This is a genomic window from Methanocalculus chunghsingensis (genome assembly GCF_018132105.1).
GTDB lineage: Archaea > Halobacteriota > Methanomicrobia > Methanomicrobiales > Methanocorpusculaceae > Methanocalculus > Methanocalculus chunghsingensis.
This window is the reverse complement of sequence record NZ_JWHL01000004.1, coordinates 56,851-112,781: the sequence shown is the minus strand read 5'-3', so window position 1 is coordinate 112,781 and position 55,931 is coordinate 56,851. Positions and strand designations below refer to the sequence as shown.

60 protein-coding genes and 1 tRNA gene (2 of these 61 only partly in view) are annotated in these 55,931 nt (G+C 53.5%); 38 read left to right on the top strand and 23 right to left on the bottom strand.

The window, feature by feature from the left end; translation table 11 throughout:
* Positions 1-720, bottom strand: partial view of a condensation protein gene (locus RJ53_RS04625; protein ID WP_246495988.1) — the 5' portion only. The gene continues 600 nt to the left of window position 1, outside the view; only the first 720 of its 1,320 coding nucleotides appear in the window; its start codon is at positions 718-720; its stop codon lies beyond the left edge, outside the window.
* Positions 721-793: 73 nt separating this feature from the next.
* Between RJ53_RS04625 and RJ53_RS04620 the strand changes: the two genes are divergently transcribed.
* From RJ53_RS04620 to RJ53_RS04595, 6 genes are all read left to right on the top strand, one after another.
* Complete coding sequence (locus tag RJ53_RS04620) at positions 794-1,396, top strand: hypothetical protein (RefSeq protein ID WP_211530439.1); 603 nt, start codon at positions 794-796, stop codon at positions 1,394-1,396.
* Positions 1,397-1,765: 369 nt separating this feature from the next.
* Positions 1,766-2,971 (top strand): methionine adenosyltransferase, encoded by a 1,206-nt coding sequence (locus tag RJ53_RS04615; protein WP_211530438.1) that lies wholly within the window; start codon positions 1,766-1,768, stop codon positions 2,969-2,971.
* Between the two features lie 94 nt (positions 2,972-3,065).
* On the top strand, positions 3,066-4,250 hold the full coding sequence (locus tag RJ53_RS04610; RefSeq protein WP_211530437.1) for a coenzyme F420-0:L-glutamate ligase: 1,185 nt from the start codon (positions 3,066-3,068) through the stop codon (positions 4,248-4,250).
* Between the two features lie 347 nt (positions 4,251-4,597).
* On the top strand, positions 4,598-5,470 hold the full coding sequence (locus RJ53_RS04605) for a glycine betaine ABC transporter substrate-binding protein (protein WP_211530436.1): 873 nt from the start codon (positions 4,598-4,600) through the stop codon (positions 5,468-5,470).
* A gap of 73 nt (positions 5,471-5,543) precedes the next feature.
* The gene (locus tag RJ53_RS04600; RefSeq protein WP_211530435.1) at positions 5,544-6,383 is read left to right on the top strand and encodes a class I SAM-dependent methyltransferase; all 840 of its coding nucleotides are present in this window, start codon (positions 5,544-5,546) and stop codon (positions 6,381-6,383) included.
* Between the two features lie 76 nt (positions 6,384-6,459).
* On the top strand, positions 6,460-7,683 hold the full coding sequence (locus RJ53_RS04595) for an adenosylhomocysteinase (protein ID WP_211530434.1): 1,224 nt from the start codon (positions 6,460-6,462) through the stop codon (positions 7,681-7,683).
* 53 nt (positions 7,684-7,736) lie between these two features.
* Here RJ53_RS04595 and RJ53_RS04590 read toward each other — a convergent pair whose 3' ends face one another.
* From RJ53_RS04590 to RJ53_RS04575, 4 genes are all read right to left on the bottom strand, one after another.
* Positions 7,737-8,567, bottom strand: coding sequence for an ATP-binding protein (locus tag RJ53_RS04590; protein ID WP_211530433.1), 831 nt, complete (start codon positions 8,565-8,567; stop codon positions 7,737-7,739).
* A 10-nt stretch (positions 8,568-8,577) separates the two neighbouring features.
* Entirely contained in the window at positions 8,578-8,937 is a 360-nt protein-coding gene (locus RJ53_RS04585; RefSeq protein WP_211530432.1) for a winged helix-turn-helix transcriptional regulator, read from the bottom strand.
* Between the two features lie 193 nt (positions 8,938-9,130).
* A complete protein-coding gene (locus tag RJ53_RS04580) occupies positions 9,131-9,406 on the bottom strand; it encodes a type II toxin-antitoxin system RelE family toxin (RefSeq protein WP_343221827.1) in 276 nt (91 codons plus the stop codon).
* A complete protein-coding gene (locus tag RJ53_RS04575) occupies positions 9,403-9,639 on the bottom strand; it encodes a DUF7557 family protein (protein ID WP_211530431.1) in 237 nt (78 codons plus the stop codon). Before RJ53_RS04575 ends, RJ53_RS04580 begins: the two co-directional genes overlap by 4 nt.
* Positions 9,640-9,824: 185 nt before the next feature.
* On the opposite strand from RJ53_RS04575, the gene hcp reads away from it, so the two are divergent.
* The 4 genes from hcp (at position 9,825) to RJ53_RS04555 (ending at position 12,760) form a co-directional block, all read left to right on the top strand.
* Positions 9,825-11,438 (top strand): hydroxylamine reductase, encoded by a 1,614-nt coding sequence (hcp, locus tag RJ53_RS04570; RefSeq protein WP_211530430.1) that lies wholly within the window; start codon positions 9,825-9,827, stop codon positions 11,436-11,438.
* Positions 11,439-11,491: 53 nt separating this feature from the next.
* Positions 11,492-11,857, top strand: a complete 366-nt coding sequence (locus RJ53_RS04565) for a cupin domain-containing protein (RefSeq protein ID WP_211530429.1) — start codon at positions 11,492-11,494, stop codon at positions 11,855-11,857.
* A gap of 105 nt (positions 11,858-11,962) precedes the next feature.
* The gene (locus tag RJ53_RS04560; RefSeq protein ID WP_211530428.1) at positions 11,963-12,502 is read left to right on the top strand and encodes a DUF6448 family protein; all 540 of its coding nucleotides are present in this window, start codon (positions 11,963-11,965) and stop codon (positions 12,500-12,502) included.
* A 30-nt stretch (positions 12,503-12,532) separates the two neighbouring features.
* Entirely contained in the window at positions 12,533-12,760 is a 228-nt protein-coding gene (locus RJ53_RS04555) for a ferredoxin (protein ID WP_211530427.1), read from the top strand.
* A gap of 28 nt (positions 12,761-12,788) precedes the next feature.
* On the opposite strand, the gene fdhD is transcribed toward RJ53_RS04555, so the two are convergent.
* The 4 genes from fdhD to RJ53_RS04535 are packed head-to-tail and all read right to left on the bottom strand — an operon-like array spanning position 12,789 to position 15,388.
* Entirely contained in the window at positions 12,789-13,562 is a 774-nt protein-coding gene (fdhD, locus tag RJ53_RS04550) for a formate dehydrogenase accessory sulfurtransferase FdhD (protein ID WP_211530426.1), read from the bottom strand.
* Complete coding sequence (locus tag RJ53_RS04545) at positions 13,559-14,743, bottom strand: aminotransferase class V-fold PLP-dependent enzyme (RefSeq protein WP_211530425.1); 1,185 nt, start codon at positions 14,741-14,743, stop codon at positions 13,559-13,561. The genes fdhD and RJ53_RS04545 overlap by 4 nt, the downstream gene beginning before the upstream one ends.
* Positions 14,740-15,063 carry an adenine nucleotide alpha-hydrolase family protein gene (locus RJ53_RS04540; protein WP_211530424.1) on the bottom strand — a complete coding sequence of 108 codons (324 nt, stop codon included), beginning with the start codon at positions 15,061-15,063 and terminating at the stop codon, positions 14,740-14,742. The genes RJ53_RS04545 and RJ53_RS04540 overlap by 4 nt, the downstream gene beginning before the upstream one ends.
* Positions 15,056-15,388: a transcriptional regulator gene (locus tag RJ53_RS04535; protein ID WP_343221826.1), complete on the bottom strand. Its 333-nt coding sequence runs from the start codon at positions 15,386-15,388 to the stop codon at positions 15,056-15,058. Before RJ53_RS04535 ends, RJ53_RS04540 begins: the two co-directional genes overlap by 8 nt.
* Before the next feature lie 209 nt (positions 15,389-15,597).
* On the opposite strand from RJ53_RS04535, the gene metX reads away from it, so the two are divergent.
* From metX to cysE, 3 genes are read left to right on the top strand one after another with little or no spacing between them, the layout of a single operon-like run.
* On the top strand, positions 15,598-17,067 hold the full coding sequence (metX, locus tag RJ53_RS04530; protein WP_211530423.1) for a homoserine O-acetyltransferase MetX: 1,470 nt from the start codon (positions 15,598-15,600) through the stop codon (positions 17,065-17,067).
* An 11-nt stretch (positions 17,068-17,078) separates the two neighbouring features.
* Positions 17,079-18,008: a cysteine synthase A gene (gene cysK, locus RJ53_RS04525; protein ID WP_211530422.1), complete on the top strand. Its 930-nt coding sequence runs from the start codon at positions 17,079-17,081 to the stop codon at positions 18,006-18,008.
* 10 nt (positions 18,009-18,018) lie between these two features.
* A complete protein-coding gene (gene cysE, locus RJ53_RS04520) occupies positions 18,019-18,972 on the top strand; it encodes a serine O-acetyltransferase (RefSeq protein WP_211530421.1) in 954 nt (317 codons plus the stop codon).
* On the opposite strand, the gene nadA is transcribed toward cysE, so the two are convergent.
* From nadA to RJ53_RS04500, 4 genes are read right to left on the bottom strand one after another with little or no spacing between them, the layout of a single operon-like run.
* Positions 18,969-19,883 (bottom strand): quinolinate synthase NadA, encoded by a 915-nt coding sequence (gene nadA / locus RJ53_RS04515; RefSeq protein WP_343221825.1) that lies wholly within the window; start codon positions 19,881-19,883, stop codon positions 18,969-18,971. The genes cysE and nadA overlap by 4 nt on opposite strands.
* A 52-nt stretch (positions 19,884-19,935) precedes the next feature.
* Positions 19,936-20,220: a DUF1894 domain-containing protein gene (locus RJ53_RS04510; protein ID WP_211530420.1), complete on the bottom strand. Its 285-nt coding sequence runs from the start codon at positions 20,218-20,220 to the stop codon at positions 19,936-19,938.
* Complete coding sequence (locus RJ53_RS04505; protein ID WP_211530419.1) at positions 20,220-20,669, bottom strand: DUF1890 domain-containing protein; 450 nt, start codon at positions 20,667-20,669, stop codon at positions 20,220-20,222. The genes RJ53_RS04510 and RJ53_RS04505 overlap by 1 nt, the downstream gene beginning before the upstream one ends.
* Positions 20,670-20,684: 15 nt before the next feature.
* On the bottom strand, positions 20,685-21,671 hold the full coding sequence (locus tag RJ53_RS04500; RefSeq protein ID WP_211530418.1) for a radical SAM protein: 987 nt from the start codon (positions 21,669-21,671) through the stop codon (positions 20,685-20,687).
* A 175-nt stretch (positions 21,672-21,846) separates the two neighbouring features.
* Here RJ53_RS04500 and RJ53_RS04495 point away from each other — a divergent pair.
* The 6 genes from RJ53_RS04495 (at position 21,847) to RJ53_RS04470 (ending at position 26,929) form a co-directional block, all read left to right on the top strand.
* Positions 21,847-21,918: transfer RNA gene (locus RJ53_RS04495), tRNA-Cys, on the top strand.
* 36 nt (positions 21,919-21,954) lie between these two features.
* Positions 21,955-22,725, top strand: coding sequence for a HesA/MoeB/ThiF family protein (locus RJ53_RS04490; RefSeq protein WP_211530417.1), 771 nt, complete (start codon positions 21,955-21,957; stop codon positions 22,723-22,725).
* A 112-nt stretch (positions 22,726-22,837) separates the two neighbouring features.
* Positions 22,838-23,398, top strand: a complete 561-nt coding sequence (locus tag RJ53_RS04485) for a TlpA family protein disulfide reductase (protein ID WP_211530416.1) — start codon at positions 22,838-22,840, stop codon at positions 23,396-23,398.
* Positions 23,395-24,069, top strand: coding sequence for a cytochrome c biogenesis CcdA family protein (locus tag RJ53_RS04480; protein WP_211530415.1), 675 nt, complete (start codon positions 23,395-23,397; stop codon positions 24,067-24,069). The genes RJ53_RS04485 and RJ53_RS04480 overlap by 4 nt, the downstream gene beginning before the upstream one ends.
* Positions 24,070-24,252: 183 nt before the next feature.
* Positions 24,253-25,617, top strand: a complete 1,365-nt coding sequence (gene pscS / locus RJ53_RS04475; RefSeq protein ID WP_211530414.1) for an O-phospho-L-seryl-tRNA:Cys-tRNA synthase — start codon at positions 24,253-24,255, stop codon at positions 25,615-25,617.
* Between the two features lie 10 nt (positions 25,618-25,627).
* A complete protein-coding gene (locus RJ53_RS04470; RefSeq protein ID WP_211530413.1) occupies positions 25,628-26,929 on the top strand; it encodes an O-acetylhomoserine aminocarboxypropyltransferase/cysteine synthase family protein in 1,302 nt (433 codons plus the stop codon).
* Between the two features lie 127 nt (positions 26,930-27,056).
* Here RJ53_RS04470 and RJ53_RS04465 read toward each other — a convergent pair whose 3' ends face one another.
* From RJ53_RS04465 to RJ53_RS04455, 3 genes are all read right to left on the bottom strand, one after another.
* On the bottom strand, positions 27,057-27,311 hold the full coding sequence (locus RJ53_RS04465) for a helix-turn-helix transcriptional regulator (RefSeq protein WP_211530412.1): 255 nt from the start codon (positions 27,309-27,311) through the stop codon (positions 27,057-27,059).
* 205 nt (positions 27,312-27,516) lie between these two features.
* Positions 27,517-28,299, bottom strand: coding sequence for an ATP-dependent sacrificial sulfur transferase LarE (gene larE / locus RJ53_RS04460; RefSeq protein WP_246495987.1), 783 nt, complete (start codon positions 28,297-28,299; stop codon positions 27,517-27,519).
* Positions 28,292-28,618 carry a transcriptional regulator gene (locus RJ53_RS04455; protein ID WP_211530411.1) on the bottom strand — a complete coding sequence of 109 codons (327 nt, stop codon included), beginning with the start codon at positions 28,616-28,618 and terminating at the stop codon, positions 28,292-28,294. The genes larE and RJ53_RS04455 overlap by 8 nt, the downstream gene beginning before the upstream one ends.
* Before the next feature lie 138 nt (positions 28,619-28,756).
* On the opposite strand from RJ53_RS04455, the gene RJ53_RS04450 reads away from it, so the two are divergent.
* Both RJ53_RS04450 and RJ53_RS04445 read left to right on the top strand, forming a co-directional pair.
* Positions 28,757-29,035, top strand: a complete 279-nt coding sequence (locus RJ53_RS04450) for a MoaD/ThiS family protein (RefSeq protein WP_211530410.1) — start codon at positions 28,757-28,759, stop codon at positions 29,033-29,035.
* Positions 29,036-29,040: 5 nt separating this feature from the next.
* Entirely contained in the window at positions 29,041-29,445 is a 405-nt protein-coding gene (locus RJ53_RS04445) for a molybdenum cofactor biosynthesis protein MoaE (RefSeq protein ID WP_211530409.1), read from the top strand.
* Between the two features lie 9 nt (positions 29,446-29,454).
* Here the strand turns inward: RJ53_RS04445 and RJ53_RS04440 are convergent, their stop codons facing one another.
* From RJ53_RS04440 to RJ53_RS04430, 3 genes are all read right to left on the bottom strand, one after another.
* Positions 29,455-29,643 carry a hypothetical protein gene (locus RJ53_RS04440; protein WP_211530408.1) on the bottom strand — a complete coding sequence of 63 codons (189 nt, stop codon included), beginning with the start codon at positions 29,641-29,643 and terminating at the stop codon, positions 29,455-29,457.
* A complete protein-coding gene (locus RJ53_RS04435) occupies positions 29,630-30,145 on the bottom strand; it encodes a DUF4276 family protein (RefSeq protein WP_246495986.1) in 516 nt (171 codons plus the stop codon). The genes RJ53_RS04440 and RJ53_RS04435 overlap by 14 nt, the downstream gene beginning before the upstream one ends.
* Before the next feature lie 113 nt (positions 30,146-30,258).
* Entirely contained in the window at positions 30,259-31,467 is a 1,209-nt protein-coding gene (locus tag RJ53_RS04430) for an AAA family ATPase (protein WP_211530406.1), read from the bottom strand.
* A 147-nt stretch (positions 31,468-31,614) separates the two neighbouring features.
* On the opposite strand from RJ53_RS04430, the gene RJ53_RS04425 reads away from it, so the two are divergent.
* From RJ53_RS04425 to comE, 11 genes are all read left to right on the top strand, one after another.
* Positions 31,615-32,013: a hypothetical protein gene (locus tag RJ53_RS04425; protein ID WP_211530405.1), complete on the top strand. Its 399-nt coding sequence runs from the start codon at positions 31,615-31,617 to the stop codon at positions 32,011-32,013.
* Between the two features lie 89 nt (positions 32,014-32,102).
* Complete coding sequence (ruvC, locus tag RJ53_RS04420) at positions 32,103-32,576, top strand: crossover junction endodeoxyribonuclease RuvC (RefSeq protein ID WP_211530404.1); 474 nt, start codon at positions 32,103-32,105, stop codon at positions 32,574-32,576.
* A 4-nt stretch (positions 32,577-32,580) separates the two neighbouring features.
* Positions 32,581-33,174 (top strand): Holliday junction branch migration protein RuvA, encoded by a 594-nt coding sequence (gene ruvA / locus RJ53_RS04415; protein WP_211530403.1) that lies wholly within the window; start codon positions 32,581-32,583, stop codon positions 33,172-33,174.
* Positions 33,171-34,166 (top strand): Holliday junction branch migration DNA helicase RuvB, encoded by a 996-nt coding sequence (gene ruvB, locus RJ53_RS04410; RefSeq protein WP_211530402.1) that lies wholly within the window; start codon positions 33,171-33,173, stop codon positions 34,164-34,166. The genes ruvA and ruvB overlap by 4 nt, the downstream gene beginning before the upstream one ends.
* A gap of 115 nt (positions 34,167-34,281) precedes the next feature.
* The gene (locus tag RJ53_RS04405; RefSeq protein WP_211530401.1) at positions 34,282-35,658 is read left to right on the top strand and encodes an ATP-binding protein; all 1,377 of its coding nucleotides are present in this window, start codon (positions 34,282-34,284) and stop codon (positions 35,656-35,658) included.
* 135 nt (positions 35,659-35,793) lie between these two features.
* Complete coding sequence (locus RJ53_RS04400; RefSeq protein ID WP_211530400.1) at positions 35,794-36,561, top strand: ATP-binding cassette domain-containing protein; 768 nt, start codon at positions 35,794-35,796, stop codon at positions 36,559-36,561.
* Positions 36,558-37,262, top strand: coding sequence for a GTP-binding protein (locus RJ53_RS04395; protein ID WP_211530399.1), 705 nt, complete (start codon positions 36,558-36,560; stop codon positions 37,260-37,262). The genes RJ53_RS04400 and RJ53_RS04395 overlap by 4 nt, the downstream gene beginning before the upstream one ends.
* A gap of 2 nt (positions 37,263-37,264) precedes the next feature.
* Positions 37,265-37,870 carry a (Fe-S)-binding protein gene (locus RJ53_RS04390; RefSeq protein ID WP_211530398.1) on the top strand — a complete coding sequence of 202 codons (606 nt, stop codon included), beginning with the start codon at positions 37,265-37,267 and terminating at the stop codon, positions 37,868-37,870.
* A complete protein-coding gene (locus tag RJ53_RS04385) occupies positions 37,867-39,105 on the top strand; it encodes a methanogenesis marker 16 metalloprotein (RefSeq protein WP_211530397.1) in 1,239 nt (412 codons plus the stop codon). The genes RJ53_RS04390 and RJ53_RS04385 overlap by 4 nt, the downstream gene beginning before the upstream one ends.
* On the top strand, positions 39,102-40,343 hold the full coding sequence (locus tag RJ53_RS04380) for a cysteate synthase (RefSeq protein ID WP_211530396.1): 1,242 nt from the start codon (positions 39,102-39,104) through the stop codon (positions 40,341-40,343). The genes RJ53_RS04385 and RJ53_RS04380 overlap by 4 nt, the downstream gene beginning before the upstream one ends.
* The gene (gene comE, locus RJ53_RS04375) at positions 40,336-41,451 is read left to right on the top strand and encodes a sulfopyruvate decarboxylase subunit beta (protein ID WP_211530395.1); all 1,116 of its coding nucleotides are present in this window, start codon (positions 40,336-40,338) and stop codon (positions 41,449-41,451) included. Before RJ53_RS04380 ends, comE begins: the two co-directional genes overlap by 8 nt.
* Here comE and RJ53_RS04370 read toward each other — a convergent pair.
* Positions 41,444-42,370, bottom strand: a complete 927-nt coding sequence (locus RJ53_RS04370; RefSeq protein WP_211530394.1) for an AEC family transporter — start codon at positions 42,368-42,370, stop codon at positions 41,444-41,446. The genes comE and RJ53_RS04370 overlap by 8 nt on opposite strands.
* Positions 42,371-42,589: 219 nt before the next feature.
* Between RJ53_RS04370 and RJ53_RS04365 the strand changes: the two genes are divergently transcribed.
* Positions 42,590-46,681 (top strand): lectin like domain-containing protein, encoded by a 4,092-nt coding sequence (locus RJ53_RS04365; protein WP_211530393.1) that lies wholly within the window; start codon positions 42,590-42,592, stop codon positions 46,679-46,681.
* 412 nt (positions 46,682-47,093) lie between these two features.
* On the top strand, positions 47,094-49,589 hold the full coding sequence (locus tag RJ53_RS04360; RefSeq protein WP_211530392.1) for a choice-of-anchor L domain-containing protein: 2,496 nt from the start codon (positions 47,094-47,096) through the stop codon (positions 49,587-49,589).
* A 65-nt stretch (positions 49,590-49,654) separates the two neighbouring features.
* Here RJ53_RS04360 and RJ53_RS04355 read toward each other — a convergent pair whose 3' ends face one another.
* The 3 genes from RJ53_RS04355 to RJ53_RS04345 form a co-directional block, all read right to left on the bottom strand.
* Complete coding sequence (locus tag RJ53_RS04355) at positions 49,655-50,380, bottom strand: ABC transporter permease (protein ID WP_211530391.1); 726 nt, start codon at positions 50,378-50,380, stop codon at positions 49,655-49,657.
* Positions 50,380-51,333 carry an ABC transporter ATP-binding protein gene (locus tag RJ53_RS04350; protein ID WP_211530390.1) on the bottom strand — a complete coding sequence of 318 codons (954 nt, stop codon included), beginning with the start codon at positions 51,331-51,333 and terminating at the stop codon, positions 50,380-50,382. The genes RJ53_RS04355 and RJ53_RS04350 overlap by 1 nt, the downstream gene beginning before the upstream one ends.
* A gap of 213 nt (positions 51,334-51,546) precedes the next feature.
* A complete protein-coding gene (locus RJ53_RS04345) occupies positions 51,547-53,052 on the bottom strand; it encodes a glutamine synthetase family protein (RefSeq protein ID WP_211530389.1) in 1,506 nt (501 codons plus the stop codon).
* A 145-nt stretch (positions 53,053-53,197) separates the two neighbouring features.
* Here RJ53_RS04345 and RJ53_RS04340 point away from each other — a divergent pair, with 145 nt between their 5' ends.
* The 4 genes in view from RJ53_RS04340 to argJ are tightly spaced (at most 52 nt apart) and all read left to right on the top strand, a layout consistent with a single transcriptional unit that may run on beyond the window.
* Positions 53,198-54,118: an ADP-ribosylglycohydrolase family protein gene (locus RJ53_RS04340; protein WP_211530388.1), complete on the top strand. Its 921-nt coding sequence runs from the start codon at positions 53,198-53,200 to the stop codon at positions 54,116-54,118.
* A gap of 52 nt (positions 54,119-54,170) precedes the next feature.
* Entirely contained in the window at positions 54,171-55,163 is a 993-nt protein-coding gene (gene argC, locus RJ53_RS04335) for an N-acetyl-gamma-glutamyl-phosphate reductase (RefSeq protein WP_211530387.1), read from the top strand.
* Positions 55,164-55,172: 9 nt separating this feature from the next.
* The gene (locus RJ53_RS04330) at positions 55,173-55,658 is read left to right on the top strand and encodes a CBS domain-containing protein (RefSeq protein WP_211530386.1); all 486 of its coding nucleotides are present in this window, start codon (positions 55,173-55,175) and stop codon (positions 55,656-55,658) included.
* Positions 55,655-55,931: the start of a bifunctional ornithine acetyltransferase/N-acetylglutamate synthase gene (gene argJ, locus RJ53_RS04325; protein WP_211530385.1), read on the top strand. Its footprint extends 869 nt past the window's final position; 277 of the gene's 1,146 nt are visible here — the first part of the coding sequence; its start codon is at positions 55,655-55,657; the stop codon falls past the right edge of the window. Before RJ53_RS04330 ends, argJ begins: the two co-directional genes overlap by 4 nt.

Here is a 55,931-nt window from a genome sequence, read left to right as displayed (position 1 = left end):
GTTTACCGTCGCCCCATGCTCCCGTCCAAACGCCTTCGCGGCAGCGAGCCGCTCTTGTGGAAATGTCCGGTATGCTATCCTCGGCTCCCCTCTGCCGGTGTACACATACGGAAAGCCCCACCGGTCGATGAAGGGCTCCTCAGCCCGGAGTGCCTCCCGCCGCTCATCCTCGGTGAAGAGTTCAAGGATCTGATCCATCCCCCGGTCATAGGGATCAAGAAGTGGGGCACAGTATCCCGGGTCCCTTATCAGATTCCGGTATATCGCCAGAAGCTGCCGGGTGACGATCCCAAGCCCACCGGCATCACAGAACCCATGATGGCAGGTGACAGAAAGGGTATCGCCATCCGACCGCCGGTACAGCCTCACCCGCACCTGTGGTCCCTTCCGGGGATCGATGGATGGTGGAGGGCGGGGGAGAGGTTCATCCTCTGCACCGGTCACAACCGAGAATGCCATCGCCCAGGCAACCTCAGGGATCGCCTCCCAGACCGGGAGAACGCCATCCTCTGCAAACCGGGATCCAAGGTACGGATTTGATCCTATCAGCTGCATCGTCGCCTCCCGGAGAATCCCGGCATCAAGAGCGCCATCAAAGACGATAACCCTGTGCATCGCCGGATCGAAGAAACGCTCGAATGAGACATTGAAGATATCAAACGGGGAGGCGGGATAGCAGATTGGTGAGGCCATCATCCAGTATTCTGTCCGGAGAACCATAACTGCTTGTATCCCTCATAGACTGACCAATAATTATAAAATAGATCCAATAGATCTCGTACCGTGTTTTTTGATGAATATAAAAGCAGTGGAACCCGCAGCCGTTATCCTGATGCAGATCATCCTCATCGGATATCTCGTACAGGCATATCTTCACCGGGATATGTTCAGGGTTCTCTTCGTCCTCCTCACCATTACTCTTATCCTCATTCCATTTGGTATTGCATGGTACCTCTCCATAGACCTCCCCACCGGCACAAAGGCAGCTGTTGCACTGGCACTCCTCATCCATAGTGCCGGGGGAATCGCCCGGTACTACTGGATATATGCACCATGGTATGACAAAATTGCCCACTCTATCTCAGGATTTGCACTCGGACTGATCATCTTCTCTATATATCTCATCCTCAGTCTCCGGGGAGTCGAGGTACGGCCAACGGGGATGTACCTCGGGATCATCATCCTCGTCTTCCTCCTTGGTGCCGTCTGGGAGATAGGAGAATTATTTATCGACAGCATCTTCCATTCATCCTATAATCACGGGTATACTGACACGGTCTTTGACATGATAGCGAATACCATCGGCTCGCTCCTCGCAGTCGCCTATGCACGCCACCTCACCCTCACGATACCCAATGGTGAGAAGCTCTCAGTTATCCTCACCAGGAACCGGTAGCCCCCTTCTCCGTTCCATATCAGATGACCAAAGGCCGGAATATGCGAAGGAGAGCAATCATCGTCGAAGAATCAGCGAACTGACCCGGAATACAGTCAGTACAAATACGGATGATGCAGAAGAGCCTGCGCCAATGAAGAACAAATACACTCCAAACCATGAGAAGAGAGGCATTCCGGAAGGGATGAACTATATACACAATAGATAATCCAATAAAACAACATAACGCTTCATAGAATGCTATTTTACCAAACCCCGAACGCCGGGCCGTGAGGCAGAAGCTATTTGTCAATCGGGAAGGTAATAGTAGAAAAAAGGTATTTTTCCAGAATTCAGTGAAAAGATGACCTTTACAAACTGAGGCTTTTTATGAAACGCACGATTAATGTTGTATCCCTGGACCAGACACCGATTGAAGAACAGCAGATCGAACTCGTCGAACGGAAATGTATCGGCCACCCCGACAGCATCGCCGATGGCGTCGCCGAAGCGGTCAGCCGGGCACTCTGCCGGGAGTACGAAGACCGCTGCGACGGTGTTCTCCACCATAACACCGATCAGGGCGAAGTCGTCGCCGGTGCCTCCATCCCCTCGTTTGGCGGCGGAAAGATCGTCAGACCGATATATCTCCTCCTGACGGGAAGAGCAACCAAACAGTTTGAAGGCCACGTCATCCCGACCGATGCAATCTCTATCGAAGCTGCCCGGATCTACCTTGCCGAGACCCTCCCCACCCTGAACATGGAACGGGACATCATTGTCGACTGCAGAATGGGCGATGGATCAACCGACCTCCGTGATGTCTTCAAGCCATCCGGGTCAAGCCCGATTCCGCGTGCCAATGATACCTCATTTGGTGTCGGGCATGCCCCCTTCTCCGAGGTCGAAGAGATCATTCTTGCGATGAACCAGGAGATCGCAGACACCCTCCGCCCAAAGCACCCGATGATCGGCTATGACATTAAGATCATGGGGCTTCGAAACGGCGACCAGATGACCTTCACCATCGCCTCCGCAATGGTGGACCGGTACTGCTCATCAATGGACGATTATGTCAATATGACCGCCCTCATGCAGGAAGAGCTCCAGGCAGTTGCCCGAAAGCATACCAGCAGGAAGGTTGAGGTTGCCGTAAACACTGCTGATGACATCAAAAATAACAGTATCTTCCTCACCGTCAACGGAACCTCGGCAGAGATGGGGGATGACGGCTCTGTCGGCCGTGGCAACCGGATCAACGGGCTCATCACCCCGAACCGGCCGATGAGCATGGAGGCTGCAAGCGGAAAGAACCCGATCAACCATATCGGGAAGATTTACAATCTCCTCGCCACCGGGATCGCCCAGGAGGCCTGCATGAAGGTCGATGGGATCACCGAGATGTATGTTCGTCTGCTTTCCCAGATCGGCAAGCCGATCGACCAGCCCCTCGTCGCCAGCGTCCAGATCATACCAGAGAAGGGTTCTGACTTCACCGCACTCTCCCGTGATGTTGAGGAGATCGTCAATGAGAGGCTGGCGGACATCACCAGTATCACCAAGAGAGTCATTAAGGGTGAACTGAAGACCTTTTAAGAGATGGATGGCGGCTGGAGGAATCTTCCTTCAGCCGGCGATCATAATAGCTTATCTCCGATAACAGTACAGAATTAATAACGAGAGGGTATCTATGTTTCAATTACCAGATTATATCGGCCCCTGTGCATTCGGCATCAAAATGGGAGTAATCATTCCAGGAACCGACCTGCAGGAGATGATCCTGCAGGATATCACCAGGATGGATGCAGACGGGATGCTCGAGACCTGCGATGTCCTTGCCATCACCGAATCGATCGTTGCCCGTGCACAGAATAATTTCGTCAGCATCGACGATGTCGCTGCGGAGATCCGAAACCTCCTCTCCCTCACCCCGGAGAGCAGGGTTGGTGTGGTCTTCCCCATTGCCAGCCGGAACCGGTTCTCCCTCATCTTAAAGAGCATCGCCCGGGCAGTCCCGAAAGGTGAGGTCATCGTCCAGCTCTCCTTCCCGGATGACGAAGTCGGCAACCAGATCATCCCACCGGATGTGGCAATAGAGCTTGGGGAGAAGCATGAAGGCCTGATCAGATCAGGCGACCTACCACAGGAATTCACCCATCCGCTGACCGGGGTCAACTATATCGGCCTGTATGAGACGATCATCCGTGAGGCTGGTGCCAGACCGACTATCTTCCTCTGCAATGATCCGGCAAGGATCACAGACTTCGCCCCCGACGCCGTCATCGCAGCCGATATCCATACACGGGAGAAGACGAGGGCTGCACTCTCTGCGGTCATACCCAACTGCTGCACCCTTCAGGATATCTGCAGCAAGGGCACGTCATTGCCAGGGTCTGAGTGGGGACTCCTCGGGAGCAATATGTCCTCGGAAGAGAGGCTGAAGCTGGCCCCGCATCTCGCCGATCTCTTCGCCTGCACGCTTCAGGATGCGATCCTGAAGAAGACCGGCAAGCATCTTGAGATCATCGTCTACGGTGATGGAGCATATAAAGATCCAAGCAGCGGCATATACGAACTCGCCGACCCGATAACCACCTTCGGTGCAACCCCGGGTATCGGCGACAGCCTCCGTGAAGGATTTAAGATGAAGTATATGGTTGATATGTTCCATGCCGAGGGGAGATCAGAAGAAGAGATAACAAAACTCCTCGAAGAAGAGTACAAACGGGCACGTGAGATCCACTGTATCGAATGTGAAGGAACGACACCCCGGAACATGAAGGATGTTCTGGCAAGCCTTGCCGACCTCGTCAGCGGTTCGGCAGATGCAGGCACACCGATGATCCTGATCAAAGGAATCCATAACAAACACTGAAAAAACACTTTTTTTCTCATCAGAGCGGCTCGCGCAGCTTTTTCAAAGAAATATTACAGTCGCTATTGGAAGAAGAAGCAACACTTCCTCATAAATCCGGAAGAGGGGGATAATCCCCGGCGATATCATACAGGGGATACCATACTGAATAGCTTTTTTGAAAGATTAACAGATCAGGTGATGCGAAATCCACTATATTGGTCATAAATTGAGAAATTAACCCTTTAAAATCTTATTTCATATAAAGATACCCAATAAATACTTTTAAGAAGGGGTATCTAAACAGGTATCGGTCAGATACGGCCTTTTGTTCATCACCGGATAACCGGGATGAACGGAGTTTCAGTATGATTTTGAAGAGGTTTGGTATCCCGATGTTCATCAGCCTTCTCATCCTCTCAGGCATCCTCGTAGCAGGATGTGTGGGTGACGAAGCAGAGCCTAAAAAAGAGATTTCTATTGGATATGTCACATGGGACTGTGCTATCGCCAGCACCCATGTCATCGAAGAGGTCTTCACGCAGGCAGGATATGATGTTGAGATCATAGCCGTCGATGCAGGACCGCTCTATGCAGCACTTGCAAGCGGTGATGTCGACTTCACCACGAATGCATGGCTCCCGCATATTCATCAGCACTTCTGGGAAGAGTATGGTGACAGAATCGATTATGTCAACGCAAATATCGAGGGATCAGGGCGGCATGGCATCGTCGTTCCCGCTTATGTCACCATCGACTCCATCGAGGAGATGAACGGTGTCGCTGACAGATTTGATCACCGGATCATCGGTATCGAGCCGGGGGCAGGTGTCATGACGATGACTGAGAATGCCATCGAAGGCTATGATCTCGAGTATGAACTGATCGCAAGCAGCAGTGCCGGCATGGCTGCCGAACTCAGATCCGCCATCAACAATGATGAGTGGATTGCTGTGACCGGATGGAGTCCGCACTGGATGTTTGGACGCTTCGATCTGAAATTCCTCGACGACCCGCGGAAGGAGTACGGAGAGTTTGATGATATCGTCACCCTCGCCCGTATGGGACTCAGAGAGGATGACCCGGAGGCCTACGGAATCCTTGAACGCTTCCAGTGGACCGCCGATGATATCGCATCTGTCATGACCGATATCGAATCCGGAACCCCGGCAAACGAAGCTGCCAAAACCTGGATCAATGCAAACCAGGCGACAGTTGATGCATGGATCGGATCAAACTAATCCCTTTTTTTCCGGTCATTCCACCGGTTAATTTTACAAGAGAAAACGAGTACAAATGAAACGGAGGTACTTAATGACATCAGAAGAATATCTCGAAGTCACTCAACAGTTCTACGATGGCGCAATTCATGAGATGTATAAAGAATGCTGGGGTGGAGAGAACCATCATCTTGGTATCTTTGATGAGACCAATACCTTCTTTGAGGCGGCAATAAAGGCAAACGAGAATCTGGTGGGGAGGCTCACCATCACCCCGGAGACGGTTATCCTTGATGTCGGAAGCGGCTTCTGCGGTCTTCCACGGTATATAGCAAAGAATAATGACTGCAATAAGGTCTTTGGGCTGAATCTTTCAGAGAAAGAGAATGCATACGCCAGGATGAAGAACGCAGAAGAAGGGCTGGATGAAAAAATCTCTGTCATCGATGGCGATTACAACAACATGCCTTTCGCAGATGATGAGTTTGATATCCTGGTCAGCCAGGATGCGATGCTTCACAGCCCGGACAAGGGGAAGCTCGTCAGGGAATGTGCACGTGTCCTGAAACCGGGCGGCACCTTCGTCTTCTCTGACATCCTTGAGATGGAGACCCTCAGCCGTGAAGAGGCTGAACGGGTCTATGCCAGGGTGAGGACATCGAATATTGCCACACACGACCTGTATAAAGAGAAGCTGAGAGAAGCAGGCTTTGAAATCCTTGAGATCCAGGATCTGGGGAGCAGCAACCTGGCCCGATCCTACCAGGAGGTCCATGATATCGTGGAGAGGAAACGGGATGCACTCATCAACGAGAAAGGGACTCCCGCCGGGATCATCGACGCTGCCCTTGAGGGACTCCGGTTCTGGGTCGAGAAGGGCTATGAGAAGAAGATCGGCTGGGCACTCTTCGTTGCCCGTCTCCGAAAGGAATAATCAAAAAGCAGTTCCCACAGGAAAAGAGAAGGAAGATAACAGAATAAAGAGAAGTTCATACAGACAGGGATAAACAATGCATACAGGTGAAGAAAAGATCCGCTGGGCGGAACAGTATATGCCGGTTCTCAGGGAGATCCGGGAGCGTTTTATCAGAGAACAGCCATTGAAAGGGATCGTCATCGGGATGGCACTCCATGTCGAGGCGAAGACCGCGGTCCTCACCCGGACACTTGCAGCAGGAGGTGCAGAGGTGCATATCACCGGCTGCAACCCGCTCTCGACCCAGGACGATGTGGCAGAGGCACTCAATGATGGGAACATTCATTGTTATGCGAAGCGTGCCTGCTCACATGAAGAGTATTATGCCGGAATCGACAAGGTCCTTGATGCCCGGCCGTCGATCACCATCGATGACGGGATGGATCTCATCCACCACCTCCATACAGGCAGGCGTGACATCCTCCCCGGTGTCCTCGGAGGCTGTGAAGAGACGACGACCGGGATCCACCGACTGAAGTCGATGGCGGGAGAAGGAAAGCTCGAATTCCCGGTGGTTGCCGTCAATGACACCCCGATGAAGCACTTCTTCGACAATGTCCACGGCACCGGCGAGAGTGCGCTCACTGCCATTATGGCAACGACCAACAACCTGATCGCAGGAAAGCACATAGTCGTCGCCGGATACGGGTACTGCGGCCGGGGTCTTGCAACGAAGGCACGGGCACTCGGTGCACGGGTCATCGTCACCGAGATCGATCCCCGCCGTGCCCTCCAGGCGCACTTCGATGGCTTTGAGGTGATGACGATCAGGGAAGCGGCACCCATCGGCGAACTCTTCGTCACCACAACCGGCAATGTCGGCATTCTGAAAGAACCGGAGTTTGCCCTGATGCGTGATGGTGCAATCCTCTGTAATGCAGGACACTTCAACGTCGAGATCGATGTCGAATGGCTCGATACAAATGCAGATGAGATCGGCCGCCGGGACGGAATCGACTCCTACACCTTCGGGGACCGGAAGATCCACGTCCTTGCCGAAGGCCGGCTCGTAAACCTTGCCGTTCCAAAGGGGATGGGCCACCCAATCGAGGTGATGGATCTCTCCTTTGCAGTCCAGGCACTCTCAACAGAGTACATGGTACAACATGGAAAGGACCTCGCTCCCGGCGTCCATGATGTGCCCACCGAGATGGATGAGGAGATTGCACGGATCAAACTGGCATCCCTCGGCTGCACCATCGACACCCTCACCCCCGAGCAGGAGGAGTATATGGCCTCCTGGAATGTCGGGACATAAACAGAATTCTCTTTTTTTTTACGATTATATTAAAATTGAAGAGAAAAAGGAGATTATGATCGGATCTCACCATTCACGGTGATCACGACATTGTCGATCGGGATCTCGACACCCGCCTCTTCAAGTGCACGTTCGAGGATGTAATGGACGGCACTACAGCAGGGAACCTCCATATGGGCAATGGTAATCGATCGGATCGTATGGAGGGTGAAGATCTCAACGAGAATCTGAATATACCCCTCAAGATCGGTATCCAGTTTCGGGCAGAGATTGACCACAACCCTGTCCTTGAGGAGCCCTGCATGGAAATTTCCATAGGCATACGGCACGCAGTCTGCAGAGATGAGGAGATCAGCATCGTCAAAGCAGGGTGCCGCCGGGTTGATGAGCCGGAGCTGGACCGGCCACTGCCGAAGCTCTGAAGGGAGATCCACCATGCCTGGCATTCCCCTATCGTCCCTGCTGATGCTTCTGGATGCCGTACCCGGACAGCCTGATGGGGAGCACTGGCACTCCTGCGGTCCCCTCTCATGATAGGGAACCGGAATGTCATGCTCCTGGAGATAGGCTATTGCCTGTTCATAGAGGTCCATCTGATCATGTGCATCAAGATGCGCAAGATGAGCCCTGATGACACCCTCACCCTTTGAGACGATGCTTCGCATCACAGCCCATTCGTCATATGGCTCTGCCTCCCGTTCAATAACCGAGATCGCGCCTTCAGGACAGGTTCCGATGCAGGCACCGAGTCCGTCGCAGTAGAGGTCGCTGACCAGCCGTGCCTTTCCGTCGATGATCTGGATCGCCCCTTCCGGGCAGTCGGGGATACATTCGCCGCACCCGGTGCAGAGCTCTTCATTAATACTGATGATCTGTCGTTTCATTCTTCATCACCTAAAGGATGCATTGCTTGCAGTCCTGCTCGCCGCAGGGGATGTTATCGATCTTCCATTTGAGTGCCCAGCGTTTAATGTCACGGATCAGATCAACGATCTCAAGGCCGCTCTCTGTCAGGCAGTACTCTGAGCGGACCGGAAAGACGCTGGTATCGATACGGCGGGTGAGGAGCCCTTCATCCTCAAGTTCCTTCAACCGCTCTGAGAGGACCTTCGGGGTGATCCCACCCAGTGAGGTCCTCAGTTCGGAAAACCGGCGGGTGTACGCTTCGCCTTTGTACAGCTCAAGGATGATTAGGAGCATCCACTTCTTTGAGAGGTATCGAACCGTCAGATTGACTGTACACCCTTCCTGCATGGTATAGTATTAGAAACTCTCTCCTATTTGTAATATGGTATGCAATAGGTATCTTGTATCAAAAAGATACCAAAGGAGGATTTTGATCTTCTGTAACCAGTGTGAAGAGACCGTCAAAGGAAACGGCTGTACAGTCAGGGGAGTATGTGGAAAGGAGGATGAAGGGTGCGGATTGCCCACAAAGAATTATCGGTTAGAATGTTCTATATACTGTTCTTCGAGGTCCCACCTCAATCACGATAATAATCAGACGCTCATTATGGATCTTCAGAATAGCGCGGTATTTTCCTACCCTGAGTGAGAAGAACGGGGGGGTATGGTTCCCTTCCAGACGTTTGAGAAACCTGTATGGGTTCTCCTCATGTGCAAGATCTGCAAGCGCCTTTTGGATTCGCTGAGCCGATGGTGGATCAAGCCTGGCAAGATCCCGTTCTGCTGGAGGGATAATGACAATGTCAAAGGGTTTCACAGGAGATCAAGATCCCTCATGGCGTCGTCAAGAGGTCTGAATTTTCCTGCTTTTATATAGGTCTCTGCCTCATCCAGACGCCTGATGGTCTCTTCAGAGAGGGGTTCATCATCATATATCACATCAATTAGGCGCTCAATACAGTCATTATAGGTTTCACGGGGATGGATCTTCAACCTGTTCAGTCGCTCTTTTGTTGAAGGTTCAAGTTTAATCGTCTGGGATGTCGCCATGATACTATAGTACACCACAGTATACCATAAAGATTACTACCACTCAAACTCCGGAAGGTAGAGATGTTGGTTACAGATTGACTGTACACCCTTCCTGCATGGTATAGTATTGGAAACTCCCCTCTATTTATAATATAGTATGTAATAGGTATCTTGTATCAAAAAGATATCAAAGGAGGATTTCGATGTTCTGCAACCAGTGCGAAGAGACCGTCAAAGGAAACGGCTGTACAGTCAGGGGAGTATGTGGAAAGGAAGATGAGATTGCGGTGTACCAGGATCTCCTCATCCATCTCTGCAAGGGAATTGCGGTTCGGAATCTCCAGGCGATGGAGACCGGAAAGGATGATCCGAAGGCCGGATTATTCATCGCGGATGCCCTCTTTGCGACCCTGACCAATGTCAACTTCGATAAGGAGAGATTTGTTGATCTGATCAAGAAAGCAATCACCATCCGTGACGGCCTCCCGGCAGGAAAGGACGAGCCGGATGCCTGTACTTGGAAGCCTGCTTCCGAAGCCGATATGCTGGCAAAAGGGAAGACCGTCGGGCTCCTCGCAACAGAGAACGAAGATGTTCGGTCTCTCCGTTCAACCCTTCTCTTTGGGATGAAAGGGATCGCCGCGTACTATACACATGCAGAGGTGCTCGGAGAGACCGATGCCGGGATCGAACAGTTCCTCCAGAAAGGTCTCGCCTCAATGCTTCAGGATATCTCTGTTGATGAGATGGTGGCACTCGTCCTCGAATGTGGAGAGTACGGCGTGAAAGTGCTTGCACTCCTTGATGCAGCCAATACCGGGGCATATGGAAAGCCGGAGATCACAAACGTGAAGACCACCCCCGGATCCCGCCCCGGCATCCTGATCACCGGCCATGACTTAAAGGACCTTGAGATGCTCCTTGAGCAGTCACAGGATGCCGGGGTCGATATCTATACGCATGGCGAGATGCTGCCGGCCCATGCCTATCCGGCATTGAAGAAGTACGCTCATCTTGTCGGGAACTACGGCGGCTCCTGGCCAGACCAGAAGGAGGAGTTTGAGAACTTCAACGGACCCGTTCTTGTCACCACAAACTGTATCGTCCCACCAAAGGACTCCTACAAAGAAAGGATCTACACCACAGGAATGGCCGGATTTCCGGGTGTTGCTCACATCCCGGCATCTGCCGACGGCAACAAGGACTTTGCAGCAGTCATCGCCGCAGCAAAGGCCGCGCAACCCCCGCAGGCGCTTCCGGGGAGCGGGAGGGATCTCATCACCGGCTGTGCCCATGACGCAGTCCTCTCGATAGCAGGAACGGTCGTGGATGCGGTGAAGAACGGGGATATCAGAAAGTTCATCGTGATGGCCGGCTGTGACGGGAGGCGTAAAGATCGTGCGTACTACACGGAGTTTGCAGAAGCACTTCCAAAGGATACGGTCATCCTCACCGCCGGGTGTGCCAAGTACCGGTACAACAGCCTTGATCTCGGAACAATCGGCGGAATTCCACGGGTGCTTGATGCAGGCCAGTGCAATGACTGCTACTCGCTTGTCGTCATCGCCCAGGCACTCGCAGAGGCATTCGGGGTCGGGATCAATGATCTACCGATCGCATACAACATCGCCTGGTACGAACAGAAAGCGGTACTCGTCCTCCTCTCGCTCCTCTCCCTCGGGATACAGGATATCACCCTCGGCCCAAGGCTTCCGGGATTCGTCTCTCCGACGGTCCTTGATGTGCTGGTGAAGAACTTCGATCTCAAGCCAAACACCACCGTCGAAGAAGATATGAAAAGGATGGTCGGGGCATAACCCCCCATTTTTATACCCGCAGGGTATACATGGAGAGAGGAGGAAGAAGCAGTATGGCTGAGTTTAAACTGGAAAGTCCTGGTAAGCATGATAAAAATCGTGAGGAGCTGAAGGGAAAGGTATTCAGTCTTCCGGATCTCGTCAATTATCAGGAGGGGACCGTCGCAAGCAGGATGGTCATCAACAACAAGGCAGGGAGCATCAGCATCTTCTCATTTGATGAGGATGAAGGTCTCTCCGAACATACCGCACCATATGATGCGGTCGTCACAATCCTTGATGGCGAGTGCGAGGTCTGGATCGCCGGGGAGACGTTCCAGATGAAGGAAGGGGAGACCATCATCTTTCCGGCAAACGTCCCCCATGCCCTCAGCGCAATCACGAAGTTCAAGATGACGCTGGTCATGATACGAGGCTGACGAATGGGTGGAAGAGAGGGATGGGAGATTGCTCCAGGTAGACACAATAGTTAATAACTGATGAATGGTGATCCCTCGGCATATCAGAACAGAGAGTGATGAACCATGCCACCACATTGCGATACAAGGGATGGTCCTGTCGTAACAGCGGCAAAAAAGGCGCTGGAGACGGAGAACCTCAATTATGTACTCATCTGGATCCCACAAGAGTCAGAAGAAGAGCTGAGAAGTATCTTTGAAAGGACCCTGCGGGCCAGAAAGGCCGGAAAAGACTCTCAGGATGTTGCCGAGGACTGGTTCTTTGAGAACTGCATCCGGATCCACCGGGCTGGTGAGGGAGCCGCCTACACCGGCTTGAAACCCGCCGGACTCAGTGAAGGGCCGATAGTACCAAGAGCCGAGAAAGCGATTGATACCGGTGATCCGAAAGAGACGATCGGGTTTATCCTGAAGGCGATAGAAGAAGATCTCACCCATCGTTTCGACCGCGTCATGCAGAAGAAAGGGTATGATCCAGACGATGTAGCTGCCGGAAGAGCATATATTGAAGCGTTCATCGGCTGGGTGGTCTATTCACATCATCTCTATACCTCGGTGACCGGAGATGGTGGGGAGCATATGGAGAAAGGCGGGCACAAACACTAAGTACTTCCTGCTTGGTACCTGTGATTCATCATGAACGTCAGCATTGATCGTGTAGCCTGTATCAGTTGTGGATCCTGCTGGGATACCTGCCCGGACTTCTTCGAAGAGAATCCTGAAGATTCGTTCAGCCAGATTATTGAAGAGTTCCGGGCGAACGGAATGATTGCAGAGGGAGAGTCCCCTCAGGACCTCAAAGATTGCATACTGGATGCAGCAGATCTCTGCCCGGTACAGATCATCCGGGTCGATGAGAGCTGAAATCCTCCATAGTACGGAGGTCCTCTGATCATCCGGACAAGGTCTGCGCACCAGCGATCCGTTCTGCACCCGAGTAGATATTCATCCTGTTCGATCTGACAAAACCGATGAGCGTCAGGTTCGCCTGTTTTGCTATCGTAACAGCAAGCGTTGTGGTAGCGCCACGCGAGGCAACAATAGGAATACCGGCAATAAGGCATTTTCTCGCTATTTCAGAAGATATCCGCCCTGAGCAGATGATAAAGGTCCCTGAGAGATCGATCCCTGCTTCAAGAGAAAACCCTATCAGGCGGTCAAGGGCGTTGTGCCGGCCGATATCCTCGACGATCCGGATCGCCACCCCCTCTTTATCAAAAAGCCCGACAATATGAATCCCCCCGGTCTCCACATGGAGATCAGATTCGAGCCCGGCCTTCACCGCCGACTGTATCACTCCCGGCGAGATCTGAAAGCCCTGAGGTGCTTGCGGGAGGTGCGTGGAGTCGAGGAATGAACTCGTCCCCCCGCAGCCGGAGAGGACAGTCTTCTTTGAAACAAGGATCTCAAAAGGATTCTTCGTCAGGACACTCACTGTGGCATCCTCGATCCTGATCGACTCGATATCATCCAGGGATCTGATGATCCGTTCAGTATAGAGATACCCGATAACAAACTCACGGAGCATCACCGGGCTGGTCATTGATGTGAGGGTGTGTCGGCCATTGACGATGACCGCCACCGGCACCTCCTCGACGACAGGGTGGAGTTCCTCGGAGAAGCTATCACCCATGACGCGAAGTATTGGCAGTTTTTTAAACATCATTCCACCATCCGAACAATCTCTTCGAGGCTCCTGAGAAGGAGATCGATCTCCTCGCCAGTAGTGTAAAGATACGTACTTGCCCTGACCGTCCCCTGAGGAAGCTCAAGGAGCTCCATTAACGGTTTACAGCAGTGATCGCCTGATCGTACCATGATATCCGACGCCTCATCAAGGATATGGGCGACATCATGGGGATGCATCCCCGGAACAGTGAAGGAGACGACACCGATCCGATCTCCGGGAGTATCAGGGCCATGCACGATCACCCCGTCGATTCCAGTGAGTCCATCAAGAAGTCTCCGTGTGATCCACTCCTCATGGCGGCTAATATCCTCCATACCAAGAGAGGTGAGGTACTTCACCGCCTCACCAAGGCCGATTGTTCCCCCGATCGGAGGGGTGCCCCCCTCGTACCGGCGGTAATCCCCGGCAAGCGTGTACCCTGTCAGCGAAGCCGCCTCGACCGAGCCCCCGCCGATGATCAGCGGCTCGGGAGTCATCTCCTGCATCCAGAGGACCCCGGTCCCGGACGGCCCAAGCATCTTATGTCCTGAAAAGCAGAGGTAATCACACCCAAGATCCTTTACATCGATTGGGATATGTGGAACTGACTGGGCACCATCCACAAGGAGTTCGGCACCGTGTTCATGGCAGATATCAGCAATCTTCCTGACAGGAAGGAGCGCCCCGAGGACATTTGACGCATGGGTGATCGCAACGAGGCGCGTCTCATCAGTGACGGCTGCCTCAAATGCTGCCGGATCGATCGTACCATCGGCCTCTGGCATGACGATATCAACGTTAACACCTCTGTTCCGGAGCCGTAGCCAGGGGAGGAGATTTGAATGGTGTTCGAGTGCAGTCGTCACCACCCGGTCCCCCTTCTCCCAGGGGATTCCTGAAGCAACAATTCCGATAGCCTCGGTCGTATTCTTCGTGATCACGGTGGTTCCGGATTCCCCACCAATGAAAGAGGCGATCCGATCGTGGGCATCAAGATATCGCTGGGTGGCAACGACAGAAAGGCGGTGGACGCTCCTTCCAATATTTGCCCTGTACCTGAGATCATACGCAGAGATCGCCTCTGCAACCTGCCGGGGCATCAGGCTGGTTGCGGCAGAATCGAGATAGATGAGGTCGTCGGTGATCGGAAAGTCTGAACGGATTACATCAGCATTCATGATTCTTCAATCATACTCCCACCTCGATACCCTATAATATCAAGGATATTATAAATAAAACCAGGATGCCTGAAGTCATCTGGTATCGTCTCACGAGATGCGATCTGGTCCCCAGATTCATCTTCCGGGACAGAAATTCCGGCAACATCATCATGAGGGCAGAGACACAGTTCTGAAAAGCCGATTGCCGGGAGGATCTCTTCCAAAACCTCCTCTGCAACTGCTGCCGGAAGAGAGCTATCCAGACCGCCGGAGAAGGCATTGACAGGAGGGGACGTAGTGTTGAGTACTGTTTTGACGCTTCTCTTCAGATCAGGCATCCTCATCCTCACAAGAACCGCAGGCCTGCTCTCCTTCTCGCATTTTCACACAGATTTTGCATATCCGGGATGCCAGATCTATCTCTTTACCTGCATGGAGAGCATATGCAAGATCCCTTATCTGGGAGCGGATATCCTCCTCAAAAACGATTCTATATCCTCGCTTTCCCGAGAGGTACTGCGATATTGCAGAAGGTGCACAATCAAGAATTTCGGCCGCATCCTGCTGGGCAGAACCGCACCTGATCAGCTCCTCTGCGATGGCCGCACGGATGGCGGGGAGTACATCCCATACGATTATCTGACAAGGTAACTTCAGCACCATCACATTCCTGACATATTATTTCACAATTGTTAAGTAAGGAGATGATAAATATCTTCGCCAAAGGGACAACAGATTCATACCATACAAAATGTAATGTAAAGACTCAGATTTTTTCCAGAACGGATCCACCGGATCAATAACTTTTTTATAACCATCCGTTCATTCATGTATAGAAGATTCACAATTGTGAAATTGACGAGGGAAGAGAGATGGCACAATCATTATCAACAGCAAAGACGATGACAATCACCTTTGATGAGCCGCTTCTCCTTGAATCCAAAGCGACCCTTACCCCTTTCACAATCGCATACCAGGTCTATGGCAAACTGAATCGTGAGAAGAGTAATGCAATCCTCGTCTGCCATGCCCTCTCAGGAGATGCCCATGCGGCCGGAGTAGATCCGGACTCCGGGAAGAAAGGGTGGTGGGAGACGCTTATCGGGCCGGGGAAGGCGTTTGATACGGACCGGTACTTCGTCATCTGTTCAAATGTTATCGGAGGATGTAAGGGATCGACCGGGCCGGCCTCAATCAATCCGACGACCAAAAAGCCGTATGGACTGGGTTTTCCTGTTATCACCATTCAGGACATGGTCAGGGCTCAGAAGAGGCTCATCGACCATTTCGGGATCAGGAGACTCGCTGCAGTCGCCGGTGGATCGATGGGCGGAATGCAGGCACTCGCATGGTCGGTTCTCTATCCGGAATCGGTCAGCAAGGTGATTGCCATTGCAACCACCGCCCGATCATCACCGCAGCAGATCGCCTTTAATGAAGTTGGGCGACAGGCGATCATGGCAGATCCCGCATGGAAAGGGGGAGAGTACCCGGCAACGGATCCTCCTTCACGTGGTCTTGGCGTTGCCCGGATGATCGGTCATATCACATACCTCTCGGATGAGGCGATGCATGAGAAGTTCGGAAGAAGGTTCTATGGACCTGAAGGGATCAACTATGATTTTGCAACAGAGTTTCAGGTGGAGAGCTACCTCCATCACCAGGGAGACTCATTTACCCGCCGGTTCGATCCAAACAGTTACCTCTATATCACACGGGCACTCGATTACTTCGATCTCTCCATGGACGGATCGCTTGCAGCCGGATTCGCTCATGCTACATCGTCTTTCCTCGTCGTCTCAGTATCAAGCGACTGGCTCTACCCGCCATACCAGTCAGAGGAGATCGTATCAGCACTCACTGAGAATGGGATCGATGTGCAGTACCGCGAGATTCGATCGAAGTATGGCCATGATGCCTTCCTGCTCGAATCAGGTCAGCTGAACTATATCATCGGCGACTTCCTCGACCGCCTCCTCGTCAAAAACGTGATGGAGAGCGGAATACCTACGATCAACGAGGCGGCATCCATCCTTGAGGCATCAAAGATAATGATCAACGAGGGTGTCAATCATCTCCCGGTACTTGGAGAAGAGGAGAAGCTTTCCGGGATCGTCACGTCATGGGATATTGCAAAGGCGGTTGCCTGCGGCCATCGGACCCTCGATGAGATCATGAGCCGGGATGTTCTCACAGCATTACCGGATGAGCCGGTTCGGGATGCGGCACGAAGAATGCAGGATCGATCCATCTCAGCACTCCCGGTCGTTGATGAGAAGAAACGGGTGATCGGTATCATCACCAGTGACGCGATCAGCAGGCTTGTTGGCAGATGCACATAGGAGGAGAGAGTATGGGAAGGATCTATAATAATCTCACAGAAACAATCGGGAACACCCCCCTTGTCCGGTTGAACCGGATCACCGAGGGATTATCTGCAACCGTTGTCGTCAAAGTCGAGTCCTTCAACCCGATGCACAGCGTCAAGGACAGGATCGGGCTTGCGATGATCGACAGCGCAGAGAGAGATGGGAGGCTGTGTAAGGGCCAGAGGATCATGATCGTTGAGCCGACGAGCGGAAATACCGGGATAGCACTTGCAGCTGTTGCAGCCGCACGCGGCCATCCGATCACCCTTGTCATGCCGGAGACGATGAGTATGGAGCGAAGACAGATTCTCTCTGCTCTTGGCGCAGAACTGATCCTGACACCAGGCAGTGAGGGGATGGGCGGAGCAATCCGGAAGGCAACATCTATGGCAGAAGAAGGGGGGTGCTTCATGCCCCAGCAGTTTGAGAACCCTGCCAACCCGGAGATCCACCGGAAGACGACTGCCGAGGAGATCTGGCAGGATACCGACGGAAAGGTGGATATTGTCGTTGCGGGAGTTGGAACCGGAGGCACGATCACCGGGATATCCGAAGTGATAAAAGGGAGAAAGCCTGACTTCAAAGCAATTGCAGTCGAACCAGCCGAATCTCCGGTACTCTCAGGTGGAAAGCCCGGCCCTCACACGATTCAGGGGATCGGCGCAGGGTTCATCCCGAAGATCCTCAGGCTCGACCTCGTTGATGAGATCCTCCAGGTAACAGCAGGTGATGCGAAGGAGACAGCACGGAAGCTTGCCCGTCTTGAGGGAATCCTCGCAGGTATATCATCAGGTGCGGCACTTGCAGCGGCTCTCAGGGTAGCAGGACGAAAGGAGAATGCAGGAAAGTTGATCGTTGTCATCCTGCCGGATACCGGGGAGAGATACCTCTCAACAGGCCTCTTCAGCGCATAGGTGTTCATTCATGAGCATACGGGAAGATATCAGGACAGTCTTTGAGAAGGATCCGGCGGCACGATCCACCCTTGAGGTGATCTGTTGTTATCCGGGGATGCATGCCCTCTGGATGCACAGGATTGCGCACCGCCTCTGGAGCTATGGGCTTCATTTCCCTGCCCGCCTTCTCTCTCATATCTCACGGGCTCTAACCGGTGTCGAGATACATCCCGGTGCAACCATCGGGAGAAGGGTCTTCATCGATCATGGATCTGGTATCGTCATCGGGGAGACTGCGGAGGTAGGCGATGATGTCCTCATCTATATGGGAGTTGTCCTCGGGGGAACATCGTTGACGAAAGGAAAGCGCCATCCGACGATCGGAAACAATGTCACCATAGGATCAGGTGCAGCCGTCCTTGGACCGATCGAGATCGGAGAGGGTGCACGGGTTGGTGCGGGATCGGTCGTTGTCCGTCCGGTTCCAGCCGGGGCAACCGTGATTGGCGTCCCGGGAAGAATTGCCGGACCCGATGAGCCGAGGGCACCCGGAGTCCTCGATCATGGTGACATGCCGGATCCAATGCTCAGGGTTGTAAGCCGCCTCCTCGATCGCCAGAGCCGCCTCGAAGAGAGGATCTTTGAGCTTGAGCGCGATCATGTCACAAAAGAGGCGAAGAGGCACGAACTGATCAGGGAGGAGGAGGTCAGAAAAGCGCTCAGGACGGTTATCGATCCGGAGGTCGGGATCGATATCGTCGATCTCGGTCTTGTCAAGGAAGTGCATGTCGAGGATGACACAGTACTTGTATCGATGGTGCTGACGACGAGTGCCTGTCCTCTCGTCGATTACCTCAAGGATCAGGTGAAGAGGACGGTCCTCGGACTTGGTGAAATCAAGCATGTTGAGGTTGAGATCCTTGACGAGCCGTTTAACTGGGATCGGTTCGTTTCCCAGAAAGGAAAACGTCTGGATCACTAGATCTGAAGCATCCGCTCAATGGCAACCCGTGCCCGTGCCGCAATCTCTTCTGGCACCACCATCCGGGGGGTCAGATTCTCAAGTGATTGGAGGACCTTCTCCAGAGAGGTCTTCTTCATATTGATACAGACGGCTTTTTCTGAGAGGGGATAGACCCGCTTCCCGGGACACCGTTTCTCAATCTGATGGATGATTCCAGGCTCGGTTCCGATGATAAATTCACGCTTGTCGGATGCACAGATATGCCGGATCATTCCCGAGGTAGAATGAATATAATCTGCCAGATCGATCACCCCCGGACGACATTCGGGATGGACGAGGAGTTCTGCACCAGGATGATTGAGACGGGCTCTGGAGACGTCTGCGATAGTCATCATGTCATGGACATAACAGAACCCCTGCCATGGCAGGATCTCTTTCTCTGTGAATCGTGCCACATAGCCGGCGAGGTTTCTGTCAGGGAGCATGATCACCTGGTCAGCTTCGAGTGATTCAACGACCTTCAGAGCATTTGCCGATGTACAGCAGATATCACTCTCTGCCTTCACCTCAGCCGTCGTATTCACGTATGCAACGACTGCTGCGTCAGGGAACCGCTCACGGAGGGTCTTCACCTCGCCACCGGTGATCATCCCTGCCATCGGGCAGTGGGCATCGGGTGCCGGGAGGAGAACAGTCTTTTCAGGAGAGAGGATGGCGGCAGTCTCTGCCATAAAGTCGACACCGCAGAAGACGATTATTTCTTCTCTTCGCCCTGCTGCTGCTCGGGCAAGTTCAAGGGAGTCACCGACGATATCAGCAACATCCTGCACCCCGGCAACCTGATAGTTATGAGCAAGGATCACCGCATCCTTCTCTTCGGCACGCAGACGGATTTCAGATGATATATCCCGCGCAATCACTTCTGACACCTCTCTTCAATCAGATGGATCCTCATCAGGATTCTTATACCACTCTCTGACCTTATGGCTTATCCCTCCCATTTTTGCGCACCATCACCGCATCTTCTGAAGATACGACACGGAGAAGGTAGGTGCCATGGCAGGGTTTGGTGTAGGGGAGGATGACTGCATCGCCATCTATCCCAAGAGCAATGGGAGGAACACCGATGATCCGCTTCTCAAAGATCTTAAATCCCGGATCGACATAATAGACCTCTTTAAAGTGTTTTTCAACATAGCTCCGGCACTCCTTAAAGGAGGCCATGGAGAGGAGGACATCATAACCGAGATCTTCAACACAGCCCATCAAAGCACCTCATCGAGTTTTTTACGTAGTTTGCCTGGATTATGAACCGCCTTCTCGACGATCATCTCGCAGGGGATCTCAAGCTGTTCTGCGAGTTCCTCTGCCTCTCTCCCAAAGACAATGACAATGAGACGGCCTTCAAAGAGATATCGAATCGTTGTTGCATAACTGATTCCGGCATCATTGTGGGCAAAGACAATGCATGTGGACGGAGTCCGTTCCCCTGATGCCAGTTCCTCGATACACCGATCCAGTTCAACCATCTTCTTTGCGTACACCTTCTTTGGATCTGATACCTTCAGGAGAACCAGCACCGCGCTGTTCCCGGCGATCAGTACATCTTTGCCAGCTTCATTCAGGCGATCGGCTGCATAGAGTGCAAGTGCCTGCTGAACCGGAACCTCGGGGCACCCAAGGAGGATAAGCGTTTCATCTCTTTCTTCTTCCATAGTACAAAACCTCAATTAGTAAATATCCCGAAACGGTGTGATATCACAGCCGGTGCATGGGAAGCACATCGTCCGGGCAGACCGGGCATCAAGCCCATACCGCACCAGGATCTCAACGGTTTTTTTGGCAAGATACAGGAGCCGTTCCTGTGATGGCCGTTGAATGGTGATCTCCCCTTCACGAAGTGGGGATGGTGAGATCGGACGGAGATTTGGGATGACACCCATCCGGGCAAGAGTCGTGACACCATCAAGCACGGTCTGGTCATCCTCACCAAGTCCGATGATGAAATTTGAAAATACTGCGTTTTTCCCGAAGATCCTGACCGCCTCCCTGAGTGCATCGAGTATCTCAGATAAGGAGAAGTCAGGGCAGACAGTAGCAAAGATCACCGGGTCCATCGTCTCCACATTATACTTGATCTCAACGGCACCGGCATCATAGAGCAGCCTGCTGGAGTCCTTTGTCGGATAGACAGAGACACCGATCGGGAGGTCAAAACGGCTGTGGAGTGCATGCACCACCTCAACGATCCATTCCACCTCCTCTTCAGGAGATATGGCAACACCGCTTGTAAGGGAGATTGCCTTGAGACCCCCGGTTGCAGACGCCTCTTGGACCAGCCCGATGATCGTCTCGATGCTTTTCCTGCCGCCATGCAGTTTTGGAACCGGGCAGAATCTACAGTGGAAGATGCACCGCTCACTGACGGTGATATATGCCTGCTCCGGGCAGTGGCAGAGTGGCGTTTCAAGAAATCCATACACAAACGGCTCGTTATGATAGAGAATAACAACTCCATCCTCCTCAGGAAGGAGTTGTAGTGGGGAATGATCTTTTACGGCCAGGCGTACCCTGTGCTCACCCGAGCGTATGAATACTGAAATTCCACCAGCCCCGGGACCCGCAGTTGCCTGGGTACTGGTTATATGTGAGAACAGCCGTTCATCAAGCTCAATTGATCCAATACTGAGGAGAAATGCCTTCTCTTCCAGGGTCATTGAATGATGAGCCATTTTCAACCTTTCACAATTGTGATTTGTCCGATATTTTGTTCTGCGGGGTAATATATCTTCGGATTGAAGAAAAAATGAGGTGATTTTTGCCGGATTCGAAGCCATTAATGTATCAGAGGTAAGAGTTGATTATAGCGAAGTCACAATTGTGAATAGCGGTGCCAGAGTGGCGGAGTGGCTACGCGGTTGACTGCAGATCAACTACATCCCGGTTCGATTCCGGGCTCTGGCTCTTATCACCAGATAGTGCGCAGACTGAGTGATTTTTATGATTTCTGAACAGGAACGTAATCGATATAAACGTCAGATCATGCTCTTTGGTGAGAGTGGCCAGGAGCAGCTCAAGACGGCAACGATATTTATTGCCGGGGCAGGAGGGCTTGGTTCTCCGATAGCCATCTACCTTGCAGTTGCAGGAGTTGGGCGCATTGTTCTTGTTGACAAAGATAGTGTTGAACTCACAAATCTCAACAGACAGATACTCCACTTTAATCGGGATATCGGGGAGAGGAAGACCGTGTCAGCATCCGTAAAACTCAGGGAGATTAATCCTGATATCTCAATTGAGGCCATCGATATAACCATTGATGAGACAAATGTCCTCGATCTCATCGGAGATGCAGATGGAATTGTCGATGCGTTGGATAACTTCCCAACCAGGTATCTATTGAATAAAGCAGCATATATAAAGGAGATCCCCTTCTTTCATGGCGGGATCCGGGGTCTCTGCGGACAGGCGACAACCATACTCCCGGGGAAGACTGCATGCCTGGCATGCACCTTCCCCCACCCTCCCCCTGTCGAGGTCTTTCCGGTGGTCGGGGTGACACCCGGATTCATTGGAATGGTGCAGGCAACTGAGGTGATCAAGTATCTCACCGGCACAGGAGAGCTCCTTTTGAATCGCCTCCTTCACTGGGATGGCGAGCGATCCACGGTTGATGAGATCAGGCTTGAGAAGAACCCACGGTGCCATGTTTGTGGGAAAGGGGATGTGATGGGCGCTGTCGATCAACAGGATCACGGTTGGATTCAGTAACCCGGCTCACATTCATTACCTTAATTATATATTGAAAGGAATAACTGACATACATGCGATGATATCTCTTTTTGTACGAGATTCGTTATCGAGAGAGTGAGAGGGGGGGTGTATGGTAGGAAACGGTCATGGAAAAAAAGTGTATGTCTGCCTGGTCGTTCTCACCCTTCTTCTTGCCTCCGGCTGTACCGGATTCCAGGATGAGAGAGCGACGGAGATAGTTTCTGAAACGGATAGCATACCCTGGTTGACAATACCGCTCACCGACATTCCAACAGAGGAAGAGTTCACCCTTGGATCTCTGATGGCGTCTGGAAAACCGGTCATCATCCATACCTTTACCACCTCATGCCCCGCATGTGGAGCCCAGTTCAGAGAATCGACAGATCTTCAGAGGGAATATCCCGACTTCTCTATTGTAGTGGGATTAAATATCGATCCTGGTGAAGGGAGTGCCACAGTCAGGCGATATGTGGAGAGAAACGGGTACCAGGGGCTCTTTGTGACAGCACCCGCACAACTCTCAATAGGACTTATTGAAACATTCGGGATCAGGTTCATGCAATCCACTCCGCAGACGATACTCCTCTATAACGATACCATCTATTTCCTCGGGCCTGGTGTCTTCTCATCTGAGGGGCTCGCCGCGATCATCGGAGATCTCTCTTCATGATTACCTCTGAAACCTTGATCCTCTCATTTTTTGCCGGGATCTATACCCCTCTCGGGGCAGTCTGTGTCCTTCCCCTCTATCCCGGCTATCTTGCCTATCTCGCCTCAGGTAATAGAGAGGGGTGGATGAGGTCCCCTCTGTATCTGGGGCTCATCGTCAGCGCCGGTGCGATAGGATCGATGCTTCTCTTCGGTCTTTTCTTCGTGATTATTGTGAATACACCGCTATCCACAGCGATTCGACTCATAAGCCCAATCATATACATACTGCTCGTCTTCCTTGGTGCAGGAATGATCCTTGGCCTGGATCCGGGCCGTCTCTTTCCGGGCATTGATGTCCCGACGGCACATTCCCAACATGCAGCAGCTCTGCTGTACGGTGGATTCTTCGGTCTTGTTGCCCTCCCCTGCAACCCAGCCGGGCTCCTTATGATCTTTGCCCTTTCAGCAACCATACCTGAAGCCATAACCAGCCTGGTGCACTTTATCATCTTTGGAATCGGCATGGCAACACCGCTTCTTCTCCTCTCGGCCCTCTCGGAAGAACGGGTCTCCGGTATCCTCCGGGTTCTGACCCGGTATCAGGTTGGGATACGGAGAGGTGCAGGGATAATCATCCTTTCTGTGGCTCTTTATTATCTCATGGGACCCCTGTTTCCAGGTCTCCTGTAGCAACCGGGTACGATACAACCAGCCCCTACTTTTAATAATCGGGTGCACCGACAAAAAGCGCCTCTTCATGAAGATATAAATATTCTAGAATCTATCTATAATGAGTTCACAATTGTGAATATTCATTGCACTCACAAGAAGAGGCGGAAGAATGTATCCTATTATTCAGAGTGGAGAGGGATCATGAGTATCAGAGTACAGAAGTTATTCGAGGCGATCTTCACCCTTGAGGATATGCGGGAGATCTATCGCGGATCAGTCCCGAAAGGTCTTGACAAGAGTGAGGAGAGGGCATTTGATGAGAAGATCGCAGAACTGAAGGCGATCATCTCGGAGCTGGAAGGAGATACCGGCACAGCACGTATCACAAAGATTGCCGACAGTATTCCCATCCGATCACGGGAAGAGGATTTCATCAATATCCAGCCGATTCAGGCAGCTGGAAGACTGACTCCGGAGGCGAGGAAAGCGCTTGCCGCCTACGGTGACGGGTACTCGACCTGTGACGCCTGCCGAAAACCCTTCCGTCTGGATAAGATCACAAAACCGGGCATTGCAGAGTTTCATGCAGACCTTGCATCCTACGTGAATATGGATGTTGCCCGTGTGGTACCGGGAGCCAGAAGGGGATTCCAGGCGGTCGCTCAGAGCCTTGTTGCGAAAGGGGACAGTGTTATCGTCTCTGCACTTGCCCATTACACCGAGTTCCTCGCAGTCGAAGGTGCAGGTGGGGTCGTCAGAGAGGTTCCGCTCAACGAAAAGAATCTCGTCACCCCTGAGGCAACCGCAGTGAAGATTGAAGATGTGATCCGCGAGACAGGGAAGACTCCCGCCCTTGTGATGATGGATCATGTCGACTACCAGAACGCAAATGTTCATGATATCTCCGCTATTGCAAAAGTAGCACATCAATACGACATCCCGATCCTCTACAATGGCGCCTATACCGTCGGGATCATGCCCGTGGATGGAAAGGCGCTCGGCGTTGACTTCGTCGTCGGGTCAGGACACAAAAGTATGGCATCAGTCGCTCCTTCCGGAGTACTTGCCGTATCCAGCGAATGGGCAGAGAAGGTCCTGAACACCACTGCAATGACCGGAGACCTGACGAAGAGGAAATTTGGGATCAAAGAGGTCCAGATGCTCGGGTGCACCCTGATGGGGGGGACGCTCCTCTCGATGATGGCGTCCTTCCCGGCGGTGAAAGAGCGGACACTCCACTGGGACGATGAGGTGCGGCGATCGAACTACTTCATCGACCGGCTCCTCTCGATCACGGGAAGCTGGGTCGTCTCCGAGTACCCACGGAAACATACCCTCACAAAAGTGGACACTACGGGGAGCTTCGACACCGTTGCAAAGACCCATAAACGCCGAGGATTCTTCCTCAGTGACGAGTTATCAGAGCGGGGAATCATCGGCGAGTTTGCAGGTGCCACACGTACCTGGAAGCTGAACACCTACGGCCTCAGTGAGAAGCAGGTACACTATCTCGCCGATGTATTCATCGAAATTGCAGAAAAATACGAATTACCGATTGCAGAATGAGACGAATACCATGACAGAAACACCATACCGACTGGGAACACAGGCACTTCATGCGGGGCAGGAACCGGATCCGACGACCGGATCGCGGGCCGTCCCTCTTTACCAGACGACATCATATGTCTTTCAGAATACAGAACACGCAGCGAATCTCTTCGGCCTCAGGGAGCTTGGAAATATCTATACCCGGCTGATGAACCCGACGACCGATGTCTTCGAGAAGAGGGTGGCAGCAATCGAGGGTGGGACAGCTGCCCTTGCATTCGCTTCAGGAATGGCAGCGATCACCAATGCCCTCCTGACCATAACACGGCCGGGAGATGAGATCGTCTCAGCGGATAATCTCTATGGCGGAACCTATCAGCTCTTCAATTATACCTTCCCAAAATTCGGCAGGAAAGTTGTATTTGTCGATTCAACCGACCCGGAGGTATTCCGAAGAGCCATCACAGACAAGACCCGTGCCATCTATGCAGAGACGATCGGGAACCCGAAACTCGATATCCCTGACTTTGAAGCGATCGCAGCCATTGCCCATGAGCATGAGATTCCATTCGTTGTTGATAACACGACGGCGGTTGGAATTGTCCGGCCCATCGACCATGGGGCAGATATTGTTGTGCTCTCTGCCACGAAGTACATCGGCGGCCATGGGAATTCGCTCGGCGGGGTTGTCGTCGATGCAGGCAGATTTGACTGGAGCCGGGGTAAATTTCCGGAGTTTACAGAACCTGATCCGAGTTACCACGGGGTGAAATACTGGGATACCTTCGGGAACTTCCCGGGACTTGGCAATGTTGTAGTCGCCTTCAAACTCAGGCTTCAGCTTCTGAGAGACACCGGGGCTGCACTCTCTCCATTCAATTCATGGCTCTTCCTGATCGGACTTGAGACACTCCACCTCCGGATCGAACGGCATGGAAAGAATGCGCAGGCGGTTGCAGAGTTTCTCAGCAAACACCCAAATGTAGCCTGGGTCAATTATCCCGGACTGCCGGACCATGAGAGCCACGCAAAGGCTACAAAATACCTGAATGGAAACTTCGGTCCCCTCGTCGGATTTGGTGTGAAGGGAGGGGTTGAAGCGGGACGCACTGTCATAGAGTCACTGAAACTCTTCTCCCATCTTGCAAATATCGGCGATTCAAAAAGTCTTGTGATCCATCCGGCAACAACCACACACCAGCAGCTCACCGAAGAGGAGCAGAAGGCAACCGGTGTCACCCCGGATTACATCAGGCTTGCGATTGGAACCGAGGATATCGAAGATATCATCTTTGACCTCAATCAGGCACTGGAAAAAGTCACCATCTGATCGGGCAACTCCCGATTCAGGTACATTTATTTTTAAGCATCGGTCCATCCTCGATTCCATATGGTGCCACCAAAGTTAAATACTCTGACATATGGCGGGGATGTAAAAAACGGTATGAGAGAAGCCCTCACACGGTGCCTGTACTGGGAGCGGTATCCCAGAGACCATACAGGCTCTGCCGGGCATCTGCAAAGTAGTACCGTTCGACGATATATCCCTCGTCCTTCAACCTTTTCAAAGAATATCGTACCGTCCGCTGGGAGAGAGAGGTCGCAGTGACCAGTTCCTTCTGTGTCATCTGGCCACCTGATTCGAGGACTTTATAGAGGAGCTTCGCCGACGGTGGCAGGTGACGAATACTCCGCTGCTCTGTTTGGTTCATGCTGTTTCTCTCAACAAAAACGATCCCTCATAGTGAAATCACCATAGTACAATGGAACTTCACAATTGTTAACTATTGCGATCAATGACCTGAGGGTCAGCAATCGAGAGACAGAGCACGAAAACAGTCATGATGCCCACAAGGGCATCACGCATTCAGGATAAAGATGAGATCATGTCGGCATGGTGATCCGGCGGAGCGACAATCATAGTCCTTCATCCATACTCCCGCTCCGGAATCCTCCAAGATCGAGGGTAACATAGAGGAAGCCTAGTTCCCTGAAAATCTCCAGAATTTCCTTCCGATGGGCGATCACCTGATCCAGCTCCCCTTCAGGAACCTCGATCCTGGCAATATCCCCATGCACCCGGAGACGGAACTGCGAAAAGCCGATCTCTGCGAGGACCTCCTCGCCCTCCTCGATCATCATCAACCTCTCCCGGGTTATCGGCTCATTATATGGGATCCTTGTGGCAAGGCAGGCATTTGAAGGTTTATTCCAGAAGCTGAGCCTGCATTCGCGTGCCAGCTCACGGATACCTCTCTTATCGACCCCTGCCTCGATGAACGGGTGAAGAACCCCCTCCTCATCGGCAACGGCAAGGCCGGGGCGGTACTCCCCGAGGTCCGAGAGATTCGCCCCGTCGGCTATTGTCGCACCCTCAGCAGACCCTTTGAGGATCGCTGACGACTGCCGTTTACAGATGGCACACCGATCTTTCGGATTACCACAGAATGATTCATCATCGAGGATAGGAAAGTCCACCACCTCGAGATCGATCCCGATCTCCTCTGCAATCCGTCGTGCATCAGCGACTGCCCTCCGCGGCATGATCGGTGAATCAAGGAGAATATACCGGACCTTTCCAGGAACGGCCTCTGCGGCAACCGCTGCGAGGAGAGAGCTGTCCACCCCCCCCGAGAAGGCAATAATGAGGGGAGCCTTCTCTCTGAGGACGGCATCGAGATTCTTCTTCCGATCAGTCATGATCATCCTCGCAGGACCCGCAAGCCCCATCATCTTTACGAAGCTCAACACAGATCCGGCAGATTCGGGCTGCAAGATCCTTTTCTGCACCTGCATGGAGATCTGCTGCCAGATCCCGGATGAGAGAGCGGATCTCATCCTCAAAGACAATTCTGTACCCCCGCTTACCGGAGAGGTATTGTGATATCGCAGAAGGGGCGCAGTCAAGGATAACAGCCGCCTCCTGCTGGGTCGAACCGCAGGCGATCAGCTCCTCTGCGATGGCAGCCCGGATGGCCGGAAGAACATCCCAGACGATCACCTGGCAGGGTAATTTCATAGTATCGTCACCTCAGATAGATCCCTATTCACAATTGTTAAGGTATCGGACGATAAATATCTTCGCTAGAGGACAGGAAGGGCCGGGAAATAATGGTTTATAACCTTCCATGGCTGAAGTACTGGAAAGGAGGAAGCGATGAAGATCAGAGTGCAGTCATTTGCCCGGTTTCGGGAGATATTTGGATCAGAACAGATCATGGAGATGGAGGAGGGGGCGACACTTGCGGCACTCCTTCTGGAGATTGGAGCAGGGAGTCCCGCCGCACGATCTGCCCTCTTTGACGAGGATGGTATTCTGCGGAAGTACATCATTCTGATGAGAAATAAGAAGCGGGTGAACAGGGAAGAGATCGCTGCCATCATCCTCAATGATGGCGATGAGATTGCACTCTATCCACCGGTTGCCGGAGGCTGAAACGAATGGTTGTTACAGTAACACAGGAAGACTTTGATATCAACAGACTGATCGAGGAGAGAAAAGCCTCTGATATGGGCGCCTTCGTCTCGTTCATCGGGATCGTACGGGACGACGGGATAGAACGGATGGAGCTTGAGGCACACCAGGAAGTCGCCGTCGAGGAACTTGAGGTGATCCGGGATGAGGCGTTTGCGAAGTTCCCGATCAAATCCGTCGATATCATCCACCGGATCGGCGATCTCAGGATCGGCGATAACATCGTCCTGATCCTGGTCGGTGCAGGCCACCGGCGGGAGGCGTTTGAAGGATGCGAATACATCATCGAGCGGCTCAAGGAGCGGGTCCCGATCTGGAAGAAAGAGTATACGCCGGACGGGGAGCGATGGGTGCATGGAGAGCACCACTAATCCCGGTTTTTACCAGAGCGTCCCGTCTGCCATCTCCGCATACTCGCATTCCTCACACATCCGCTCGCGGCGGTCCCATTCTGCATCTGTCCATGGATCCTCTGAGCGTTTGCCGCAATAGGCACATCGCTGATACCGGCGGGGGGAGGTATCCGGCTTTGGTTTCAGGGCGGAGAGGATGCGGTCAAGAAGTGTCATTTTTTACTCTCCCTTGTAGTTTCTCATCCAGAATACGTTTCATGCGCTGGAACGCCACGAGATGTTCTTCCAGAACATCAGGATTGAGCTTTCCTACCAGTTCAAACGAGACCTTCCCCTTTGCATATGGTTGGGTGGTGTTTCGCGTGGCATGGATCAAAGCCTTCTGAACCTCATGACGTTTTGTACATTCGATATGAACAGGCGAGGGTAATGCCGACTCCTGAAGATGGGGACCGAAGACTTTCTTCAAGGCCTCACGATCCAGAACGATCCATGTCTCCATACAGGTGGTCATGAAGAGAACATTCTCATCATCGCAATTATCCGGCTTCTTCCATGCATCTCTTGCTATCAGATGATCCCATGTCCTTTCGGGATCGGCAATGGGATCCTCGCTATCAATCAGCATCGCTATATACCTGCCTTTACGGCTTTTGAGAGCGGTTTTGAGATCAGAGAAGGTGGTATCACGGCTGCCACTCGCAACAAGCCGGGGCATCCTACCGGAATACCCCATAGATTCCAGTAATAATCGGAAACCTCTTCGGCAGGCTATTTTCAGATCCTTTGAATCCTGCCTACCACCACCTCCTTCCAGATAGATCTTCACACTCACCAACGCATCCCCCCAATTTCACCTTTGATCCAGAGTTCGCCCAGACGATACTCTACAAGCCAATCCTTAAGCTCATCATGATTCAGCCTCTGCAAATGAGTACTCCCATTCCTCTTCTCACAGACGAGAACAGATTCGGGAATTTCTGTCAGTGCATCCACCAGTATATCAGAGTGAGTCGTCACGATCAGCTGGCACCGTTCTGACGCAGAGACCATCAGATCAGCAAGCGTTGGGAGGACATCCGGATGCAGCCCAAGCTCTGGCTCTTCGATGCAGATGAGTGGCGGAGGGGTTGGATGGCAGAGGATAGCAAGAAGACAGAGATACCTGAGGGTTCCATCCGAGAGCCGGGTTGCAGGGATGTCAAACTGCCCCTCTTTCAGGTACACCTGGACCCCGCCCCCATCGACGATCTGAACATGATAATCATCGATCTCAGGATACAGAGCTTTGAGCGCCTCAAGAATCGTCCTTTTATCATGTAATGCAAGTTTGTTCAATATCAGAGCAAGATTTTCACTATTTGCAGTTAGATATCGTGATGGCAGATCGGTCTTTTGTGGCTGGCGTGGAGGTGTATACCTCCCAAAAATCCAGTCACGGTAGATATGAATTCCGTTATATACCTCAGTCAGGCCGGTGAGTACAGGGTAGTAATATGGATCTTTCACCTGAGAGAGAACGGATCGTTCGGGATCTATCGTATCCCGGGGGAGCTGGTGCTCTTCACCACCATCCGCTTCAGAGACCTGCATCGCTTCTGATCTGGCTTTGCCCTTGAGCCGGATAAATCCTGCATCATTCCGGTAGTAATAATATGGTTCATCATATCCCGGATATGGCGCAGATGTCTCGATCCGCTCAGCAGTCACTTCAAAATGGTTTCCATGTTCACGAAATGAGATGGTATGACGAATTGGCATATCCGGATGGTCAGATAAGGAAAGTGTTGCTTTAATAGTGGCTGTCGGGCTATGAGCACCCTTCCATAACCAGTCTCTGACACCCCCTGCCTCTCGGACCGGAGCTGAGAGATCCTTTGGAGCTGCGGCAAGGAGGCTGATCGCCTCAATAAGATTGGACTTCCCCGAGCCATTCGGTCCAATAATGACATTGAGTGATGATAACGGGATCGGTTGCGTATCCGGACCAAATGAGAGGATATTCTTCAGACACAGCTCTTGTAAAACAGGCCCTCCCATAATCGACTATACACGCTCCATACTCTCTTATGAAACACACAGATTATAAAATATAATCCATTTCAGATAATCAGGCGGAATACCTCTGATCTGCTTTCCACGTACAAACCGTAATCCTCACTATATATGAATGACTCATTTTCATCCATGCACCGGCACCTCCGCCTCCTCCTCTATGGCATCCTCACCTGGCTCATCCCCTTCGGCCTCTCCCTCCCTTTCTATGGGAGCGATGGGGCATTACGGATCGATATCTTCGCCTTCAAAAGCATCATGATCATCTCCGGTGCAGCGGCCGGAACGCTCCTCATCTTCCTGTATCTCCGATCCCTTCCGAAGGAGACGGCCTGGATCACTGCCGGGATGACCATCGGTATCACCTGGCTCCTCATCAACCAGGCCCTTGATCTTCTGATGATGGTCGGGCTCTTCGGGGTGGAGCCATGGGAGTGGTTTGCCGGTATCGGCTCCCGGTACCTGATCATCCCGATGATGGCGCTCCTCGCCGGGGCTTCAGCAGAGCTTGCGAGCGGGAGGACAAAGTGAGGGGTACGAGGGGAGATCGCTGCCATTCACTTTCACATCCCGCGGGATAACCGTATTTACCATAAGAGCCGAAGATCCATGTACGGATCATGATCATCATCGGGATAGATCCCGGCATCGCCCGGGTGGGATACGGCGTCATCGAGAAGGGGACCCGGACGATACGGCATATTGAAAACGGCTGTATTGAGACCTCCGGGACCAACCAGACGACGAGCCACCGTCTCCATGAGATCTATCGCCGTATCTCGGCCCTGCTTGCAGAGCATGCCCCCGATGAAGTCGCCGTTGAAGAGCTCTTCTTCACAAAGAACGTTACATCAGCCATTCGCGTCGCCGAGGTGAGGGGGGTGATCCTCCTTGCCATTGAGGAGCGGGGGATTCCGGTCATCGAATATACCCCAAACCAGATCAAGCTGGCGGTCTCGGGGTCGGGCCGGGCAAAGAAGGAGCAGGTGCAGGATATGGTCCGGCGCCTTCTGAAGCTTGACGAGATCCCACGCCCGGATGATGCCGCCGACGGCCTTGCGATCGCCCTCTGCCATACCAATACCCTCCGGTGAATCCATGTTTGCACACATCAGCGGCTCAGTCGCCTCCATCGGGGAAGGATCCGTCGTCATCGATGTCGGTGGAATCGGATACCTCATCAGGGTCAGCCAGCCGGATCTCCGGGAGATCCGGGAGATGAGTAATCCGGTGAAGCTTCATACCCATCTCGTCGTCCGGGAAGATGCCGTCTCACTCTATGGATTCCTCCATCCAGGGGAGAGGGATCTCTTTCTGATCCTCATCAACGTCTCCGGGATCGGGCCGCAGATAGCATTAAACATCCTCTCCCAGATATCACTTGACCAGTTTGCGATGGCGATCATCAGCGAGGATGAGAAGATGCTGACCCGGATTTCAGGGATCGGGCCAAAGAGTGCAAAGCGTCTCATCCTTGAGCTGAAGGAGACGATGAAGAAACGGGCAGGCACACTCAGAAAGGTAGCATCTCCACAGCCTGCATCGGATGCCATCTCTGCCCTTATCACCCTCGGCTTCTCTGAACGGGAGGCCGATGAGGCGGTCCGGAGCGTCACCGAATCGGAGGAGAGCCAGTCTGTCCAGGTAATTATTAAAGCGGCACTCGCCCGCCTCAGGGAGCGATCAGAATGACCGACCGGATAACAGCACCAGTGCGGATGACGGATGATATCGACGATCCCGCAATCAGACCGGGGGATCTCGATGAGTTCGTCGGCCAGCCACAGCTCAAAGAGGCGCTCCGGATCGCAATCGAGGCCGCCAAGCTCCGTGGCGAGACCCTCGATCATATCCTCTTCTCAGGGCCGCCCGGCCTTGGGAAGACGACCCTCGCCCAGATCATCGCACGGGAGATGGGGGCTGCAATCCGGAGCACCACCGGGCCGGTCATCGACAAGCCCGGCGATCTGGCCGCCCAGCTGACAGCGCTCACCCATGGCGATCTCCTCTTCATCGACGAGATTCACCGGCTCAATCCGGTCGTTGAGGAGATCCTCTACCCGGCGATGGAGGATTATATGATCGACGTGATGATCGGGGAGGGGCCGGGGGCAAAGGCGATCCAGCTCCCCCTCGATAGGTTCACCCTCGTTGGAGCGACGACACGGGTCGGCCTCCTCGGCTCCCCTCTCCGTGACCGGTTCGGGATGATCTTCCGGCTGAACCTCTACGAGGTCGATGAACTCCTCAGTATCGTGAAGCGGTCGGCATCAATCCTCAAGATCTCCATCACCGAGGAGGGTGCATGGGAGATCGCACAACGGAGCCGGGGAACACCGCGAATCGCAAACCGACTCCTCCGTCGTGTCCGCGATTATGCGATGGTCCGGGGGGACGGCACCATCACACAGGGGTCGGCAGATGCTGCCCTCAGCATCCTCGGGATCGATCCCCTCGGCCTCGACGATCTCGATCGCCGGATCCTCACCGTCGTCGCCGAGGACTTCTCTGGCGGACCGGTCGGCGTCCGTACCATCGCCATCTCGATCGGGGAGGAGGTCCGGACCATCGAGGAGGTCTATGAGCCCTATCTCATCAGGATCGGCTTTCTGAAGCGAACCCCGAAAGGGAGGGAGACGACAGATGCGGCGAGGGAACATCTTCTTGCAGGGCGCCGGTCCTAATCAGGATTAGTACTAATCTGGATTAGGGTTTACATTAAGCGCTCCATCGAGAGTGCATTATCGTCTTTTCATCCAGAGGGGGAGATCTTAATACTAATCCTGATTAGTACTAATTATGATTAGGAGTTTTGTCGATAGAACCACCGAGATTGCACTCCTTGAGGAGGAGTGGAAAAGAGACGGAGGGAGGCTTATCATCCTTTATGGACGGAGAAGGATCGGCAAAACCCGCCTCATGACAGAGTTCACCCAAAATAAAGAGGGGATCATCTATTTTGCAGAAGATACCGCAAAAGCAATTCAGATACGAAAACTCCAGCATGCAATCTCCCAGTTCTTCGGTGATCAACTCCTCGCCTCACTTGAGATGACGAGCTGGGATCAGCTCTTTATGTATCTTGGGCAACATCCACCAACAGAACGCCGATACCTTATCATCGACGAATTCACCTACCTGATAAAAAATGACCCGTCAATACTCTCTGCACTCCAGAAATCCTGGGATATGGCACTGACAGATTCAAACTGGTGCATCATCCTCTCGGGATCGATGCTCGGGTTGATGACCGACAGTGCCCTGTCCTATACCTCCCCCCTCTATGGAAGAAGAACACGTGATATTCTCCTTGGACCATTACATTTCACTGATGCAAAGAGTCTCCTTCCATCATATAATTTTAAGGATTCTTTGAAGACCTATCTGACCATAGGGGGAATCCCTGAGTACCTTCTCAAAGCCGGGGAGTATGAGGAGTATGAAACATTCGTCCAGAGAGAGTTCTTTAATAAATATGGATATTTTTATCGTGAGCCATATTTTCTTCTCTCCCAGGAGTTTCGGGAACTGAAGCTCTATCAATCCATCCTTCATGCAATTGCAGTTGGAAAAACAGCTGCAGGAGCTATTAGTCAGTTTTGCGGAGTCGATCCACGTCACCTGTATCCATATATGGAAGCGATGATCCGATTGGGAATCATTGAGAAGGAACTTCCAATTTTCGGGAGCAAAACCCAGGGATTATACAGGATACAGGATCCCATTTTCGATTTCTGGTATTCTCATGTATTTCCCGAGAAACAGGCGATCGAGATGGACAGACCCTCAGCAGGAAGAGAGTCAAGAGATCCATATTTTGGAAAACAGTTTGAAGTATATATCCGAAAAGAATTTTTTCCGATCATTCTTCCTGACTATGTCATAGGACGATGGTGGTATCGTGGAGAAGAGATCGATCTCATTGCTACAAATGATCAGCACAGGGAAATTATCTTCGGGGAATGTAAATGGGGACATATAACCGAAAAGAGGGGGCGTGGCATCCTGAAGCGGCTGGAGAAGAAGTCCCTGAATGTTCGGCATGATCAGTATCCCATTGAGCAGTACTCTCTTGTGTGTGGAAAAATTGACGGGAAAGAGGTGCTCCGGGAGGAGGGGTATCGTGTATATGATATGGAGGATATCGAATCAATACTTATGGGAGTTGTTCCTTAAAAACATACACTTGAATCGATAAACCCCCATAAATTATACAATAAGACCAAATTAATCAATAAAAAAGACGATTAAGATAAATTTATTTCCACAATGGGGAAATCATTATCATCTCCCGGACAGAGAAACCTGATCATGTACACGATCACCATCCTTCCGGGCCATGATCGAAACGGTGATCCCGAACCGTTTGAGGCCCTCCACCTCCGGCCAGGCGACACCATCGCCATCGTCGGTCCGACAGGTTCCGGGAAGAGTGCCTTCATCAACGATATTGAGGTCTTTGCCCAGGGCGATACCGTCACCGGACGACAGATCCTTGTCGATGGTGCCCCGCCACCGGAGCGGTTCGTCCGCGATCCCTCCTGCAAACCGGTCGCCCTCATCACCCAGACGACCAAATGCCTCGCCGACCTGACGGTGCAGGAGTTCCTCTCGATGCATCTCCGTGCCCGGAAGATAGAGGAGGGAGATCGCATTGCAGAGACGATCAACCTCGCCAACCAGTTCACCGGCGAACCGATCCGATCCGGCACACGCATCTCCTCCCTCTCCGGCGGCCAGACGAGATCCCTTCTCATCGCCGACGCCGTCGTCATCTCGCATGCCCCGATCATCCTCCTTGATGAGATCGAAAACGCCGGAATCTTCCGTGACCGGGTCATCACCTGCCTCAAGGAGTCGGGAACAACCGTCATCTTCGTCACCCATGATCCCCTCGTCTCACTCCTCTCGGACCGGCGGATCGTGATGGGGAACGGCTCGGTCCGTGCGGTCCTTGAACCTGACGGGGCTGAGGCATCCATCCTCAGGCAGGTCACCGAGATGGACAACTATCTCTCCTCCCTCCGGGAACGGCTGCGGTCCGGAGAGATACTCAGCGAACAGGTCGCCGCCATATGAAGCTCATCATCGTTGCCGGCCCCCCCTCTGCCGGGAAGACCGCGGTGATCAGGCAGATCCTTCGGAACCTCCCAAAGCGATCAGCAGCGTACCTTAAGATCGATGTCATCTATGCAACTGAGGATGAAGAGATCGCCGCTGAATTTGGAATACCGGCAAAGAAGCTCATCTCCGGGGATCTCTGCCCTGATCATGCAGGGATCATGGTCACCGCCGATGCCCTCGGATGGGCGGAAGAGGAGGGGGCAGAGTACCTGATCATCGAGTCGGCAGGTCTCTGCCTCCGGTGCACCCCCTATACAACACAGTCACTTGGGATTGCGGTCATCTCAGCCATCTCGGGGACGCATTCCCCCTATAAGATGGCGCCGATGATCGCGCTTGCAGATATCGCCGTCGTCACCAGGGTGGACCTCGTCTCCCAGGCCGAGAAGGAGGTCTTCAGGGAGGGGATCAGGGATGTCGCACCCGACGTTGAGATCATCGAGACGAATGCCATCGTCGGCACCGGGATGCGGTACCTGATGCAGATGATCGAGGGGCTGGAGGAGATTGTGGAGGAGTCTGCAATCACCCTCCGGGGCAACCCGCCGCTTGGTGTCTGCACCGTCTGTATCGGGAAGAAAGAGATCGGGTGGAACCATCACTTCGGTGTGATCCGCCGACTGGATGATGTAGAGAACCTCTTCCGGGGGGAGTGACCATGGCATGGAAGCCACCCGGCAAGGACTGCGGCCTCTGCGGGGCGAAGACCTGTATGGCGTTCTCTGCTCTCCTTGCCGCAGGTGCAAAGAGACAGACCGACTGCCCGTTCTATGGTGAAGAGAAGCAACAGGTATCATCCGGATATTCAGGGGTTGATCTTCTCGGGATCGAGTATGACTTCGTCCTCCACCCCTTTCCGGGTGAGCCATCGACCCGGAAGGATGTCGTCCCCTTCCGCCCGGATCTCGTTGAACGCTGGGAGATACAGAGGGGGGATCTCGTCATCGGAAGGCCTGCGGGTGCAGGCTGCCCGATCACCCATGCCCTCAGGGTAACCGCCGCTGATCCGGTGAGCGGGATCATCTCCTGCCATGTAACAACCCCTCTTGAAGCACGGAGTGAGGACGTGAAGGATATCCGGGCATATCATGTCCATGCCTTCGAGGGGATCGCAGAGACGGTCAGGCGTGAACCTGCATTCGGCAAAAGACAGCGTTTCCTCCCCGGCTTCTGTATGATGGGCCTCTCCCATACCGGTGTCGTGAATATGGTTATCATGGAGAAGGACGGACTGCATGTCAGGGTGGAGGGGATCGGCCTGTGAAGACTCCGGGAGAGATCAACCAGAAGATACGGGACGGCACTGCTGTTGTCATCCCGGCAGATGAGTTCAAGAGGCGCCTGCGGGACGGGGAAGAGTTTACGGCAGACGATCTCGATATCGTCACCTGCGCAACATTCGGGGTGATGTCAGGGACCTATGCGGTCCTCTCGATCCCGGTTGCCCCACCCGGCACCTTCAGGCGTGCCGAATCATGTAATCTCAACGGAGTCCCGGCCTTTCCGGGCCCCTGCCCCAACGAACGGCTCGGCCTCATCGACTGTATCGTCTACGGTACTGCCCACCGGGACGGCCGGTATGGGGGAGGCCACCTCTTTGCGGATCTTGCCGCAGGCAGGGAGATCCTGTGTGAGGCGGTTGCGGACGGGCAGACCCATGAGGCCACCATCACCCTTGATGACTGCCCGGCGGCGAGGCTCCATACCACACGATCAGCATTTCGTAACTATACCGCGTTTCTTGCAGAAGAAGCAGGAGTCACCCCGACGATCTTCTCGGTGACCGGCCTTCATGGCCCCTGCAGGGAGATCTCGGTCTCGGGATGCGGAGAGGTGAATCCGGTCGAGAATGATCCCTCCCTCAGATTCCTCGGTCCCGGAACCCCTATCCTCCTCAATGGCGCCGACGGGATCATCCTCGGTGAAGGGACGCGATCAACGCCACAACGCCCAAACCTCGCCTGCTCCGCCGATATGAAAGGGATGGACCCCCTGATGATGGGCGGGTTCACAACATCCGAAGGACCGGAATGCCTCACCTCGGTCGCTGCGGCAGTTCCCGTCCTTGATGATGCATCCCTGCAGGCCCTTCTGATCCGGGATGGTGATATCCAACTCCCCATCGCCGGGATAGAAGAGAGGAAACCCCGTGGATCTGCCGATTATGCTGCTGTCTGGCAGGGGACCGACCGGGCTGTCCGGCATCATCCTGATCGCTGCATCTCCTGTTCCCCCTGCCATGCACGGATCCTCTGCCCGGCAGCAGCTATCCGGGAGGATCTCACCATCGACCGCAGTCTCTGCCTCGCCTGTGGGACATGCCAGTCGGCATGCGAGGCCGGGGTGTACCGGATCCATCTCGGATCACTCACCTATAACGAAAGAGAGATCCCGATCACCCTCAGGCAGTCAGAGAGGACCCGGGCAGAACGGCTCTGCCGGAGGCTTGCAGGACGGATACAGGAAGGAACATTTCTCCTGAAGGAGGGGGGAAGATGACCCATCTCCTCAGCTGCCCGGTCTGCCAAAGTACCTTTCCGGATACCGGGGAGCTTGCCTGCCCGCATGGCCACAAAGCGCTCCTCAGGGCGATCTATCCTGAAAAAAAACTAATTCTGAGAGATGAGCCCGGCCTCTTCCGCTATGCGGGATGGCTGCCGGTTACAGAGATCCCATTCACACGATCCGGCCCCGTCACCTTCCGATCAGAAGGGTTCGCCCGTGAAGCCGGCCTCTCAAATCTCTGGATAGGGTTTACCGGATATGCACCGGAGAGAGGGGCATATGTTCCGACCTGCTCCTTCAAGGAGCTGGAGGCATGGCCGACCCTCATCCGGCACCGGGAGACCGGCGGCGGCACCATCGTCCTCGCATCGGCTGGAAATACAGGCCGTGCCTTCGCCGAGGTCGCCAGGGAGACCGGTGATCCGGTCCTCATCGTCGTTCCCGTCCGTTCGCTTGAGCGGATCTGGACGACGGAGCCGGCCAAGGATATCACCCTCATCGGCGTTGAGGGCGATTATGCCGACGCGATCGCGGTCGCCGACAGGATCGCATCACTCCCCGGGTACCGGCCGGAAGGAGGCGCAAAGAATGTCGCCCGCCGGGACGGCATGGGGACCGTCTTCCTTGATGCCGCCACCACCATCGGGAGGATTCCGGATCAGTATTTCCAGGCAGTCGGGAGCGGAACCGGCGCTATCGCGGCATGGGAAGCATCGCTTCGGCTCATCGGGGATGGAAAATACGGAAAGACCCTCCCCGGCCTCCACCTCGCCCAGAACCTCCCCTTCATCCCGCTCGTCTCGGCATGGCAGGCGGGGAGGCGGGAGATCATCCCGGCGATCGATATGCCCCATCCGGAAGAGGCGATAGCAGCGGTGGAGGCCGATGTCCTGACGAACAGGACCCCGCCCTATGCCATCACCGGCGGCCTCTTCGATGCCCTCCGGGCATGTGGCGGGGCGATGTATGGGATCACAAACAGGGATGCCGCCCGTGCCGGCGCTCTCTTTGACGAGACCGAAGGGATCGATCCCGATCCGGCAGCAGCCGTCGCCTGCGCCGCACTCCTCAGAGCCGTCGAAAGCGGTGCAGTTGCTGAGGATGACTGTATCCTCCTCAATATTACCGGCGGCGGGTACCGATCAGTTTCTGAACGATACCCGGTAAAGCCGGAAGAGATCATCAGGCCGGCAGAGCTCCCGGTCTGCATCACGGAGAAGAACCATGCTTGAAGAGGCGATCCTCAACATTTTCAGGGAGGAGGGGATCGATACCATCCCCCACCTCCCCTGTGACCGTGCCAGCCTCCTCTGTGCACGTATCACCGAAGAGTTTTCACATATCCCCCTCCTTCGTGAGGAGGACGGGGTCGGGGTCTCCGCCGGCGTCTCTCTTGCCGGAGGGAGGCCGGCGATGGTGATCCAGAGTTCGGGGCTTGGCAATATGCTCAATGCCCTCCTCTCGCTCCACGGAACATTTGGCCTCCCACTCCCGATCATCGCAAGCTGGCGGGGAGTATATAATGAAGCAATCCCGGCACAGGTTCCATTCAACTCCCGGCTTCCGGAGATACTGAAGGGAGCCGGGATCCCGTATGCAACCATAATGGAGAAGAGGGATCTCAATGCCATCCGGGAGATGATCAAACTGGCATATGCAGAGGGGAGGCCGACGGTCGCCCTCGTCTCGCCGGCATGCTTCGCAGGGGGCACCTGCCCTTCTCCGATTTTCCCGGACCGAAGCCGGATCATCCCTCAGATTCCCGGGGGTGTGATCAAAGCCCCGCAGATGACCCGGTATGACGCACTCCAGGCGTTATCCCCACATCTTGGTAATGCCCTTGTCGTCTCGAATATCGGTATCCCCTCAAAAGAGCTGTATGCTGCCGGGGACAGGGCTGAAAACTTCTATATGCTCGGTTCCTACACCCAGGCATCACCCATCGGCCTTGGCCTTGCACTCAGATCAGGGAGGGAGATCGTCGTGATCGATGGCGACGGCTCACTCCTTGGAACAGCGATTCTTCCGGTCATCGCATCGATGAAGCCGCAGAACCTGACGATCATCTGCCTTGATAACGGCACGTTCGGCTCAACCGGCAACCAGATCACGCAGGGGTATGCAACCACCGATCTCGCACAGATTGCACAGGCAGCAGGTATCTCCCATACCCGGCAGGTCCAGACAAAAGCAGACCTCACTGCGGCAATCCAGGATCGAACACCGGGCCCACGCTTTATCCATATGATCATCAGGCCCGGGAACGCTGATGTTCCAAATATTCCTCTCTCACCGGTTGAGATCCGGGATCGGTTCATGCAGGCAGCAGCCGTCAGATGAGGAAGGCACCGATCAGGGGGATCGAGATGATCGAGGAGATCATCGAGATGAAGACAAGGCGGGAGGCAAACCGCTCGTCACCCCCATAGATCTCGGCAAAGATAGCTGTGGTCGAGGCGACCGGCATCGCTGCAAGGATGACGATCACCCCGAGGACAAGGGGATCGTCTATCAGCGGAGCAAGGAGGAGATAGGTCGCAGCCGGCAGGACGATGAGCCGGAGGCCGGTTGCGAGATATGTCTTCAGATCACCGATCATCTCTTTTGCAGGGAATGTCGCAAGGAGCGACCCGACGATGATCATCGCAAGCGGGGTCGTCAGATTGCCGGTAAGCTCCATCGCATCGAAGAGGGGTGACGGTATCCGGAGACCGAGGAGGAAGAGGGTCAGGCCGATATAGGAGGCCGCAATCCCGGGATTGATCAGCAGCCGGGGATTGAACTCGTACCTGCCGGTCATCATCACGATACCTGCTGAGAAGACGAGGAGGTTGAAGACCAGGTTTCCGAGTGCGACATAAAAGAGCGATGCAGTACCAAAGAGCGTCTCTGTAATCGGAAAACCCATGAATCCGACGTTCCCAAAGAGGATCGCAAACGAGAAGACCCCCCGCTCCCGATCCTCCATCCTGAGGAGTAATGTCCCAATATAGGCGACCGTGGCTGCAAGGAGATAGAAGACCCCGATTGCAAGGCAGAAGACGACTGCACCTGAGAGAAGCTCCGGGGAGGCCGGGATCTGCATCGAGACGATGATCAATGCAGGGATGGTCACATGCAGCAGGAGGAGCGACAGTTTATGGGTCGCCTGGCGATCGAGGATGGAGAGACGAAACGCGAGATACCCGACCGCGATCAGGATCAGGAGAATCGTGATCCGGTCAGCGACCATCAGAATACCGGCAGCAGAGAGGGTCATCCGGGAGGATGGTTGTGGTTCATCTGGTATTGTTCTTTCTTATCAGTGCCGGTTCAGACCCTGATCAAGAAACGAGGAGATGTATTGATCGCCAAAATGATCAGATCCCATAATATAATACTTTTTAATTAATAAAAATATAAGATTTCCTTGCTTTTCTTATACACAATAGATAAATAACATTATACAATAATAGCTATCACAGGAGCTTGTTCTTCCATGTATCATTTTCGTAAACATATACAATTTTTCTTATTCATTCTCTTCTTCTGCCTTATCACCACAGGAGCAGCGGCAGGGGATCTGAATTCCGAAGAGAACCGGACATCCGTCCTGAACAGTGCACCCCTCAATCCGGCGTTCCTTGAGTACCAGACGCAGGGGAAAGAATATACACCGACCTCTGACGATCGCTTCATTCCGGGCGTCATCCCGTCCCCGATCGATCTCTCTCATACCAGAGGAATGCAGATCCAGGCAGAGAACCGGCTCTCATCTCTTCATTCCACCCCTGTTTACGATCTTCGCGAGCAGGGAAGGGTATCCCCGGTGAGGAATCAGGGGAATGAAGGGAACTGCTGGGCATTTGCAACCTATGCCTCACTCGAATCCGTCCTTCTCCCGGACGAGGCATGGGATTTCTCAGAGAATCATATGAAAAACATCGACTATCGGATATTTGACTCCAATGAAGGAGGAAACCGGTATATGTCAACCGCCTATCTCGGCGGCTGGATGGGGCCGGTACAGGAGGTCGATGATCCCTATGTCGCCCTCTCAGCCGGATCTCCCGACGACATCCCGCCTGTGAAGCGTGTCCAGACCGTGTACTTCCTCCCCGACCGATCAGGTCCGCTTGATAACGACAATGTCAGGTGGGCACTGATGAATCACGGTGTTGTCCAGGTATCCCTCTTCTGGAACGGGGGGTATAACCCGGATACCGCCGCGTTCTATCAGAACGAGGAGACGGGAAGCAACCATGCAGTTGCGATCGTCGGCTGGGATGACACCTATGCGAGGACGAACTTCCTGACCACCCCCCCCGGAGATGGCGCCTTCATCGTTAAGAACAGCTGGGGTACCAGCTGGGGGGAGGACGGATACTTCTACCTCTCCTACTATGATACAAGCATAAGGAGTTTTGCAGTATTTACCGCCCTTGATACACCGATCTATGATCAGGTATACCAGTATGACCCGCTTGGATGGACCAGTGATGTCGGGTATCAATCGGAGATCGGCTGGTTTGCCAATATCTTCACTGCAACCGGCGATGAGACGATCACGGCAGTCAGCTTCTACACACCGGCGATGAATAGCAGCTACCAGATCTCCGTCTATACCAACCCCGGTGACGGGCCGATCGGAGCCGGTGCCCCCGCCTCGACAACAACCGGGACGATCGCCATCCCCGGATACCATACGATAGATATTCCCCCGGCTGAACTCTCAGAAGGGGAGCAGTTCTCTGTTGTTGTCAGGCTCGAGACAGCGGGGCATACCAGCCCGATTCCTATTGAGACTCCGGTAGGGAATTACTCCAGTAATGCAACCGCAGGGCCGAACGAGAGTTATGTCAGCCCGGATGGAGCCGAGTGGACTGATCTCACCGACGAGATGGAAAATACCAATGTCTGCATCAAGGCATTTACCACCGTCTCAACCGAACCACAACCGGCATTCACAGCAGATGTACAGACCGGAGAGAACCCTCTTACCGTGAACTTCACCGACCAGTCGACCGGTCATCCGACGGCCTGGTTCTGGGAGTTCGGGGATGGTGCCATCTCAAGGCTCAACCATCCGACCCACACCTACACTGCACCCGGCGACTATACCGTGAACCTGACGGTGAGTAACAGCCAGGGACAGGAGAGCGAGATAAAGACCGGATATATCTCCATTCCGGATGATATCGTGGAGATCATCGTCTCACCGGAGCAATCAGAGCTGATGGTCGGGGAGACCGGCGAATATGCGATCATCCTCTCGTACCTCAAAGACGGGCTTGGATCATTTGATATTGACATCAACCTCACAGAACCGGAGAAAGCACGGATCACCGGGATGAATATCACAGCCGGAACAGGCGATCATAGTCTGATCCCGGCAGATTCCGTCAACTGCTGGTCACAGACCCACATACCGCCAGAGAACGCGAACCTGACGATCGTCACCGTAACCGTCGAAGCCCTCTCCGAGGGAGTCACGAACCTGACGGTCACCAGCCCGGCCCTCTGGCCCGGGTATGAAACGGTGGTTATACCCGCCGGAATCATCATAGGAGAAAGAGTTCCGCCTGTTGCCGGCTTCACCGCTAACACCACCGGGGGAACAGCCCCCCTCTCTGTACAGTTTACCGATCAGTCGACCGGCGAGCCGACAGGCCATACCTGGTACTTCGGTGATGAGAACTTCCAGGCAGGATGGAATGAAGTGGAGACAGGGGAGATCTGGTCAGGACGAACAGGCCATGCTGCAGTCACCCTCTCGGATGGAAGCATCGTCGTCATGGGCGGTATTGACAGCAATTCCCAGAATAAAAGGGATGTCTGGCGATCTACTGACGGCGGTTTGAACTGGACGCAGATGACCGGCACAGCCGGATGGAGCGGTCGCCAGTACCATACCGCCGTTGCCCTCCCGGACGACAGTATTGTCGTGATGGGCGGCTATGATACAGGGGGTGTCAGGAACGATGTCTGGCAGTCAACTGACAAAGGTGCCACATGGACCCGGCTGACCCAGGCTGCCGGCTGGTCGGCACGGTTTGGCCATGACACCGCTGTACTTCCTGACGGGAGCATCGTCCTGACGGGTGGTTTCAACTTCATCACCAGATTAAATGACACTTGGCGGTCCACCGATGACGGCACCTCATGGACAAGAATGACGGCAGATGCCGGATGGACCGCACGATACGGCCACAGCAGCCTCGCCCTCCCTGACGGAAGCCTTCTTATCATCGGTGGACGTACAGGCCAGACCGGCTCAGCCGATGTCTGGAGGACGGCCGATAACGGCACCTCATGGACACTGGTGACGGCAGATGCCGGATGGGAGAGCCGGGAAGGGCATGCAACCGTTCTCCTCCCGGATGCAGGCATCATCCTGACGGGTGGATGGCATAATGATCTGCCAGAGGGGTATGCCCTGAATGACACCTGGCGGTCTGCCGATGGTGGCGCAACCTGGTCTCTTCTATCGGCCGATGCAGAATGGGAGGAACGGCAGGGGCACAAAACCGTGGTGCTCCCTGACGGAACGGTCGTCCTGATGGGTGGAAACGCCGACTTTGTGTATCAGAATGATATCTGGCACCTGGAGACAGCCGGATCAACCGACGAGAACCCCGTCCATACCTACACCCGTGAAGGGGAGTATCAGGTGACACTCCAGGTGTACAATGCCGCCGGTAGTGACACCCTCAGACGGAGCGGGTATATCAGTGTCAGCGATGTTATCCTGCCCCCTGAGGCCGACTTCACCGCAAACAGCACCATCGGGTACGCTCCGCTCACGGTCGCCTTCACCGATCTCTCGACCGGGGCCCCCGACTCCTGGGCATGGAGCTTCGGGGATGGTGGAAACAGCACAGAGCAGCATCCGGTGCATACCTATACCGGGCCGGGGTCGTACACGGTTCGCCTGAGCGTAGATAATGAGGCAGGGGGATCGACCGAGATCTGGATGGATTATATCACCGTCCTCCATCCTGCCTCGGATATGATCATCGGGGCAGGATCCCTCGATATTGCAACAGGGATGAACGGAACAATCCCGGTATCGGTCACCAATATCACAAATGCCGGGCAGATTCGGTGGACGACCACCATTCATCCTGCTTTTGCGAGTATCACCAGCGTTACGGTGAATGAATCGGTCGCCGAAGGAACGGATCTCACCTACCAGATCAACAACCAGACCGGAGCAGTTCAGGTGGAGATGAGACGGAACAACGCCACCTACACTGCGGGTGCAGAACCGCTGAGGGTTCTCGATATCACCATCCGGGCGAAACAACAGACCGGGGAGAGCCAGATTACAATCAATGATGCCCAATGGAGCAGGGGTGCCCATGATATAGCCTTTGGCAGGATGAACGGGGGACTGCTGACGATTCACCTCCGTGGCGACTTCAACAGAAATGGCTGGATCGATATCGGAGATGTCGCTAAGGTTGCATGGATGGCAGCGGAGCTCACACCGGATGATCCGGAGGCCGACCTAAACAATAATGGAGAAGTCGATTCCGGTGACGCAGCCAGGATCGCGTACTTCTATGTCGGGAAGATCCCGGCACTCTGATTTTTAATAGTATAGGTTCAATAAAAATATATAGCAATATAATTATTGTAAGGATACTCAAAATTATTTTGCTACATTACATTTGTTCGATCCTATTAATTCATATATTAATAAATATATAAAAGTTAAATACACAAACTATATATGAAGTGAATTAACATTCCACTATATTCTTTGTTGGCCGGAGTATGGTTGAATGACTTTTAAAGACAAGGGTCAGATGTTCCCACAAGAGGAATAATGGACGTCGATAGTCTTCTTCCTCTTCCTTTGCAAGCCGTTCTTTATCACCTGAATGTACCGGCAGCAGGATATGGATGTATCGATCCCACGACCATGAAGAATGCATTGCGGCGATCATCATCCATTACGATGGGATGAGGTGAGTATCATGAAATCCACCAGACAGATAATGAAAATTACATCCGTTTTTATCCTGATAGCCCTACTGCTGGTCGGGATTGCTGCTGCCGAGCGAACTGGCACAGCAGGTGACGCAAAGGAGAGAGAGATCCGCGATTATTCGCAGATACAATCAGATAACGGGATGGAGACAGTTGACCTGACAACAGGTCTGACCGCTGCAGATCTTGCCAATCAACTCCTTGGTTCCGGCATCAATGTATCAAATGTACGATACACGGGAGCAGATCTCGCTGCAGGAACCTTCACCGGAGGTACGGGGATCATCGGATTTGAAGAAGGGATTATCCTGAGTACAGGCAGGATCAACCATGTTATTGGACCGAACCTGTTATCTGATATCTCATGGCAGAATAATATGCCCGGGGATGATGATCTCGATGAGATCCTCAGAAGATACAGCTCCAATGAGCCTATCCAGATGATGGAATGGCCGGAACAGGAGTTTGAATTTAACAGAACCTACGATGCAGCGATTTTGGAGTTTAACTTCGTTCCACAAGGAAATGTTGTCCAATTTGAGTATGTCTTCTCATCAGATGAGTACAATGAATTTGTGGGAAGTCAATTCAACGATGTCTTCGGATTCTTCCTCAATGGCGAAAATATCGCTATCATCCCGGGAACGGCAGATACACCGGTGGCGATAAACTATGTCAACCTCCTCAGAAATCCCGGATATTATCGGAATAATGATCTCCATGATGGAATGAATCCCCCTGCAGTGGTGATCAACACCGAGATGGACGGTCTCACAACGGTGCTCACCGCAACAGGACAGGTGAACAGAGGGGTAACAAACACCATCAAAATTGCGATTGCTGATGTCGGAGATGACATCTATGATTCAAATGTCTTCATCCGGGCAACGAGTTTTGAGGCATCATCTCCCGAACTGACCCCCCTTCAGACGATAAGAGAAGTCGGGGAGACACAGACGCTCACTGCAACCCTTATTGATACACAGGGCGATCCCATCGCAGATGAGACGATCACCTTTATGATTGTCAGCGGACCCAATGAAGGGGAGACCGGAACCGGAGTGACCAATGCCAGTGGAAATGCTGTCTGGTCGTATAGTTCAGAAACAGGTCTTGGAACAGACAAAATTATCGCAACATATGGCGATCTTGTATCAAATAGTGCCTATACAACATGGATAGATTATTTCGATGTCACATTTATCGTCACCGATGAGGATGAGGCGCCCCTGCAGGGTGCTGTTGTTACCATCGGAGATGAAGAGAAGACCACCGGGCCAGCCGGAACGGCAGTCTTTACCGTAACCAATGGCTGGCATGACTATATTGTTACCAAAGAGGGATATGGCCCGGATCAATATGGAACGGTTACTGTCGTCGATGAGAATGTTGAGGTTCCTGTGATGCTCATGACCTTCTACCAGGTCACATTCATCGTCACGAATGAAGAGCATGAGCCCCTTGAGGGGGCAGGTGCCGTGCTCAGTAGTGAGCCATGGACCATCAAACAGACTGATAGCTCAGGAGAGGTGGTATTCCAGACCTATCCGGGCAATCACACATATCAGATAATCAAAGAGGGGTACGGATATGCTTTTGGAATGATCGAAGTCATCAATGAAGACATTACAAAGACCGTTGTGCTCCGGTCTGATCATACGGGTATTGCGATTTGGGTGATGCCAGGACAGTCAGCTCTCGCTGTCGGGGAGACACGGGAATATAGCATCCTCCTCACCGGTCTTTCTGAGCCCAATATAGCATTTAATATCGATATCAACATTACCCAGCCGGAGAGGGCACGAATCACCGGAGTAAATATCACCTTGCCGGGAGAAGAGAACGGCCATACCCCTGTTCCTGCAGAATCGGTCACATGCTGGGGTACATATACACCGCCGGAGTTTGATTTCTTCCCCCAAGAGGTCGGAGGTACGTTACTTGTCATGGTCTCTGTTGAGGCTCTCTCTGAAGGTACAACAAACCTGACCGTCAGCAGGGCAGAGATCAATTCTGAGATCATTACAGCCGTCACACCCGCGGTTATCCGGATAGGGGATGATGCCGCTCCGGTCGCCAACTTCATCGCGACTCCGACAACCGGCCCCGCTCCGCTTGCCGTCGCCTTTACTGACATCTCAACAGGAGCCCCGACTTCATGGGCATGGGACTTCGGTGATGGCAGCTCTGCACTGATCCAGAATCCGACGCACACCTACACAGCGCCTGGCACCTATACGGTGAATCTGACGGTTACCAACAGTCTGGGATCAGACAGTGAGGAGAAGATCGGATATATCACCGTACTGGAGAGCCACCATATCCAGGGCGACCTGAACAGAAACGGCCGGATCGATATCGGTGATGTAGCTAATGTCGCATGGATGGCAGCTGGCCTCACACCGGAGGATCTGGAAGCCGACTTTAACGATAATGGGCAAGTCGATTCCGGTGACGCCGCCAGGATCGCGTACTTCTATGTCGGGAAGACGCAGGAGATCTGAGAGGAGTAATCGGGAAAAATCATCCAAAAACCACTTTTTTTATAAAAAAATACTATCTTCACCTCTTACACCGTCGCCCTCCGGAAGATGATGACACTGATCAGGAGTACGACGAATGCACCGATCAGAAGCCCGGCAAGCGTCATAGCCGGGAAAATTCCCGCCTGGAGATCACGGATCGCGTCGATTGCATATGACACCGGGTTGAGCCGTGCGAGGACGGCAAGCCAGGACGGCATCTGGTCATAGGGCATCAGCGCACTGCTTGTAAAGAAGAGCGGCATCGCGATCATCGCATTGAACGCCGCATAGGTATCATGATCCTCAAGGGTGAGGGCAACCGTCGTCGTGATCGAGGAGAGGAGTATCCCGAAGATGAAGAGGATCAGATAGATCTGTGCGAGGAGAACCGGGTCGAGGAACTGCGCCCCGAGGATGATCGCAAAGACCAGGATGACCGTCGTCTGGATCATCCCCCGCAGGGTGATGAAGAGGATCTTCCCATAGAGGATACTCTCACGCGGTGAGGGCATCGCAAGGAACTTCTGGAGGAAGCCGAGGATCTTATCGAACATCAGAAGGGAGCCACCCTGTAACGCCGCACCGAGCATCGTCAGGACAAGGATGCCCGGGGTGATGAAGTCGAGATAATTATCAGTAAACCGGATAGGGAGCGCCATGCCGACGAAGATGAGCCAGGCAGCAGGCATGATGAGGGCTGAGAGGAGATTGATCCTCCCCCTGAGCCACCTCCTGAGATCCCGTTCCACGTACCAGAGTGTCCGGATCATCAGCGCCTCCGGAGCATCGTCCTGAACCGGGTAAGATCAAAGGCAGTCTGCTCATCCTGCTCACCGACAAGGGAGAGGAAGACATCGTCCAGGGTGGGTTTCCGTACCGAGACCGAACGAATATCCATCCCATTCTCTGCAAAGAGGCGGGAGAGGACAAGAACGGCTTCATCACCATCCTCCACCTCAAACCGGAGCTCATTTCCGGTTCGTCCAAGGAAGGTGACCCCCTCCGGAAAGGTCCCTTTGAACCGATCATCGGATCGGATCAGAACGATATCCCGGCAGACCGATGCCTTCAGCATCCCGGGCGTCTCGGTGACGATCACCTTCCCTCTGTCGATGATCCCGACACGATCACAGGCATGATCGGCCTCATCCATATAATGAGTCGTCACAAAGACGGTCATCCCCCGTTCCTTCAGGCCGATGATATGCTCCCATATCTTTCGCCTGCCAGCGACATCGAGGCCGATCGTCGGCTCATCCAGAAAGAGGACGGAGGGGTCATGGACGAGTGCCTGTGCAAGCTCAAGCCTTCTGCGCATCCCGCCCGAGTAGGTTCTGACGAGATCGTCAGCACGTTCCAAAAGGCCCATCCTGGCAAGCGCCTCCTCCGCAGCATCCCGGGGACGAGGAATCCCATAGAGTTTTCCAAAGAAGACGACATTCTCCCTCCCGGTCAGCTTCGGATCGACGGCCATATCCTGTGGAACATAGCTGATATGCTCCCGGACATCCCGTGGATGCTCTCTGACAGAGTACCCGCAGATATGGGCATCTCCGGCCGTCGGCGTGAGGAGGGTCGTCAGCATCTTCACCGTCGTCGTCTTTCCAGAGCCGTTTGGCCCGAGAAGCCCAAAGATCTCACCATCGATTCTTGTTGTCAGATCATCGACGGCGGTGAGGGAACCGAAACGCTTCGTCAGGCCGAAGGTCTCGATCATTGCCATTGAGTCATACCCTCTTTACAATAAAGCACCATCACACAACCCTCCTGTCTACCATTATTGTACCAGTAACACCTTAAATCTTCATCGTGTTACACAGCCACCCGAGAATGTATAAAATTATCAGGCAGGAACAGCATCGGATCCTGAATACCCGGGAGTATAATAGAGAATTACACAATATAAGCGATTACAAAAAAAGTGTGGAATGGTAGCTCACTGGATATGGATATACTCTTCAACAATCGCCCGGAACTCCTTCTCTTTCCCATAGATCCGCTCGCTTAAACCACGATCCTGGAATTCAAGGAGCCGTCCGGCAACAGAGTCGATGACGCTTGCCGGGAAGATACCGTCACTCTCAAAGATAGTCCGCTTCTCAAGCAGAACCTCTGCCGATTCAACACAGGAGTTTGGCAGCTGGTCAAGCGACTCAAGCTTCTCCCGGTTCCTCTCATCGAAGATATTTCCATCGACATAGAGTTCCTTCGCCTTATCGAGGGCAGCAGGCATCCTGATACCGTGCAGGCAGGCGGCAACGATTCCTGCCGCCGTCAGATACACATCGGCGGATCCGTCCGGTGTCCGAAGCTCAATCGTCTGCTTTGCGATACGTTTTGTCACCTCAGGTGGTGCTGCCGGGTTGGCATCGGCGATCATATTCTCTGCTCCGATCCAGCCAAGAGGGACACGAACGACGACGGAGCGGTTCCGGTCACCCCAGCAGACATTGGTTGGCGCCTCCTGGTGGGGGACGAGCCTGAGGTAGGATGTCGGGATGGTATTGCCAAATGCGGTTAATGCCCCTGCACAGTCGAGGAGTCCTGCAATCATCTTCCGTGCAAAGTCGGAGAGCTGCCGTTCGCTGACCATCAGGTTCTCATCGTCCCGCACCGCCATCATATGGAAGTGAAGACCGGATCCCGCCTTGCCGACGGTGATCTTTGGTGCAAAGCTGATCTGCACACCATAGAGATCGCCGAGCATCCGGACGATCCATTTAGCGATCACCAGCTGGTCGATTGCCTCCTCGATCGGAACAGGGAGAAACTCAACCTCATGCTGTTCATAGAGTGTGCCATTCTGGGTGAAGCATCCGACCTCGGCATGGCCGTACTTCACTTTCCCGCCTGCCTGGGCGATCAGGCGGAGAGCCTCAACCCGGAGATCTTCAGACTGAGTGAAAGGCCGGGACTCATGATATCCTCTCTGGTCTGAGACCGGATAGGTGGGATCATGGGGCGAGATGACATAATACTCAAGTTCGGCAAGGGCATGGAACCGGGCACCCGTCTCCTTCTGAAATGCTTCATGAGCCTTCCTGAGGATGTACGAGGGATCACTCGGCAGCGGAATCCCTTCATTCGTATAGAACGAGCAGAGAATCTCAAGTGTGGGGATCTCCGTAAAAGGATTGATAAAGGCTGTCCGGTATCGTGGTACGACATAGAGATCGCTCGATCCCGCCTCGATACTTGAGAAGAGCTGCGACCCGTCGATCCGCTCACCATCTGTCAGGATAATCCCGAGATGCTCCTTGCCGGTGATGACAAAGTTCAGGGTCTTTAATTTTCCATCCTCACCGACATACCGGAAGTTGATCATCTCGATCCCAAGTTCCACAACCACACGGATGAGATCCTCACGAGTGAACTGATCTGCCGGCTTCCCAAGGAGCTGCACCAGTCTGTGAGGATTTTGAAAGCTGTCTGCTTGCACCATTTATGAGTACGGTTTGAGAAAAACCATTATAATGGTTCGTAAGGCTATTCGCATCATTTTTTTAAGAGAATATGAGAAGGCCACTTCCTTCCATCACCACCGCCGACCAGCAAGGATTATCAGCTTCCAAATCAACCCATCATCAATGCTCGAACAGTACAGGGGGTGCCTCCTTGGGGCCGCCCTTGGAGATGCACTCGGGATGCCAAACGAAACCGCACCATCCCGGCTCCATGCACCCCTCAGGGGATTCCGGAAGGCATATAAAGGTCATCCAAACGATGGCCTCAGGCCCGGACAGTTCACCGATGATACCCAGCTGATGCTCATCGCCGGAAGACTCCTCGCCGAGAGGGAGTTTTCTGAGAAAACCTATGCATCCCGGCTGAGAAAGTGTTATGAGGAGGGATTACTCAGGTTTCCTGACAGTGCACTGCATGCCGTCTGTGAACATCTCAAAGAGCGGGGATGGAAGGAAGCCGCCGTCCATTCGGCTACATCCGGATGTATCCCACTTGCGGTTCCGTTTGCCCTTGCATATACCGATATCATCGAATGCTCAGAGAGGCTCGTTCAGGCATGCAGCGTTACCCATATTCATCCCGGGGCTCTCGCCGGTGCCGTCACGGTTGCAACACTCATCCGCTCAACCATTGCCGGGAAAAAAGCTCCGCTGGCGACAGCCGCAGAGACGGCAATGCGGGAAGATGAGATCCTTGGGGCCCGGATAAAGGAGGCGCTCCGGCTTGCTGAAGAAGGGATCACCATCCAGGGAGCACTTGAACGGCTTGGGAATGACAGCTCTGTGTATCAGACTATTCCTCTCGCCTTCTTCCTCTCAGCACGAATATGGGACGCTGAAGAGCTCCTGATGATCGCCTCGCAGGTTGGGGGCAATACAGATACAATTGCTTATATTTGCGGTGCATACGCCGGTGCCCGGCTCGGAAGATCAGCACTTCCCACAGACCTTCTCGAGACGCTCGAGTCGCGCGATCTGATCGAAGGGCTTGCTATCGGCCTTCTCAGACGAACCGGCTATCCCATCCCCGGTGGAGTTGAGTAGCCGGGATACTCTGAAGGTAAACACTTTATCCCGGTCAGATGAGATAGCATGTATGGATATTGCGATCATCGGAGCGAGTGGGTATGCTGGTGGAGACCTGATGCGGCTCATCACGCTCCACCCACATACCGACCTCACCTGTGCCACATCCCGAAAACTGGATGGCACCCCGGTCAGTCTCGATCAGCCACATCTGAAGGGTTTTGTCGATATCACCTATACGAACCCTGATGTCAATGATATAGATGCTGACGTTGTTTTCCTGGCAGTTCCCCACACCGTGGCGATGCAGTATGCCGGATCACTGCATGAACGCGGGATCAAAACAGTCGATCTCTCGGCAGACTACCGGCTCCCGCAGGGGATCTATGAAGAGATCTATGGTGTCACCCATACCGCGTACTTTGATGCTCCGTACGGACTTCCTGAACTGCACCGTGATGCCATCAAAAAAGCCTCCTTCATCGCAAATCCCGGCTGTTTCCCGACCGGGGCGATATTGGCAGCGGCACCTGTCGCTGATCTCGCACAGACCATCATCTATGACTCAAAGACCGGCGTCTCCGGAGCAGGGGATACCGTCTCCGAGACGACACATTATCCAAATGTCGCAGATAATATCAATCCTTACAAATGGACGGCACACCGCCACCTCTCCGAGATGCAGCTTGAGATCTCCCGCCTTGAGTCCAGGGCATCTGTCCATTTTACTCCGCATCTTGTTCCGGTGACGAGGGGGATCCTCACCACCGCCCATATTCTGACGGAGCGGCCGGTGACAAAGGATGAGATACAGATGCGGTACCGGCATATGTACCGGGATGAACCATTTATCAGGCTTCAGACACCAAAACTTGCCAGTGTCCGGGGGACGAACTTCTGTGATATCGCCTTTGAGGTAGAAGACGGAGGCCGAAGGATCGTCGCCGTCTCTGTCATCGATAACCTGATGAAAGGGGCCGCAGGCCAGGCCGTCCAGAATATGAATATCATCTGCGGATTCGATGAGACCGAAGGACTCCTCTTCCCCGCAGCCGCACCATGAGGAATACTGATGAATGTAGAAGATGTCATGACAAAAGATCCGGTGACGGTTCAGTCAAAGGATACCATCCGGGATGCTGCACGCATCATCCGTGAAAGAAAGATCGGCGGTCTCCCTGTCCTGGATGGGGAGAACCTGATCGGGATGATCACCGAATCTGATATCCTCGCACTCCTTGAGACGAAAGGGCCCAGTGAGGATCTCTGGCTCCCTTCGCCCCTTGAGGTGATCGAGATCCCTATCCGCGAGTTCTTCAACTGGGAGAAGGCAAAAGAGGCACTCTCTGACATCGGATCGCGTCCGGTCAGCTCGGTGATGAGCTATCCGATCATCACCGTCGATGCTGATGATTCGGTCGAGGAGGCGGCACGGATAATGCTGAGGCAGGGGGTCGCCCGCCTGCCGGTGTTACAGGAAGGAAAGCTCGCCGGCATCGTTACCCGGGCGGATATCGTCGAGGGTATCGGACGGAAGACGGAGGAGATGGCAGAATGAAGAGTATCTGTGGCGTCGAAGGGGTCACTGCCGCAGGGATAAAAGAGGGGAAGTACGGCCTAGCCCTCATCAGGGCATCCGGAACCGCCGCCGCCGTCTTCACCCGGAACAGGGCCCGTGCCCCGGTCATCGACCTGATGGCAGAGAGGATGAAGGCAGGACGGATTGAGGGGATCATCGCCAACTCCGGCTGTGCCAATGCCTACACAGGAAGGCGTGGCCTTGCGGACGCAATACAGATGGCGGAGATCGGCGGGGAGAGCCTCGGCGTGG

Excerpts from the sequence above, each read along its gene's own strand:
- RJ53_RS04620 (WP_211530439.1), top strand. The coding sequence starts at position 794 with ATGAATATAAAAGCAGTGGAACCCGCAGCCGTTATCCTGATGCAGATC.
- RJ53_RS04615 (WP_211530438.1), top strand. The coding sequence starts at position 1,766 with ATGAAACGCACGATTAATGTTGTATCCCTGGACCAGACACCGATTGAA.
- RJ53_RS04610 (WP_211530437.1), top strand. The coding sequence starts at position 3,066 with ATGTTTCAATTACCAGATTATATCGGCCCCTGTGCATTCGGCATCAAA.
- RJ53_RS04605 (WP_211530436.1), top strand. The coding sequence starts at position 4,598 with ATGATTTTGAAGAGGTTTGGTATCCCGATGTTCATCAGCCTTCTCATC.
- RJ53_RS04600 (WP_211530435.1), top strand. The coding sequence starts at position 5,544 with ATGACATCAGAAGAATATCTCGAAGTCACTCAACAGTTCTACGATGGC.
- RJ53_RS04595 (WP_211530434.1), top strand. The coding sequence starts at position 6,460 with ATGCATACAGGTGAAGAAAAGATCCGCTGGGCGGAACAGTATATGCCG.
- RJ53_RS04590 (WP_211530433.1), bottom strand. The coding sequence starts at position 8,567 with ATGAAACGACAGATCATCAGTATTAATGAAGAGCTCTGCACCGGGTGC.
- RJ53_RS04585 (WP_211530432.1), bottom strand. The coding sequence starts at position 8,937 with ATGCAGGAAGGGTGTACAGTCAATCTGACGGTTCGATACCTCTCAAAG.
- RJ53_RS04575 (WP_211530431.1), bottom strand. The coding sequence starts at position 9,639 with ATGGCGACATCCCAGACGATTAAACTTGAACCTTCAACAAAAGAGCGA.
- hcp (WP_211530430.1), top strand. The coding sequence starts at position 9,825 with ATGTTCTGCAACCAGTGCGAAGAGACCGTCAAAGGAAACGGCTGTACA.
- RJ53_RS04565 (WP_211530429.1), top strand. The coding sequence starts at position 11,492 with ATGGCTGAGTTTAAACTGGAAAGTCCTGGTAAGCATGATAAAAATCGT.
- RJ53_RS04560 (WP_211530428.1), top strand. The coding sequence starts at position 11,963 with ATGCCACCACATTGCGATACAAGGGATGGTCCTGTCGTAACAGCGGCA.
- RJ53_RS04555 (WP_211530427.1), top strand. The coding sequence starts at position 12,533 with ATGAACGTCAGCATTGATCGTGTAGCCTGTATCAGTTGTGGATCCTGC.
- fdhD (WP_211530426.1), bottom strand. The coding sequence starts at position 13,562 with ATGATGTTTAAAAAACTGCCAATACTTCGCGTCATGGGTGATAGCTTC.
- RJ53_RS04545 (WP_211530425.1), bottom strand. The coding sequence starts at position 14,743 with ATGAATGCTGATGTAATCCGTTCAGACTTTCCGATCACCGACGACCTC.
- RJ53_RS04540 (WP_211530424.1), bottom strand. The coding sequence starts at position 15,063 with ATGCCTGATCTGAAGAGAAGCGTCAAAACAGTACTCAACACTACGTCC.
- RJ53_RS04535 (WP_343221826.1), bottom strand. The coding sequence starts at position 15,388 with ATGGTGCTGAAGTTACCTTGTCAGATAATCGTATGGGATGTACTCCCC.
- metX (WP_211530423.1), top strand. The coding sequence starts at position 15,598 with ATGGCACAATCATTATCAACAGCAAAGACGATGACAATCACCTTTGAT.
- cysK (WP_211530422.1), top strand. The coding sequence starts at position 17,079 with ATGGGAAGGATCTATAATAATCTCACAGAAACAATCGGGAACACCCCC.
- cysE (WP_211530421.1), top strand. The coding sequence starts at position 18,019 with ATGAGCATACGGGAAGATATCAGGACAGTCTTTGAGAAGGATCCGGCG.
- RJ53_RS04510 (WP_211530420.1), bottom strand. The coding sequence starts at position 20,220 with ATGGGCTGTGTTGAAGATCTCGGTTATGATGTCCTCCTCTCCATGGCC.
- RJ53_RS04505 (WP_211530419.1), bottom strand. The coding sequence starts at position 20,669 with ATGGAAGAAGAAAGAGATGAAACGCTTATCCTCCTTGGGTGCCCCGAG.
- RJ53_RS04500 (WP_211530418.1), bottom strand. The coding sequence starts at position 21,671 with ATGACCCTGGAAGAGAAGGCATTTCTCCTCAGTATTGGATCAATTGAG.
- RJ53_RS04490 (WP_211530417.1), top strand. The coding sequence starts at position 21,955 with ATGATTTCTGAACAGGAACGTAATCGATATAAACGTCAGATCATGCTC.
- RJ53_RS04485 (WP_211530416.1), top strand. The coding sequence starts at position 22,838 with ATGGTAGGAAACGGTCATGGAAAAAAAGTGTATGTCTGCCTGGTCGTT.
- RJ53_RS04480 (WP_211530415.1), top strand. The coding sequence starts at position 23,395 with ATGATTACCTCTGAAACCTTGATCCTCTCATTTTTTGCCGGGATCTAT.
- pscS (WP_211530414.1), top strand. The coding sequence starts at position 24,253 with ATGAGTATCAGAGTACAGAAGTTATTCGAGGCGATCTTCACCCTTGAG.
- RJ53_RS04470 (WP_211530413.1), top strand. The coding sequence starts at position 25,628 with ATGACAGAAACACCATACCGACTGGGAACACAGGCACTTCATGCGGGG.
- RJ53_RS04465 (WP_211530412.1), bottom strand. The coding sequence starts at position 27,311 with ATGAACCAAACAGAGCAGCGGAGTATTCGTCACCTGCCACCGTCGGCG.
- larE (WP_246495987.1), bottom strand. The coding sequence starts at position 28,299 with ATGACTGATCGGAAGAAGAATCTCGATGCCGTCCTCAGAGAGAAGGCT.
- RJ53_RS04455 (WP_211530411.1), bottom strand. The coding sequence starts at position 28,618 with ATGAAATTACCCTGCCAGGTGATCGTCTGGGATGTTCTTCCGGCCATC.
- RJ53_RS04450 (WP_211530410.1), top strand. The coding sequence starts at position 28,757 with ATGAAGATCAGAGTGCAGTCATTTGCCCGGTTTCGGGAGATATTTGGA.
- RJ53_RS04445 (WP_211530409.1), top strand. The coding sequence starts at position 29,041 with ATGGTTGTTACAGTAACACAGGAAGACTTTGATATCAACAGACTGATC.
- RJ53_RS04440 (WP_211530408.1), bottom strand. The coding sequence starts at position 29,643 with ATGACACTTCTTGACCGCATCCTCTCCGCCCTGAAACCAAAGCCGGAT.
- RJ53_RS04435 (WP_246495986.1), bottom strand. The coding sequence starts at position 30,145 with ATGCCCCGGCTTGTTGCGAGTGGCAGCCGTGATACCACCTTCTCTGAT.
- RJ53_RS04430 (WP_211530406.1), bottom strand. The coding sequence starts at position 31,467 with ATGGGAGGGCCTGTTTTACAAGAGCTGTGTCTGAAGAATATCCTCTCA.
- RJ53_RS04425 (WP_211530405.1), top strand. The coding sequence starts at position 31,615 with ATGCACCGGCACCTCCGCCTCCTCCTCTATGGCATCCTCACCTGGCTC.
- ruvC (WP_211530404.1), top strand. The coding sequence starts at position 32,103 with ATGATCATCATCGGGATAGATCCCGGCATCGCCCGGGTGGGATACGGC.
- ruvA (WP_211530403.1), top strand. The coding sequence starts at position 32,581 with ATGTTTGCACACATCAGCGGCTCAGTCGCCTCCATCGGGGAAGGATCC.
- ruvB (WP_211530402.1), top strand. The coding sequence starts at position 33,171 with ATGACCGACCGGATAACAGCACCAGTGCGGATGACGGATGATATCGAC.
- RJ53_RS04405 (WP_211530401.1), top strand. The coding sequence starts at position 34,282 with ATGATTAGGAGTTTTGTCGATAGAACCACCGAGATTGCACTCCTTGAG.
- RJ53_RS04400 (WP_211530400.1), top strand. The coding sequence starts at position 35,794 with ATGTACACGATCACCATCCTTCCGGGCCATGATCGAAACGGTGATCCC.
- RJ53_RS04395 (WP_211530399.1), top strand. The coding sequence starts at position 36,558 with ATGAAGCTCATCATCGTTGCCGGCCCCCCCTCTGCCGGGAAGACCGCG.
- RJ53_RS04390 (WP_211530398.1), top strand. The coding sequence starts at position 37,265 with ATGGCATGGAAGCCACCCGGCAAGGACTGCGGCCTCTGCGGGGCGAAG.
- RJ53_RS04380 (WP_211530396.1), top strand. The coding sequence starts at position 39,102 with ATGACCCATCTCCTCAGCTGCCCGGTCTGCCAAAGTACCTTTCCGGAT.
- comE (WP_211530395.1), top strand. The coding sequence starts at position 40,336 with ATGCTTGAAGAGGCGATCCTCAACATTTTCAGGGAGGAGGGGATCGAT.
- RJ53_RS04370 (WP_211530394.1), bottom strand. The coding sequence starts at position 42,370 with ATGACCCTCTCTGCTGCCGGTATTCTGATGGTCGCTGACCGGATCACG.
- RJ53_RS04365 (WP_211530393.1), top strand. The coding sequence starts at position 42,590 with ATGTATCATTTTCGTAAACATATACAATTTTTCTTATTCATTCTCTTC.
- RJ53_RS04360 (WP_211530392.1), top strand. The coding sequence starts at position 47,094 with ATGAAAATTACATCCGTTTTTATCCTGATAGCCCTACTGCTGGTCGGG.
- RJ53_RS04355 (WP_211530391.1), bottom strand. The coding sequence starts at position 50,380 with ATGATCCGGACACTCTGGTACGTGGAACGGGATCTCAGGAGGTGGCTC.
- RJ53_RS04350 (WP_211530390.1), bottom strand. The coding sequence starts at position 51,333 with ATGGCAATGATCGAGACCTTCGGCCTGACGAAGCGTTTCGGTTCCCTC.
- RJ53_RS04345 (WP_211530389.1), bottom strand. The coding sequence starts at position 53,052 with ATGGTGCAAGCAGACAGCTTTCAAAATCCTCACAGACTGGTGCAGCTC.
- RJ53_RS04340 (WP_211530388.1), top strand. The coding sequence starts at position 53,198 with ATGCTCGAACAGTACAGGGGGTGCCTCCTTGGGGCCGCCCTTGGAGAT.
- argC (WP_211530387.1), top strand. The coding sequence starts at position 54,171 with ATGGATATTGCGATCATCGGAGCGAGTGGGTATGCTGGTGGAGACCTG.
- RJ53_RS04330 (WP_211530386.1), top strand. The coding sequence starts at position 55,173 with ATGAATGTAGAAGATGTCATGACAAAAGATCCGGTGACGGTTCAGTCA.